A 55,795-nucleotide genomic window follows, 5' to 3' on the forward strand; every position below is an offset into this window, starting at 1 on the left:
ACGCCCGCGGCCACGGCGGCCCAGCCGAGCGTGCGGGCACGCGGGAGCTGTCCAGCGCGGGCCAGGCCGAGCGCGCCCCCGTGCAGCGCCAGCGCGGCGAGCCAGGCCAGCCCGAAGCGCAGGTCGAGCACCGGCCACCCCGCGCCCGCAGCGGGCAGCACCGTCACCGAGGCGGCCAGCGCGGCTCCGGCGACCCCGGCCACGCCCGCGCCCACCCGGCCGCCCAGCGCGGCCCCCGCCCCCAGCCCCAGCCCCGCCACCAGCACCGAGGAGGGCCAGGGCCGCAGCAGATGGTCGAGCAGCAGCGCGGCGACGCCGGCCGCCCCCAGCCGCCGCCACACCTGCGAGCGCAGCCACCCGCCCAGCAGGGCCGCCCCGGTCGCCAGCCCCAGCAGCCGGGTGGAGAGGCGCGGGCCGTCCACCCCCAGCGCCAGCGCGCCGCCCAGGGTACCCACACCGACGCCCAGCAGGGCGTCGCGCAGCAGGCCCAGGCGGCGCTCCTCCCCGGCCGCCACCGAGCGGCGGTGCAGCGCGGCGGCCCCCCCGGCGCACACCGCTCCGACGAGCAGCAGGGCAAGGGTGGAAAGGCCCTCCGCCGGGTCCCGTCCGCCGCCCAGGCCGCCCTCCAGCGGGACCAGCAGCGGCGGCGACCCCGCCAGCCCCGCGAGCAGGATGCCCGCCGCCGCCAGGACCGGCCGGGGAGGCAGGCGCGGGCCGGTCTTCTCCTGGGCGCGCAGGCCGGGCGCCAGCGCCGCCCCCACCGCCGCGAGCAGCAGCGCGGCCCACAGCAGCGGATGGCCCGTCTGGCCGTGTACGGCCGCCGTCACGACCAGCCCCAGCAGGCTGACGCCGGGGAGCAGGGCGAGCTGGGCCGCGCCGGTGCCGGGGGTCACGTCCCCCGGCGCCCGGGAGACCCCGCTTCCGGCGCTCAGGCGGCGTTCCGCCAGCGCCGTGGCCCCCAGGATGCCCAGCAGGGCGAGCTGGGCAAAGAGGGGGTCCCCCAGGTTGTCCGCCATGATCCAGGTGGCGGCGCTGGCTCCGGCCAGGGCAGTCAGCGTGCCCAGCAGCCGCCCCTGCGCCGCGCCGTGCAGCCCCACCGCCAGACTGAGCGCCAGGATGGCCGCAAACACCGCGCCCGGGGCCACGCCCGCCCCCACCAGCGCCCCGATGCACAGCGCCAGGATGCCGTACCCCAGCCCCCGCAGCGCCTCCCCGATAACCGGCGCGGCCCGCCCGGCCCCGGCGTATAGCGCCAGCGCCAGCCCCGCCGCCAGCCCCAGCAGCACCTCGCGCGTCAGCACCCCGCTGCGGGCCAGCGCGGCGGTGAACCAGGCCGCGCCCCCCAGCGTGACGGCGGCCCCCAGCCCCGCGAACACCGTACGCGAGGGCAGCGGCGCCCGGGCGGGGGCAGGGTCGCCCGGCCCGGGGGACTGGTCTTCCGGCCAAGCCCCGGGCGACAGGGGCGAAGGCGGCGAGGGCAAGGTCGAGGGCGAAGACGCCGACGAGGGTCCCGCAGGGAGGGGCGGCTGCGGCACCAGGAGGCCCTGCCCCAGCAGCTCGCGCCGGGCCGCCGCCTCAGCCGCCTCACGGGCCTCCGCGCGGGGCGGGGCCGGGGCGCCAGGCTGCCCGGGTGCCTGCTCCGCGGCCGCCCGCCTCGCCGGGGCCTGCCGCTCCAGCCACTCCAGGCGCTCGCGCAGGCGGCGGACCTCCGCGCTCACGCCGTTCAGGCGGCTCCACAGCACCAGGCAGAAGACCAGCAGCAGCACCAGCAGCGTGAGGGTCACCCCCCCAGCCTACCCGCCTGGCAACGCGGCCCGGCGCTTACAGTCGGCGCGCGGAGGGGCGGGCCGGGTGGGGCACTCCGGTCACGCCTGCTGACCTCCCGCGCCTCAGCGGGCGCCGCGCGCAGTCAGCAGGCGCACCATGCCTGCGTAGCCGCGCTGCCGGGCGTGGGCCAGCGGCGTGACCCCGTCCCGGTCGGCGAGGTTCGGGTCCGCCCCGGCGGCCAGCAGCAGGCGCACGATCTCCAGGTGGCGCGGGCCGCCGTCCCCCAGCAGCACGGCTTCGAGCAGGGCGGTCCAGCCCAGGTTGTTGACGTGGTTCACGTCGATGCCGGTCTTCAGGATCTCGCGGACGTACGCCACATGCCCCCGGTCCGCCGCCGGAATCAGGGCCGTGCCGCCGAAACGGTTGGTGCGGGTGAGATCGGGCCGCGCCCGCAGCACCTCACGCAGCATGGGAACGCTGCCAGTCTCGCCCGTGACCAGCAGGGCGTTGTTGCGCGCCTGGTCCTGCGGGTCGGGGTTGGCCCCTGCGCCAATCAGCAGGCGGGCCACCGCGACGTGGTTTCCCAGCGCGGCGAAGGTCAGGGCGCTGCGGCCGTCGGCGCGCCGGGCGTCCGGTGAGGCGCCGCGCGCGAGCAGCTCGCGCACCCGCGGCGCGTCGCCCGCCTCGGCGGCCTGCCACAGCTCGGTGTTCAGGGTCATGCGCTTCTCCTGGGCGGCGGGTCGGCCCGGCGGGGTGCCCGCGCCGGCCCCGCCCAGCGCGGCGCCGGGCAGGGCGAGCAGGGCCGCCAGCAGCACGGCCCTCCCTGACCTGGCGCTCACTGGCCCAGGACGGTGCGGACGGCGTCGGTGCCGCACTTCTCGTCGGTGGCCCCGCTGGGTGCCCCGCCCACGCCCACCGCGCCGACGACCGCGCCCCCGACCCGGATGGGGGCGCCGCCCGCCAGCACCAGGAAGCGGTCGATGTTGGCAAGTTCGGCCGAGGCCGGGTTGTTCCGCAGGTTCTCGGCCAGGGCGGCGGTCGTGTTGCGGGTGCTGGCGCTGGTGTAGGCCTTGCGGAAGCTGGCGTCCACGGTGTGCGGCCCGGCGTTCTCGGCCCGCGCGACCGCCAGGGTGATCCCGGCGCGGTCGACCACCGTGGCGGTCACGTTGTAGCCCAGCTGCGCGCAGTTTTGCACCGTCAGCTGCGCCACCCGCACGGCGGCCGAGAGGCTCAGGCTGGCGGCGGACACGGTGGGCGTGGTGGCGAGCTGCACGGGCGCCGGGGTCGGCGCGGGCGCCGTCTGGGCCAGGGCACCGGAAGCGAGGGTCAGGCCGAGCAGCAAGGTCGCAAAGGTCTTCATGGCCGTCATGCTGCGCCCCCCGCCTGCGGCCGCGCCATGCGGGCGGCCCACAGCCCGGCTGCGTAGTTTTACGGAGGCAGCGGGGTCTTTGGCGCAGGCGTCACGGCGCGTCGGGGGCGCCCGGGTCCAGACTGTCCAGATACACCCGCACCAGCTGGGCGAGCGAGTCCAGCTCCAGCTTCTCGAACACGCTGGCGCGGTGCGTCTCGACCGTGCGGGCCGAGATGCCCAGTTCGCGGGCGACCTGCTTGTTGCTGTGGCCGCCCACCAGCAGGCGCAGGACCTCGCGCTCGCGGGCCGAGAGGCGGGCCAGGCGGGCGCGCGCCCGCGCCCCGGCGGCCTGGCGCTCACGCGATCGCCGGTCCTGCTCGATGCCGCGCTGCACGGCGTCGAGCAGGTCGTGTTCGTCCACCGGCTTGGTCAGAAAGTCGGTGGCGCCCTGTTGAAAGGCGCGGCGGCACAGCTCGATGTCGCCGTGCCCGGTCACGATGATCACCGGCAGGTCCACGCCCAGGCCGCGCAGCTGCCCTTGCAGGTGCAGGCCGCTCACCTGCGGCATCCGCAGGTCGAGAATCAGGCAGCCGGGCGCCTCCCGGTCGAGGTCGGCCAGAAAGGCGCCGGGACTGGCGTAGTCGCGCACCCGCAGCCCCACGGTGCCCAGCAGGGTGGCCAGAGCGTCGCGCACCGCGTCGTCGTCGTCCACCAGAAAGACGGTGGGTTCGCGCAGCTCGGGAGGGCCGGGATCAGCCACGGGCGGCCGCCACGGCGGGTTCCCGCGCCTGCGGCACGGCCAGCGGCAGCGTCACGGTGAACAGGGCGCCGCCCGCCGGGTGGTTCTCGCCGTCCAGGCGGCCCTCCATCCCCTGCACCAGCGTCTGCGACAGCGACAGGCCCAGGCCCAGGCCCCCGGCCTTGGTCGTCGTGAAGGGCGTGAACAGCCGCGAGAGCACCTCCGCGTCCAGGCCCTCCCCGTGGTCGCGCACCGTGACGCGCACCTCGGCGCCGTGCCGGGCCGTCGCGACCTCGATCTCCGGCCGCTCGGCCCCGGCCAGGGCGTCCCCGGCGTTGCGCAGCAGGTTGAGCAGCACCTGTTCGAGGTGCACCGGGTCGGCCTGCACCCGCAGCGGACCGGGGTGCAGCCGGGTCTCCAGCCGCACGCCCAGGCGCGTCAGGTCGGGCCGCGCCAGGGTCAGCGCGTTCTCGGCGGCCTGGTTCACGTCCACCTCGCGGGCGCGGGTGGGGGCGCGCTGCACGAAGCCGCGTAGGTGGGTGATGATGTCCGCCGCCCGCCGCGCCTGGGTCACCACCGCCTCCAGCGAGCGGCGGGCGCGCCCAGTCTGGGCGGGGTCTTCCAGCAGCCGCAGCGCCGCCTGCCCGTGGCTGACGATGGCGGTCAGAGGCTGGTTGAGTTCGTGCGCCAGCCCCGCGCCCATCTCGCCCAGGGTGGCGAGGCGGGTGGCGTGCGCGAGCATCTCGGCGTGCTCACGCACCCGCCGCTCGCCGTCCTCCAGCGCCGCGACGACCCGCGCCCGCAGCGGCCCCACGTCGCGCAGCACCAGCACCCACCCGGCGGGACCGCGTCCTTCGTCCTGCGCCGCCTGGCCCTCCTGAGCGGCCTCGCCGCCGTGCCCCGGGGCCAGCACCGGGGCCAGCGCCCCCTCGACCAGCCGCGCGCCCGCCGGGGTCAGCAGCGTGACGCCCTCGGGCAGCTCGGCCAGGGCCGGGCTGCGCCAGAAGCCCGGCGCGTCGAAGGGCCGCTGGCCCAGCGTGGCCTGAAAGCGCACGACCTCGCGCACGTCGCGGCCTTCCAGCGCCCCGCCCTCTGCCCCGGCGCCCAGCAGGGCGCGCGCCGCCGGGTTGGTGAGCTGCACCCGCCCGGCCGCGTCGGTGACGATCAAGGCCTCGCTGACCGCATGAAAGGCCCGCTCGGCCCGCGCCCGCTCGGCCTGGAGGGCACGCTCCGCCTCCCGCGCCGCCTGCCGGGCGCCCTCGCGGCCCTCGATCAGCCTCACCAGCAGCGCCGCCGCCAGCCCTGACAGGGCGGCGAAGACGGCCAGGCCCGCCAGCGGCAACTCCGCCCAGTGCAGGGGGCGGCGCCCCTCGAACACGAAAGGCTGCGCCGCGCTGCCCAGCACCTTGCGGACCCCCAGCACCGGGAGCAGCCGGTCGGCCGCACCCAAGGGCGGCTGCGGCTCCAGTCGGGCGGTGTCGAGCAGGACGGTCCCCGCGCCGGGCCGCCGCACCTGAAAGGCGGCCGCCGGGTCCGGCAGGTCTCCGGGCCGCAGCAGCCGCCGGGCGTCCACCCACACCCGCATCTCGCCGCGCGCCAGGGCGTACACGGTGGGGGCGCCGGGGTGCCAGCGCAGGCCCGCCGGGTCCGGGGTCAGCCGGGCGGCGGGCAGCGTCAGGCCGCTCGGCCCCAGGTCCAGGCAGCGCCCCCGGCAGCGCTGCACCCCCACGATCTGCGGGTACTGCGCCCGCAGCGCGGCGGCGTACTGCGCCAGCGCCCCTTCCCCCACCCCCGCGCGGGCGAGCGCCCCCAGGCTGACGAGCACCGCTTCTTGCGGCTCGCTGCGCTGCGACAGCACCCGGTGCAGGATGCGCGCGCCCGTCTCGAACTCGGCCCGCACGCCCCGCACCGCCGAGAGCGACCAGAAGAGGCCTGCCAGCAGCGCGGCCAGCAGCCAGAGCAGCAGCGCGGCGCGGCGCAGGGGCGTCATGCGCCCATCATGGCGGCGTCCGGCGTGACGGTGTCAAGCGGGCGGGGTTAAGCAGGGTGGGTCAAGCGGGCGGCCCGGGGCCACAAGCAAAAACCCCGCCGAAGCGAGGTCTTCTGTGTGGTGGGCGGTATAGGATTTGAACCTACGACCCTTCGCGTGTGAAGCGAATGCTCTACCGCTGAGCTAACCGCCCATGTGCCGCTGTGGTGGGCCCTGCCGGATTTGAACCGGCAACCAATCGGTTATGAGCCGACTGCTCTGACCGTTGAGCTAAGAGCCCCTGGTCCAGGCGAGCGAGGGGAAGTGTAGCGGGCAGGAGCGCGGCTTGTCAAACCCCGGGGTACAGTCGGGCCATGCATGTGCTGCATGTGGCGTCCGAGGTGTTTCCCTACTCGCGGTCGGGGGGGCTGGGCGACGTGCTGGGCGCCCTTCCGGCGGTGCAGGCGCGCCTGGAGGGTGAGAGCCTGGGCGCCGAGGTCACGGTGCTCTCGCCGTGGTATGCGGGGCTGGCGGGCACCCCCCGCGAGGTCTGGCGCGGCGAGCTGCCCGGCTCCGGCGGGACGCTCGGCCCGGTGCGGGCGGGGGAACTGCGGGAGGGCGGCGTGCGCTTCCTCTTTCTGGACCTTCCCGGCTTCGCGCGCCCCGGCCTCTACCACGACGACGACGTGGAGCGCTTCTGCGCCTTCGGGCGGGCGGCGCTGCCGCTGCTCTCGGCACTGGGGGTGCGGCCCGACGTGCTGCACGGCCACGACTGGCAGGCGGGGCTGGCGGTCGCCCACGCGCACCTGGCCGGCTGGCGCACGGCCTACACCGTCCACAACCTCCAGTACCAGGGCCGCTGGACTCTGGCGGAGGCGCGCGGCTGGACCGGGTTGCCCGACTGGGCTTTTTCCCCCGAGGGCCTGGAGTTTCACGGCGACCTCAACCTGATGAAAGCCGGGCTGGTCTTCGCGGACCACGTCACCACCGTCAGCCCGACCTACGCGCGCGAGATCACCACCCCGCAGTACGGCGAGGGCCTCGACGGCCTGCTGGTGCGCCTGACCCTGGAGGGGCGGCTGAGCGGTATCCTGAACGGCCTCGACCAGGAACGCTGGGACCCCCGCCGTGACCCCGACATCCGCCCCTACGCGGACGCTACGGGCAAGGCCGCCAACGGGGGGGCGCTGCGCTCGGAATTCGGGCTGGACGCCGCCCCGCTGCTGGGCGTGGTGAGCCGCCTGGCCGACCAGAAAGGCATGGACCTCTTGATCCGCGCGCTGCCGGAGCTGGTGCAGGACTGGAACGTGGTCGTGCTGGGGGGCGGCGACCCGCTGCTGACCGCCGCGCTGACCGGCTGGGCACACCACCCCCGGGTCGCCTTCGTGGCGGGGCTGAACGAGGCGCTGGCGCACCGCATCTACGCCGGGGCCGACATCTTCGCGATGCCCAGCCGCTTCGAGCCGTGCGGCCTGTCGCAGATGATCGCCCTGCGCTACGGCACCCTGCCGGTCGTGCGCGAGACGGGCGGGCTGGTGGACACCGTGCCCCCCGACGTGGGCTTCCGCTTTGCCGCCGCCGAGCCGGAGGCGCTGCTGGACGCCTGCCGCCTCGCCCGCCGCACCCTGGACGACCCGGCCGAGTGGCGGGGCCGCGTGACGCGCGGGATGGCGCTGGACTTCAGCTGGGACAACCCCGCGCGGCACTACCTCGAGCTGTACGCCCGCCTGGCGGGTCTCAGCGCAGAAACGCCAGCAGCGCCTCGCTGAAGGCTTCCGGCGCGTCGAGGTTGGAGAGGTGCGCCGCGCCGGGAATCAGCCGCAGGGTGCCGCGCCCCGCGTCGGCGATCTCCTGGGCGAGTTCGGGCGGGGTGATCTCGTCATGCTCGCCGACGAGCACCAGCAGCGGCACCGCGAGGTCGCGCAGCGTGTCGCGCTGCTCGGGCCGCTGCGCCATCGCCCGCAGCGCCCCGGCGATGCCTTCGCGGGAGGCGGTCTCGATCATGGGCCGCACCCGCCGGAAGGTGGCGGGCGAGTGCTCCTTCTCGGCGGCCTCCACGATGAAGGCGGCCCCCTCCTGCTCGACCCGGTCGGCCTGCTCCAGACGGTCTTTGGTCTTTTCGGGGTCGTCGGCGCGCAGGCTGGTATCGGCCAGGACCACCCGGGTGAAGCGCTCCGGCGCCTGCGCGAGCAGCTCCATGGCGAGGTACCCGCCCATGCTCAGCCCGACGAGCGCCACCGGTTCGAGCACCAGCGCCCCCAGCAGGTCGCGGGCCGCGTCCTCCAGCGAGGTGATCGCGCCCGCCTGACCGCCAAAGCCCGGCAGATCGGGCGCGAGGACCGCGAAGCCCGCCTCCTCCAGCGCGGCCTTTTGCGCGTCCCACATCGCGGCGGAGAGGGGGTAGGCGTGGAGCAGCAGCACGGTCTGGGGCGCGGGGGCAGGCTGGGTCATGCCTCTCAGGCTAGGGCGCGGAGGGCGCGGGCGGCCTTGAGCCACGCTTGATAGCCTCCCCACATGCCCGTGACGGTCCTTCCCGCCCGATCCCTGGACCTGCCTCCCCTCTTCGCCGACCTGTACGGCGCCCCCCAGGAGGCGGTCGCCTGGATGGCCGAGGGGCTGCGGGGCGCCTGGATCGCCCAGGACGCGGCAGGCGAGGTCCTGGGCGCGGTCGGCCTGCGCCCCAGCCCGGCGCACGGGGCCGAGCTGGTGGGCGGGGCGCGGCCGGGCGCCGGGCACCACGAGGCCGCGCGGGCGCTCGCCCAGACCGCGCGGGAGGCCGGGGGGCGAGCCTACGCCTTTGCGGACGGCTCGCTGTTCACGCGCGCGGCGCTGGAGGCCGCCGGATACCGCGAGGTCGCCGCCTATCGTCTGCTGGCCGGGGAGACGCCCACCGCAGGGGCCGAAGCACCCGCCGGGCTGCGCCTGCTGCCGCTGGCGGACGTGCCCGATCTCGCCACCCGTCTTGGCGCGCTCGCCTGCCACGAGGACCGGATCGGGCACCACGCGGTCGTTCCCGCCGCCGCCGGGGACGGGGCGGGCGGCTTCGATCCCCGCCTCAGCCTGATCGCGCTGGACGCGGAGGGCCGGGCGGCGGGCCTGTGCCGCGCGGCCCCCGAAGACGGCTACGCCCGCCTCGACGCGCCGGGGGTGCGCCCCGACCTGCGGCAGACCAGTCTGCGCGCGGCGCTGCTGCTGGGCGTCTGCGCGCGGGTGCGGGCGCGCGGGCTGGCGCACGTCAGCGTGGAGAGCTGGGGCGACACCCCAGAGGAACTCGCCGCCGACCTCGCGCTGGGGCTGGGCGTGGAGATCGAGAACCCCATCTACGCGGCGGGGTGAGGGCAGCCCTGCGGCGGGGCACTGGCGCGCTAGCATCCCGGGCGTGAACCTCGCGGTCGTCCTCGTCTCTCCCAAAACGCCCGGCAACATCGGGGCGGCGGCCCGCGCGATGCTCAACATGGGGGCGCATGACCTGCGGATCGTGGCCCCACGCTGCGATCCGCTCGACAGTCAGGCGCTGGCGATGGCCGTCCACGCCTCGGACCTGCTGCGGTCGGCCAGGGTCTACCCCACCCTGCGCGAGGCCCTGGCCGACCGCGACGTGAGCGTGGGGACCTCCGCCCGCATCCGCGCGGACCTGCCTGCCCCCCGCCACCCGGCTCAGGTGCGCCCGCTGGTGCGCGCGGCGTCGGCCCCCGCGCTGGTGTTCGGGCCGGAGGAGACAGGCCTGATCAACTCCGACCTGGAACAGTGTCAGGTCACGGTGCGGGTGCCCACCGGCGACTACGCCAGCCTGAACCTCGCCCAGGCGGTGCTGCTGGTCTGCTACGAGTTTTTGCAGGCGCAGGACGACACGCCCGCCTACGACCGCAAGACGGCCACCCGCGAGGAGATGGAAGCGCTGTACGGCCACCTGCACGAGACCATGCACCTGATCGGCTACACCGACGCGGTGCGGGCGCGGCACACGCTGCGGCTGTGGCGGGCGCTGCTCGACCGCGCGCTGATGAGCAGCGCCGAGAGCCGACTTTTCCGGGGCTTTTTGCGGCAGGTGCAGTGGAAGGTGGAGGACGCGGGAAAACGGGGCGCGGAGAGAGAAAGTGTGTCCCCGAGCGCGGCTGCCGAGCCTCGGGCCGAATAGCCCTCCACACCTCCGCTCCTCGCTCAGCCCACCTCGCCGCGAACCAGCAGCAAGCCGACGGTGTAGGCGTCTGCCTCTGGCGTTTCCCGTTCCCCAAATTCGGCCATCACCGCCAGCAGACGGCGTTTGAGTTCCGTAGCGTCCGCGCGGGTGAGGTGGGCCATCCCGAGATTCAGCAAGAAAGGTTCGTCCCCCCCGAAGAGGCCCTGGGCCGACCCGTCCGGCCCTCCCAGCCGCAGGTTGCTGCTCTGCTCCGCACGCTCCAGCCAGTAGCCCCAGTTCGGCTGCTGCGTCTGAATCAGCCGGACACTGTGGTCCACGAACCGCTCGATCCGGGGCAGAATCTGCCCGGCCAGAAAGGCGTTCAGGGTTTCGGCCCGCGTGATCTCATACGGGATGAACCAGCGCGGGGCCACGGCATACCGCCGAAGGGTCTGCCTGCCGGTTTCCCGCTCTACCTGGACCTGAGCCACCCCACTCCGGGTCAGTTTCCGCAGCAGGTAGTAGGCCCGCTGGATTTTTACGTCCAGGTGCTGGGCGACCTCGCGGGCCGTGCTGGGCGCCTGCATCAGCAGCCCCAGCAGAGGCCGCAACTCCACGTCGAGGAGCAGGGCCGCCTGCGCCGCGTCGGTGGTCTGGGGCTGGGGTGCGGGGGGGAGCACGGCTCTCTCAGTCACTTCCTGAGTGTAGACACCGGGCCGTTGAAAGACGCGCTGTCTTTTCAATTCCCTGCGCCCACACACTGCCGGACATGACCACCCTCTGGAACCGCAGTTTCCTGCTGTGGCTGATCGGCTCTGCTCAGGCCCGGCTGGGCGCGGCGCTGGCCTCCATCGCCCTGAGTTTTCTGGTGCTGCATCAGACTGGCTCGGCGGGCCGCATGGCGCAGACCCTGGCCCTAAGCCTGGTTCCGAATCTGCTGATGCCGCTGGCGGGCACGTTGGTGGACCGGGTCAGTCTTAAAGTGCCGCTGATCGCCGCGAACGTCTTCCAGGGTCTGTTGCAACTCACGGTGGGCGGGCTGGCGCTGGCTTGGGGCGAGGTGCCGCTGTGGCTGGTCAACGCGGCGGCGTTCGCCGGGGGCCTGGCCGCCATCTTCGTCAGTCCGGCGAGCAGCGCCGCCGTGCCCGCACTGGTGCCTGCGGCAGAGCTGGCGCGGGCCAACGGGCTGCTGGGCGGACTGGGCCAAAGCATGGGCCTGCTGGGTATGCTGGCCGGAGGCTGGATCGTCGCGCAGTGGTCGCCCGCCGTGGCGATTTTGCTCAACAGCGCCGCTTTCCTGATCTTCGCCGCGCTGCTGGTGTGGATTCACCTGCCTCCCCGCCAGCAACAGGCCACGCGGACGGGGCTGTGGGCTGACCTGCGCGCTGGGCTGTCGCTGATGCGGCGCTCCAGAATCCTGAGCTTTCTCCCGGTCATCGCCCTGGTGCTCAACGGCGTCCTGGCCCCCACCGCAGTGGTCATGCCCAAACTGATGGAGACCCTGGGACCAGGCGCACAGGGCTATGGAGTCTTTTTGGCCCTGGAGAGCGGCGGCATGTTGCTGGCGGGAGCGCTTATCGCCGTGGTGGGCCGCAGGCTACCGCTGCGTCCGGCCATCAGCGCCGGTTTGCTGGTGGCTGCCCTCGCTTACGCGGGCATGTGGGCCGGACCGCTGTTCCCGGTCCTGCTGGCCTGCGCATTCCTGCTGGGGTTTGGCCTGGGGCTGGTCAATACGCCGGTGGTAACGTTGCTTCAACAGCTGGTACCGGGCGCCTACCTGGGCCGGGTCTTTGCGGTGCTGAACGCGGTAGGTGCAGTGGGGATGCCGCTGGTCCTCTTGATCGTCTCCCCGCTGGTGGACCGGGTACCGGTCTCGGTCTGGTTCGGCCTCTCGGTGCTGGCTCTGGCTCTGGGAATGGTGTGGTGGTGGGTGGTGGCCCGCGCAGAACCGCCCAGACCCTTGCCGGGGCAGGCTGAACCCTCCTGAGTCTCGCGTTACGGCGCTCTCCCCAGCGCCTCCCTAGACTGTCTCCCATGACGGACCTGCCCGCCACGCTGCCCGCCGCCTCGCCGCCTGCGCCGCCGGGGTGGCCGCTGTCGCGGCGGGTGCAGCTGGTGCGGAACGTGCTGCCGCCCCTGATCGTGCTGGTGGTGGCGGTGGTGGAGTACGCCATCGCCCAGCTGCCCAGCCCCCGCTCGGAGGTCTGGGCGCACCTGCTGTTCTATGGCCTGCTGGGTCCGGCGGTGACTTTTTTCAGCGTGGAGTGGATCGCGGAAGGCACCCGCGCCCGCGAGCGCGCCGAGCACGAGCTGCGGGGAACCTACGCGCAGCTCAGCACCTCGCACGCGCGGCTGCGGGCAGTGCAGGAACTGATGCGCGACCTGACCGACGCCCCCGACATGGGCGCGGTGGTCGAGGTCGCGGCGCGCGGCGCGGTGCGGGCGACCGGGGCGCAGCACGCGACCCTGACCGTGCCCGGCGGCCTGAGCGCCTCGGCGGTGGGCGACGGGACAGGCCACGCGGCCCCGGCGGCCGGGCGCTACGGCCTGCGGGTTCCCATTCCGGGCGGCGGCGCCCTGGCGCTGCATTTCGACACGCCGCCCACCCCCGAGACCGAGGCGCTGGCGCAGGCCCTGGCCGCCGAGGTGGCGACCGGGGTGGAGGCCGCCCGGCAGCGGACCCTCGACCTGATGACGGTGTACTCGGTGGACCAGTCCATCCGCGCCGAGCGCAACATGCGCCGGTTGCTCGCCCGCGTCACGCACAACATGGCCGCGCGGGCGGGGGCCGGGGCGCGGGCCGCCTACCTCAGCGACCAGGACGGCGTGCTGCGGCTGGAATACGCCCAGGACGCCGGGGGCGAGAGCAGTTCGCGCGGCACCCTGGCCCCGCCCTTCGCCCTGCGGGTCGCCCAGGCCGGAACCCCGCTGGTGGCGAGCGCCGACGAGGCCGCCGAGGTCTTTCCGGGGGGCGGCATCTGCACGGCCCTGGGCTTTCCGATGCGCGACGAGGAGGAACTCGTGGGCGTGCTGGTGCTGGGCGACGCCCGCCCCGACGCCTTCGAGAATGCCCGCTTGCCGCTGCTGGCGCTGCTGGCGGCGCAGGCCACCCTGGGGGTGCGCAACGCCCGCGCCTACCTGTACTCCGAAGAACTCGCCATCAGCGACGAGCGCGCCCGCATCGCCCGCGAGATTCACGACGGGGTGGCGCAGTCGCTGGCCTTTGCCGCGCTGAAGCTCGACGTGGTCACCCGGCAGCTGCACAGCGACCCTGAAAAGGCCGAGGCCGAGGTCCGCGCGGCCACCGCCCTGCTGCGCGAGCAGATCCGGGAGGTGCGGCGCTCGATCTTCGCCCTGCGGCCCATCGACCTGGAACGCTACGGCCTGCTGGAGACGGTGCGGCGCTACGTCGAGGACTTCGGGGAGCAAAACGGCGTCCGCACGGTCCTCAACGTCTCGGGCGACATTCACCTTGCGCCGGGCGACGAGGCGATGGTCTTCCGAATTTTGCAAGAGAGCCTCAACAACGTCGCCAAGCACGCCCGCGCCCGCGAGGTCACGGTCACCCTGCACGGCGGCGCCCGGGTGACCCTGCGGGTGCAGGACGACGGCGCGGGCTTCGACCCCGCCCAGATCTCGGGCCGCGTGAGCAGCGCCGGGGGCCTGGGCCTGATGCAGATGCGCGAGCGCGTCGAGAGCCGGGGCGGCCGCTACCGGGTCCTCAGCGAACCGCGCCACGGCACGCTGGTGGAGGCGGAGGTGCCGCAGGCGTGAGGCCGCCAGAGGCCAGTTGCCAGAAAAAGCAGGGCGTGCGACGGGCAGCTAATTGAGCGTCCGCTCCCCTGGCACCTCCAGCACGAAGGGCGGGATGGGCACCTGCACGCGCACGCCCCAGGCGTCTTGCATCAGGTAGTGGCCCGCCATGCGGCCCGGCGTGTCCTGCACCGTCACGAAGGAGTCGTAGACGAAGGCGCCGCCGGGCGGGATGACCGGCTGCTCTCCGACCACGCCCTCGCCGTCCACGACCGTCTGGCGGCCCGAGGCGTCGAGGATGTCCCAGTGGCGGGCGAGCAGCTGCCAGGTCTCGTCCGAGCGGTTCTCGATGCGGATCACGTAGGTAAAGAGGCGGCGCCCCGGGGCCGAGTGCGCCGGGAGGTAACTCACGTCCACATGGACCCGCACGTCGGGGGCCGGGGCAGAGGCAGGCTGGCTCATGGGGCCGAGCATAGCCGGGAGGCCTAGACTTGGCCGCGTGACCCACGACAACACGACCAGCCGCGCCGCCGCCCCCTTCAACGAGGACTTTCTCTTCGCCCTGCTGCGCGAGGCGGCCCCCAGCGGCTGCGAGCGCCGCGCCGCCGACGTGTGGAAGCGGGAGGCGGCCGCCTTTGCCCGCGTCTCGGAGGACCACTACGGCAACGTGTACGCCGAACTCGGCCCCGAGGACGGTCCCACCGTCGCCCTGATGGGCCACCTCGATGAGATCGGGCTGATCGTCTCGCACGTCTCGGACGAGGGCTTTCTCAGCGTGCTGGGCGTGGGCGGCTGGGACCCGCAGGTGCTCGTCGGCCAGCGCGTCCGGCTGCTGGCACCGGGCGGCGACCTTCTGGGCGTGGTGGGCAAAAAGGCCATTCACGTGATGGAACCGGAAGACCGCAAGAACGCCTCCAAGCTCGAAGACCTCTGGATCGACGTCGGCCTGAGCAAGGAAGAGGTTCAGGCGCGCGTCCCGGTCGGCACCTACGGGGTGATCGAGCAGGGGCCGGTCCGGGTGGGCGAGAAGATCGTGGGCCGGGCGCTCGACAACCGGGTGGGGGGCTTTGTCGTGCTCGAAGCCTTGCGGGCGCTCCAGGACGTGGAGCTGCGGCACCGGGTCGTCGCCGTGGGCACCAGCCAGGAGGAGATCGGCGTGTTCGGGGCGCAGGTCAGCGGGCACCGCCTGAACCCGGTGGCGGGCGTGGCCGTGGACGTGACCCACGAGACCCGGCAGCCGGGGGTGAGCGAGAAGAAGTACGGCACCGTGCCCTTCGGCTCGGGCGCGAACCTCAGCGTGGGGCCGATGACCAGCCCCGCCATCTTGCACCAGATGCAGGACGCGGCGGGCCAGGCCGGGATTCCCTACACCCTCAGCGCGAGCGGCCGCTACACCGGCACCGACGCCGACGCGCTGACGCTGGTGCGCTCGGGTGTGCCCACGGCGGTCGTGAGCATCCCCAACCGCTACATGCACTCGCCCAGCGAGATGGTGGACGCCCGCGACGTGCAGGCCTGCATCGACCTGATCGCCGCGTGGATCCGGCGGTTGGAGGGCGGCGAAGAGTTCCTGCGCTGACCGCTGCCCCCCGCCGGGTGAACGCCGGCCACCGGGCAGAGAAGCGCGTTCCAGACGGCCCCTGTTCTCTCCGGCGACCTCGCGGGGAACATGAAGTGGACGGGCTGCGGACCAGGGAGACCCCGGCCCTCTCCAGCCTGTGGCCTTTTGGCAGATGGCTGGCGGCCAGCCCCGCGCCTACAATCTGCCGGTGACTGCTCCCCCTCTCCCCTCCCCGTCTCCGGCCCGCCGTGCCGCCCTGCCCTTCATCCTGCTGACCGTCTTGCTGGACGTGATGGGGGTGGGGCTGATCATCCCGGTGTTTCCGGGGCTGGTCAGCGACCTCGCGGGCGATCCCACGCTGGGGGCGCGGCTGCTGGGCGTGTTCACCGCCGTCTATGCGCTGATGCAGTTCGTGTTCGCGCCCATCCTGGGGGCGCTGTCGGACCGCTACGGGCGGCGGCCGGTGCTGCTGCTGAGCCTGATGGGGCTGGGGCTGGACTACCTGCTGCTGTATTTCGCGCCGAACCTGTGGTGGCTTTTCGTGGGCCGGGTGATCGCCGGGGTCACCGGGGCGAGCATCACGGTGGCGAACGCGTACCTGGCCGACGTCACGGCGCCGGAAAACCGCGCCCGGTCCTTCGGGCTGCTGGGAGCCACCTTCGGGGTGGGGTTCATCCTGGGGCCAGCGCTGGGCGGCGTGCTGGGCGACGTGGACGTGCGGCTGCCCTTTCTGGTGGCGGCGGCGCTGGCACTGCTGAACGCGCTGTACGGCTTTTTCATCCTGCCCGAGTCGCTGCCGCCGGAGCGCCGGGGCACGCCCGAGCGCATCCGTCTCAATCCCCTCGCGCCGCTGACCGTGCTGGGGCGCTATCCCCTCGTGCGGAACCTCGCCGCCGCCTTCATCCTGATCGGGATGGCGCAGCAGGTGATCTTCAGCACCTGGGTGCTGTTCACCGAGCGGGTGCTGGACTGGTCGGCCACCCAGAACGGGCTGGCGCTCGCGCTGGTGGGCCTGCTCTCGGCGGTCGTGCAGGCGGGGCTGGTGGGCACGGCGGTGCGGGTGCTGGGCGAGCGCGGGGCCATCATCACCGGGCTGCTGCTGGGCGTCGTGCAGTACCTGCTGCTGGGCGCGGCCCGCACGGACGCCATGCTGTACGCCTCCATCGTGCTGGGGTCGCTGGCGGGGATCGCGGGGCCGTCCATTCAGGGCCTGATCAGCCGCCGGGTGGACCCCACCGAGCAGGGGCGGGTGCAGGGCGCCCTGACCAGCGTGCAGAGCCTCGTCGGGGTGGTCGGGCCGCTGGTCGCCACCAGCGTCTTCGCGGCGTTTACCCGGCCCGGCAACCCGTACCACGAACCTGGCGCGGCCTTTTACATGGCGGCGCTGTTCAGCCTCGCGGGGACGGTGGTGGCGGGCGTGGTGCTGCGGCGAGCGGGGCGGCAGAGCTAGGGCAGTGGACGAAGGAAGACCCCTCACCAGTCGCCCGGTGAGGGGTTCTTGGTCTTTGCTCCTGTCAGTTTGTCAAAGACTTCAAGCAGTCAAATCACCTGCTCTGCCCCTACCCCAGGCCGAGCGTCCAGCACGCTGTCCGGCACCCCCGCCAGCGCCCGGTGCACCACGTCCAGCCCAGCAGCAGGGCGGTGGCCTTCCTCGCTCAGCGTACGCTTCCAGTGCCGCGCCCCCGGCTGGCCCGCGAACAGGCCCAGGGTGTGCTTCATCATCCGGTTCAGGGGCTGGCCCGCCTCCAGCTGCGCCGCGACATAGGGCAAATAAGTCTCAATCGCCTCGCGGCGGGTGGGCGGGGTCACGTCTTCCCCGAACACGTCCCGGTCAGCGGTCGCCAGGAGGTACGGGTCCTGGTACGCCGCCCGCCCGATCATCACGCCGTCGGCCCAGGCCAGGTGCTCACGCGCGGCCTCCAGGGTCAGCACGCCGCCGTTGAGCACGACCGTCAGCCCCGGAAAGTCGGCCTTGAGCTGCTGCACGGCTTCATACCGCAAGGGGGGAATCTCTCGGTTCTCCTTCGGGGAGAGGCCAGAGAGCCACGCCTTGCGGGCGTGCACGATGAAGGTCTCGCAGCCCGCCGCCGCGACGGTGGAGACAAAGCGGGTGAGGTGCGCGTAGCTGTCGAGGTCGTCAATCCCGATGCGGTGCTTGACCGTGACGGGGAGGCGGGTCGCGCCCCGCATCGCCTCCACCGCCCGCGCCACCACGTCGGGGGTCGCCATCAGGCAGGCACCGAACGCGCCGCTCTGCACCCGGTCGCTGGGGCAACCGCAGTTGAGGTTCACCTCGTCGTAGCCCCGGTCCTCGGCCAATCGGGCGCACTCGGCGAGCGCCGCCGGGTCCGAGCCGCCCAGTTGCAGCGCCAGCGGGTGTTCCGGCGCGCAAAAACCCAGGTGCCGCTCGCGGTCGCCGTGTAAGATCGCCCCGGTGGTCACCATCTCGGTGTACAGCAGGGTGCGGCGGGTCAGCGTCCGGTGAAAGGCGCGGCAATGCCGGTCGGTCCAGTCGAGCATGGGCGCGACGCTGAGCCGGTGCGCGGGGAGGGTGTAGGGAGGCGGGGGCGCGGCGCTCATCGGCCTGGCAGTGTACGCGGGGGGCGGGGGGCGCAATGGTGGCCAGAACCCGGCGGCGCCGGAGCAGCCCGCCGAGGGCCGCCGGGCCGCCGCCGAGGCCCCGGCCTGGCCCCTTACTTCCCGGCCCGGTCGTCCGCCTGCGCCGCGAGAACGCTGTGGGCTTCGTGCCCGGCGCGGACCGTCTGGCGCGGCTCGACGATCACTCCGGGGCCGACTTGCGCTCCCGCCTCCACGACGCTGTGGGCGCCGATCACGCTCAGGGGGCTGCCCTGGCCCTGGCCCCCGACCCGCGCCCCGGCCTCCACGACCGCGTGCGCGTCCACGATGGCGCTCCTCACGCTGGCCCCCGCCCGCACCACCGCCCCCGCCTGCACAATGCTGTCCCGCACGCTGGCGCCCTTTTCCACGACCGCGTTGGGGCCGATCACGCTGCCGACCACCTCGCCCTGGATGGTCGCGCCGCCGCAGACAAAGGCGTGGTCGAGGTGGGCCGAGCCGTGAATGCGCGTGGGCGGCCAGGCGATGGAACTGGTGATAAAGGGCCATTCTGGCGTGTCGAGCACGAAGCCCCGCCCGTCCAGAAAATCCTGGTGGGTCTGCATGTAGGCGTCCAGGGTGCCCACGTCCATCCAGTAGCCCTCCATCGGGTGGGCGTAGGCGTCCCCGCGCGCCACCAGGGCGGGAAGCAGTTCCTCGCCGTAGTCGCCCAGTTCCCCCTGCCGCTCCAGCTCCTCCAGCGTGTCCATCAGCAGGGCCGCGCCGTACACGAAGACCTCGGCGGTCACGGTCTTGCCCAGCGGCTCCTCCGGCTTGTAGGCGAACTCGGTCACCCGGCCTTCCGCGTCGGCGCGCACGTTGCCAAAGCGGGTGGCCTGGGCGGGGTCGGCCAGCTCGGTCGTCACCATCGTGACGCTGGCGCCCCGGCGCACGTGCTCACGAATCACGTCGGAGTAATCCAGCTTGTAGATGTGGTCGGCGCTCATGACCAGCACCACGTCGGGGGCGAATTCGCGCATCAGCCGGACGTGCTGGGCCAGGGCGTGCGCGTTGCCCTGGGCGAACTCGCCGTCCTCGTTCTCGGGGCTGGAAAAGGGCGGCATGACCACCAGCCCGCCGCGCGTGCGGTCGAGGTCCCAGGGCCGCCCGCCCGAGAGGTGGTCGTTGAGGCCGTGCGGGAGATACTGCTCGATCACCCACACGTCACCTATGCCGCTGTGGACCAGGTTGGACAGCGGAAAGTCGATCAGCCGGTAGGTTCCCAGAAAGGGCACGGCGGGTTTGGCCCGCTCGGTCGTCAGCGGGGCCAGGCGGCTGCCCTTGCCCCCCGCGAGCACGATGGCGAGGACCTTCTGACCAGCAATGCGGAGACTCATCGCCTGGAAGTGTGCGGGAAACCCGCCGCCGCCGCGTGAGGGGGCCAGGGCGCCGACTTCATGAGTCCCGGCTTGAGACATGGCTGAGGCTCGCGTGGTCCCACCCCGCACCTTCAGAAAGCTGGAAGGCGGACCCGGGGGTCAGGCTTCTAGGCTACCGGGCATGCTCTGGTTGCTGCTGCTGCTCACCCTTCTCGCGCTGATGGCGCAGTTCGCGGCCCGTCAGGCCCGGCTTGACCTGGTGCCGGACCAGGCCACAGGGCCGCGCCGCCCGGCGAGGGTGGACGCCCCGCTCGACCCCCCGCACCCCGCCTGAAGTCCCGCCGCTGATTCCCCTCTGAGCGGCGGTTGAGGACCTCATCATTTCGGCGGATGTGCGCGTCAGCCCCCGGCAGTACGCTGCGGGCATGAACGTGACCCGTCACTTCAGCGACACCCGCACCGGGGAGGGCCGCGTCCGCTTTCTGCTGAGCGCGGGGCGGGTGCGGCTGGTGGCCGAGGGCCTCGGCGCCGATGGACGCAGCTGGCAGTGGGAAAGCAGCCACGCCACCCTGGAAGACGCCGCGACCTTCCTGGCCGCCGTGCCGGGGCTGGGGCAGGCGCTGTACGTGCAGGCTCTGGACGATCTGAAGCGCCAGATGCAGTTCGGCGGGGCGGCCTAACAGGGCGCGGCTCCACCCAGGGCCGATTTCAGGATCATCTGGGCCAGGGCCGGGCAGCACTGGGCAACGGATCAGGAGAGGGGGCCGGGAGCCGACGCTGCGGCCTCCTCTTCACTGGCTGGGGAACTTCTGCCCTTTTCGGCGGCTCAGCTTGGCGCCCCCACCGCGCGCTCGGCCTCGGGGTTGGTCGCGGCGCGGCCCAGGGCGGCCTCCACGTCGGGCCAGGCGATGATTTCGAAGCGGCTGTTGCGGATCGCGGGCGTGAATCCGGCGTCCACGGCGACGCGAATCAGTTCGCGCACGGTGGCCTGATGCCGCCCGTGCCCGCCCGCCGCGCTCACCACGTTCTCCTCCATCATGGTCGAGCCGAGGTCGTTGGCGCCGTAGTAGAGGGACGCCTGCGCCACCTTGAAGCCCTGCCCCGGCCACGACGCCTGGATGTTGGGCACGTTGTCCAGCGCGATGCGGGCGATGGCGAGCTGCTGGAGGTACTCGTGGGCCGTCGCGCCGGGCGCCTTGCCGTGCAGCCGGGTGTGCTCGGTCTGGAGGGTCCACATCGCGAAGCCCGAAAAGCCGTTGCCGCCGTACAGGGCGTTGGCCCGGTCCTGCTGGTCCCGAATCTGGAGCAGGTGGCGGGTGCGCTGGGCATACGTCTCCCCGAAGCCGATCACCATCGTGGAGATGGTGTACAGCCCCTTGCGCTGGGCCGCGTCGAGGATGCGAAACCAGTCGGCCGAGCGGATACGGGCGGGCGCCGCTTTCTTGCGCACGTCGTCCTCCAGAATCTCGCCGCCCGCGCCGGGCAACCCGTCCAGCCCCGCCTCGATCAGGGTGTCGAGCAGCGCGTCGAGGCTCAGGCCGAAGTTTTTTTCCATGAACAGCACTTCCTCGGGCGAGAAAGCGTCGATGCGGATGGACGGGTGGTGCGCCTTGATGTGGCGCAGCAGGCCGGTGTAGTAAGCAAGCCCCAGCTCCGGGTTCACGCCGCCCTGCATCAGGATGCGGGTGCCGCCCGCCGCCTCCAGCTCGGTGATCTTGGCGCTGATCGTGGCGTAGTCGTGGGTATAGCTGTCGGCCTGGCGCCGGGTGCGGTAGAAGGCGCAGAAGTTGCAGCCCACGTTGCAGATGTTGGTGTAGTTGATGTTGCGGTCGATCAAAAAGGAAACCACGTCGGGGTCGCGCCGCGCCAGCCGCAGGGCGTGGGCGGCGGCGGCCACCTCGGGGAGCGGCAGGTGGTACAGCGCCTCGATCTCGGCGGCGTTCAGGCGCTCGCCCGACACGGCCCGGCCCAGCAGCTCTGTTCCCGTCTCCCCCAGCCTCTCCTCGCCCAACGCTGTCATGCCTGCACGCTAGCACCGCCGGGGGGCGGCAAGCGTCCCGCGTCTCCCAGTTCCCCTCACAGCGGTGACCCCATGAGTTGCTGGAACCCCAGCAACTCATAGGGTCCGAGCAAAGCGAGCAACCGTGATTGTGAGCGGTCGTAGTGGAGTTGATGGGGCGCTGTCCACCATCAACGTAACGGAGCGCCGCGATCAGGCGCCCGGCACCAGCAGCAGCACCGTTCCGGCCTTGACCGGCAGCGCCTCCCAGGGCTGATCCGGGGTCACCCGGTACGCCTCGGCGGGGCGCAGGCGCACGAACTCGCCGTGCGGCAGGTCGAGCACCGCCTCACCCGAGAGGCAGGTCAGCCAGCCCCCCAGCGCCGGGCCGCCGATCTTGCCTGCCAGGGCGAGCACGCGCAGCTCGCCGCCGGGCAGCGTCGTCCATTCGCCGGGCGTGCCCTGCGCCAGCCGCGCGAGGTGCAGCGCCTGGGGAGGCTCGGGCCGGACGGGACGCGAAGGCACTCAGCCCCCCCGCGCCGCCTGGTTGAGCTTCTTGCTGGCCTGGAGGGCCATGCCCTTGGCCTTTTTCACGTCCAGCCCCAGGCCCGGCGCCACGTCCTCCACCTTGCGGCCCTGCTCGCGGGTGGCGGTGACCAGCGCCCGCTCCGGCTCGCTCAGGACCCCCAGGTGGGGCCTCAGATCGGCCCAGGTAAAGGTTGCTTTAGCCGGAGCCTTTGCGGCGGGCACTTTGGCCTTCGCCGGAGCTTTCTTTGCCGCCGCTTTACGGGAAGCCGCCTTCTGCGCGGTTCCGGTCCTGGTGGCGCTGGTCCCGGCTGTGGCCTTTTTCGGTGCAGCTTTCGCCCCGGTTCGCGCCGTCTTCTTCTGCCCCGGCTTCTTCTGGGGTTCCTTGCCGCGTTCCTCCAGAATCTCCAGGGCGCGCTCGGCGGTGAGCGTCCCCTCCTCCTCGCCCTTGCGGAGGGTGGCGTTTTTCTCGCCGTCGGTGAGGTACGGCCCGAAGCGGCCCGACTTAAGCACAATGGGCGCGCGGCCCTCGTACTCGAAAGTCCGCAGCGGCGCGGCGGCGGCCCCCTTCGCCCGGAACCGCGGCTGCATGAACAGCGCCTCGGCCTCGTGCAGGCCCACCGTGAACAGTTGTTCGTGCGCGGCGAGGCTGCGCGAGTCGTTCCCGCGCTTGAGGTAGGGGCCGTACTTGCCGTTCTGCGCCCAGATCTCCTCGCCCTCCGAGGTGCCCACCAGCCGGGGCAGGCTCAGCAGCCGCAGGGCGCGCTCCAGCGTCAAGGTATTCAGGTCGTCGCCCGGAAAGAGGCTGGCGGTGCGAATCGGCGGGTTGCCCTCCCCCAGCGTGACGTAAGGACCGTAGCGCCCGGCGCGGGCCACGACCGGATGCCCGCTGGCCTCGTCCACCCCGATCACCCGGTCGCCGGTCGGGCGGCTCAGGATCTCGGCGGCCTTTTCCGCCGTCAGTTCGTCGGGCGCGAGGTCTTCGGGCAGGTTGGCTTTCTGCTCGCCAAGCTGCATGTACGGCCCGTAGCGGCCCACCCGCACCTCGATGCCGCTGCCCTCCAGCTTGGGCACCGTGATGGTGGCGATCCCGCGCGCGTCGATCTCGGCCATCTTGGAGTCGATCAAGGGGCGCAGGGCCATGCCTTCCCCGCCTTCCCCGAGGTAGAAGCGGCGCAGGTAGGGCACCCGCTGCGCCCGGCCCCCCGCGATGTCGTCGAGGTCCTCTTCCATGCGGGCGGTGAAGTCGTAGTCCACCAGATTGCCGAAATGGTGCTCCAGCAGCGCGGAGGTCGCAAAGGCGGTCCACGAGGGCACCAGCGCCTGCCCCTTTTTGGCCGCGTAGCCCCGGTCCTGAATGGTGCCCAGGATCGAGGCGTAGGTCGAGGGCCGCCCGATGCCCGCCGCCTCCAGCGCCTGCACCAGCGACGCCTCGGTGTAGCGGGCGGGAGGCTGCGTCTCGTGGTCCTCGGCCTTCACCGACTCGGCGGTGACGCGCTCGCCTTCCTTGAGGGGAGGCAGCGGCGTCTCGCGGTCTTCCAGGGCGGCGGCGGGGTCGTCGCTGCCCTCCACGTAGGCCCGCAGGAAGCCGGGAAAGTCGATGGTGCGCCCGGACGCGCTCAGGCCCACGGTCTCACCACCCGTCGCCGTCCCCGCCAGGCGCACCCGCAGGCTGCGGCCCCGCGCGTCGGCCATCTGGCAGGCGACCGTGCGCTTCCAGATCAGGTCGTAGAGCCGCCACTCGTCGCCCGAGAGTTCCCCGCGCAGGCTGTCGGGGGTGCGGAAGCTCGACCCGGCGGGCCGGATCGCCTCGTGCGCCTCCTGGGCGTTCTTGGCCTTTTTCGCGTACACGCGCGGCTGCGGGCTGAGGTAGTCCGGGCCGTACATCGTCTTCACCTGGCTGCGGGCTGCCGTCACCGCCTCGGCGGAGAGGTTGGTCGAGTCGGTCCGCATGTAGGTGATGTAGCCCTGCTCGTAGAGCCGCTGCGCCGCGCGCATGGTGCGGGTGGCGGCGAAGCCCAGCTTGCGGCTGCCCTCCTGCTGGAGGGTCGAGGTGATAAAGGGCGCGTAGGGCCGCTGGGTAAAGGGCTTTTCCTCGGCGGAGGTGACCGTGAGCGGCTGCCCGGTCAGGCCCTGCGCCAGCGCGCGGGCCTCGGGTTCGGCCAGCAGGCGCACCCCGGCCTCCCCCTTGGAGGACACCTTCAGCTTGCCCGTCAGCGGATCGAAGTCCTTGCCGGTCGCCAGGCGCGTGCCGTCCACGTCGGTCAGGCGGGCGGGGAATCTGGCGCCCCTGGCGGTCGCCGCCGTGACGAGCAGGTCCCACCACTCGGCGCTGACAAAACGCATCCGCTCGCGCTCGCGCTCGACCAGCATCCGGGTCGCCACACTCTGCACCCGGCCCGCGCTGAGCCTCGGCGCGACCTTCTTCCACAGCACCGGGCTGACCTCGTAGCCGTACAGGCGGTCGAGCGCCCGGCGGGCCTCCTGCGCTTCGACAAGGTTGGTGTCGATGTCGCGCGGGTTCTGGATCGCCTGCTGGATGGCTTCCTTGGTGATCTCGTGGAAGACCATCCGGCGCACCGGGACCTTGGGCTTCAGCTCCTGAAAGAGGTGCCAGGCGATGCTCTCGCCCTCGCGGTCGTCGTCGGTCGCCAGGATGATCTCGTCGGCTTCCGAGGCGAGCTTGCGCAGCTTGGCGACCTGGCTGCGCTTTTCGGGCGAGACCACGTAGAGGGGCCGGAAGTCGTCCTCGATGTTCAGGCCGAGTCTGGCCCAGGCCTTGCCCTTGTATTTTTCCGGGATGTCGGCGGCGCTCCGGGGGAGGTCGCGGATATGCCCGATGCTCGACTCCACCGCGTACCCCTTTCCGAGGTACTTCTCGATGGTTTTGGCCTTGGCGGGCGACTCGACGATCACGAGGGTTCTGGACATGCTAGGGACACTCCCGGTACAAAGTGACGGTGAGCGTAGCACGCGCCCACGCGCGCCAAGGGAACGCTGCTCACGGGCGTGCTACGCTCGGCGCCGAATGCGTGCCCGAGGCTCTGCGCCGCCGCTGTTGCCGCTGCTCACGCTGGCCGTGCTGGCGCTGAGCGCGCTGCTGCTGCCGGGTCCGCGCGCGCCCCGCGCCGCCCAGCCCCACCCGGCGGTCGTGGTGCTGGGCGCCGCGCAGTACGCCGGGCGCCCCAGTCCCGCCTTCGCGCGGCGGCTGGAGCACGCGCTGAAGCTGTACCGGGCGGGTGGGGTGGAGAGGGTCGTGGTCACGGGCGGGCGGCGCCCCGGCGATCCCCACTCCGAGGGCGAGGTCGGCGTGAGCTACCTGCGCGGGCAGGGGGTCCCCGCCGCCGCCCTGATCGCCGAGACCCGGAGCCGCACCACCCTGGAGAACCTGCGCGGCGCCCGCGCGCTGCTGCCCCCCAGCACGCCCGTCACCCTGGTCACCGACGAGGCCCACGCCCCGCGCGCCCTGGCCCTGGCCCGCGCCCTGGGCCTGAACGCCAACGCCAGCCCCAGCCCGCTGGGCCAACACCCCGACCGCCGCTACCTGCTGCGCGAGCGGCTGGCGCTGGTGGCCTACGCCGTGGTGGGCGTCCGGGAGAGGAGGCAGGAGGCCAAGGGGCAACCCCCGGCCCTCAGCGAGGAGGCCCCTGCCCAGGCACTGGTCGCCGAGCGCTGAATCCCGGGCGCTTGCCCTCGTTCACCTGCCCAGCCGCCGCCGCACGGCCGCGACCTCTGGCAGCCGCAGCGCCAGCGCGCCTCCCAGGTACACCGCCAGCCCCACGCCGCCTGCCACTGCCAGCCCGACCACGCCGGGCACGATAAAGCCGGGATCGGGCATCACCAGCGACACCAGCCACGCGGCCAGTCCGGCAGCGGCGGCGAGGGAAACGACCCGGCCCAGGTGGGCGGCGACCTCGCGGGTCGGAAAGCCCAGGGCGCGGCGGTACATCAAGATCAGCGCGCCCGCCATCAGCACGCCGCTGATCGCCGTGCTCAGGCCGAAGCCCAGGAAGTCCAGCCGGGGCACCAGCAGGTTGTACAGCCCCACCTCCAGCACGAAGCCCACGGCGCTGACGACCACCGCCTCGCGGGTGCGTTCGCGGGCGTAAAAGGTCCGCAGCAGCACGGTCACGACCGCCCAGGGCACCAGCGCCAGCGCCCAGCCGGTCAGGATGCTCGACCCCGCCACGAACTTGGGGGCCTCGAAATCGCGGCTGAGGTTGAAGAGGCTCACGGCGTAGGGCGCCAGCGCAAAGAGGAGCGCGCTCATGGGCGCGGCGAAGAAGGTGGTGGTCCGCAGGCCCTGCACGGTGAGCGCCCGGAAGGCCCCCCAGTCGCGGTCGGCGGCGTGCTGCGAGAAGCGCGGAAAGAGGGCCAGCACGGGCGAGACGACAAAGAGGCCATTTGCCATCGTGAAGAGGGCCTCCGCATTGCCGTAGCCCGTGCGGGTGCCCTGGGGAAACTGCTGCGCGTTGGTGAGCAGGCTCAGAACGTAGACGTTCAGGAACTGCCGCGCCCCCGCCGTCAGCGTGAAGGGGGCCATCTGCCGCAGCACCCGCCCCAGCGCCGGGTGGCCGCGCAGCGCGGGCGTGGGCAGCACCCCGAAGCGCGCCAGGGCCGGAAGCTGCACCACGAGTTGCGCCACCCCGCCGATCAGCCACCCGAAGGCCAGCCACGTCGCCGTGTCGGGCAGCACCAGCAGCGCGACGATGGAAGCGAGGTTGAAGGCGACAGGCGCAAAAGAACTCTCCTTGAAGTGCTCGTCGGCGTTCAGCAGGCCCATCGCCACCGCCGAGAGGCTGATCAGCATCAGGAAGGGCATCACGAGCTGGGTCATGTAGGTCGCCAGCGCGGGGTCCACGTTGGAATTCGCGGCGAGCAGCAGGTCCACCACCCACGGCGCGGCCAGGATGCCCAGGGCCATCAGGATCAGGTTCACGGCGATCAGGAGGCCGCTGAACGCCTGCGCCAGCTTTCGGCGCTCGGCGGTGTCCAGCGTCTTGTAGACCGGGATAAAGGAATTGACCAGCGCCCCTTCGGCCAGCAGCTCGCGCAGCAGGTTGGGCACGGTCACCGCGACCAGAAAGGCGTCGGTCAGCGTGCTGCCGAACAGGTTGATGATCTGCTGACGGACGATCCCCGACAGCCTGGACCCCAGCGTTCCCGCCATCACGATCAGGGTGTTGGCCCGCAGCGACCGCTGCTGCCGGGGCGCCGGGGCCGGGGCGGGCGAGGCCGGACCCTGGGGCGGCGGGCTGGGATCGGGCGCGGCGGGCGGAACGGTCACGCGGCCAACTGTAGTGCAGCGCGGCGGCCCCGTGCAGGGCAGGCCGAATCAGTATGCCGGGCGCACCGGCAGGGCTTCGTAAATGCTCTTGACGCTGCCGTTGTCGAAGGTCACCTTGCCCGTCACGCCCAGGCTGGTGTACACCCGCTCGGCCCGGACGCGCACGTTCAGCGGCAGGGTGAAGACCAGGCGGCTCCCCTCCTGCCGGAAGCGGGTCACGGTGTCCCCTGCGCGGGGCGGCCACGCGTCCACGCCGGGCAGGGTCAGCTTGCCGGTACGCCCGCCCTCGCGGTACTCCAGCTCGTAGCGGAACTCGGCGGCGACCGGCCGTGCCCCGTTGGGCACCGTCTCGATCACGAGATCACACAGGTGCGCCCGCCCCGCCACCAGCCCGGCGCGGGAGGCCCCACTCACCGTGTCGCGGCAGGTCGTGAAGTACCACTCGGTGAACTTGGGGGCACCGACTGCCGAGCTAGAAGGTATGGTCGCACGCGGCGCGGCGGCCGTCGCCGCCCGGCCGTAGGGCTGGCACCCGTTCACGCCCGCCCACGCCACGTCAAAGCCCCGCGCCGGGAAGGTGTAGGTCAGCGCCTGTCCCCCGGTCCGGCGGTTGACCCGCACCACCAGCCGCTTGCCCGCGTTCAGCCCGGCGGCGATCTGCCGCACGACCGCGCCCTGAAGCCCGATGTTGCGCGTCAGCACGTTCTCGCGGGTGTCCACCACGCTCACGAGGTCCGAGTCGCGTAGCACGACAGCCGGGTCATCGCCCAGCCGGATGGTCACGGCGGGTTTGAGGCCCGCGTAGGCTTCCTCCTCGCTGAGCAGGGCGTTCTTGGTGGTCAGGGTGGCCCACAGCGCCGGGCGGTCGCGGTCGGCGCAGCGCAGGGCGAGGCGCGTCTGGCCGGAGGTGTCGTTCACCTCGTCGATGATCACGCTGCCCGTGTTCGCGTCGGTGATGGGGTCGCGGGCTGCCGAATAGTAGGTGAAGGTGCCGGGCACACGGGTCGCGGCCAGTGCCATGCCGGACAGGGCTGCGCTGGCAAGCAGAAGGAGAGGTCGCCGCATGCCTCTACTGTGCCGCAGGCGGGTCCGGGTCCGGGCCGCAAATCTGCTCTCCACACCCACCCCCTTTCCGTGCTATGCTCCCGGTCGCCCACCGGCTGCGGCCGGGAAGCCACACGCGGAGAGGTGCCAGAGTGGTTGAATGGGTCGGTCTCGAAAACCGAAGTAGTCGCAAGGCTACCGTGGGTTCGAATCCCACCCTCTTCGCCAAAAGAAAAGCCGCCCCTGACCTCCGATGTCGGGGGCGGCGGCTTTTGGGGCGGACCTCAGACCTGTTCGGTCGGCCGCACCAGCAGTTCGTTGATCGCCATGTGGCGCGGGCGGGTCACGATGTAGGTGATGGCGTCGGCGATGTCCTCTGCCTGAAGGCGCTCGATATGGCCGAAGCGCTGCTGCATCATCCCCCGCACCTCGGGGCGCAGGTGGGAAGCGAGTTCGGTCTCCACCGCGCCCGGCTCGACCACCGCGACGCGCAGGTGCCGCCCGGCGACCTCCTGGCGCAGCGCCTCGGAAAAGGCGGTCACCCCGAACTTGGTGAGGTTGTACACGGCGCTGCCCGCCCGCGCGACCCGGCCCGCCACCGAGGAGACGTTGACCAGATCGGCCACCCCGCGCGGGGAATCGGCCGCCGCCCGCAGCAGGTGCGGCAGCGCGGCGTGGGCCACGTACAGCAGGCCCTGCACGTTCAGGCTCACCATCCGCTCCCACTCCTCCAACGGCGCCTCCTCGGCGGGGCCGAGCAGCATCACGCCCGCGTTGTTGATCACGGTGTCGAGGCGGCCCAGGTCGCGCACGGTGCGCTCGACCGCCTCCAGCGCCGCCTCCCGCCCGGTCACGTCCGCCCCGATCACCAGCGCCCGGCCGCCCTCCGCCCGGATGGCTCCGGCCAGCGCCTCCAGCCGCTCGGCCCGCCGCGCCAGCACGGCCACCGCCGCTCCCTGCCGGGCGAGGTGCCGCGCCGCCGCCTCCCCGATGCCGCTGCTCGCGCCGGTCACCAGGGCGACGGTTCCGCTCAGGCCCGCTGAAGTCGTCTTCCTCCCAGTGTGCTCCGCCGGGGCGCCCCTACGCCACCCGGCGGATGCCCCGGCCCCTCCCCGCGTGGCACCCTGGTCCCACGATGATCAACCTCCTGAAGTAAAGGCACACGTTCTCTGGAGCTCCCCCGCCGTACCCTGGGGTGATGCCGGAACGCGCCTCCAGACCCGCTGCCCGGCTTCCTGCGCCGCGCGGCCCGGAAGGCGTTTGCTCTTTCTCCCTCTCCCAAAGGATGTGACCCCACATAGACAAAGTGCATGGCAACACCTCGGGTCTGCGACCCGCCCAGCTCAAGGCCCTCGGCAACCTGTACCGCCGCCGCATCGAGCCGGGGCGCGTCGGCTCTCCCGAACTCGCGCGCAACCTCGCCGAGCTGTCGAGCGACGTGCGGCGCGAGGTCAGCGTGCTGATCGACCGCCGGGGCCGGGTGATCTCGGTCTCGGTGGCCGACGCCAAGGGCGCCGAACTGCCCGACCTCCGGCTGGGCGAGCACCGCCTGGCGGGCTTCCACCTGCTGCACACCCACCCGCGCGGCGGCGGCCTGAGCAAGGGGGACCTCTCGACGCTGTTTCTTAAGCGGCTCGACGCCGTGAGCGCCATCGAGGTGAGAAACGAGGGCCAGCCCGGCCTGGTCCACACGGCGCACCTGACCCCGCCCGGCACGGTGGGCGAGGAAGAAGACTGGCGCATCCTCGACCCGGTGCCCTCGTTCCAGATCGACGACCTCGACCTCGGCGCGCAGGTCTCGGCGCTGGAGGAGGAGATCGCGCGCGCGGCCCGCACCCGTGAGGCGAAAAAAGACCGCGAGCGCGCCATCCTGGTGCAGATCGACCAGGGCGAGTTCGACGCCGAGGAACGGCTCGACGAGCTGTCCGAGCTGGCGCGCACCGCCGGAGCCGAGGTCGTCCACAAGGAGCTGGTGTTCCGCCGCCACCTCAAGGCCGGGACGCTGGTGGGCGCGGGCAAGCTGGAAGAACTCACCAGCCGGGCCTACCACCTCGACGCCGACCTGCTGATCTTCGGGCAGGAACTCGGCCCCGCGCAGGCGCGCGAGATCGAGGCGGCGACCGGGCTGAAGATTCTGGACCGCACCCAGCTGATCCTCGACATCTTCGCCTTGCACGCGCAGGGCGTCGAGTCGCGGCTTCAGGTCGAACTCGCGCAGCTGCGCTACATGAAACCCCGGCTGCTGGGCGCGGGCGCGGCCCTGTCGCGCATCGGCGGCTCGGCGGGCAGCGCGGCGGGCGGCGCGATCGGCACGCGCGGCCCCGGCGAGACCAAGCTGGAGCTGGACCGCCGCCGCATCAACGACCGCCTGTCCTTTCTCGAAAAGCAGCTGGAGAGTGTCGCGGTGCGCCGCGAGGAACGCCGCAAGGGCCGCGCCCGCAACGACGTGCCGGTCGTCTCCATCGTGGGGTACACCAACGCGGGCAAGTCCACCCTCCTCAACGCCTTTACCCACGCCGCCGAGGAACCGCGCCGGGTGCTGGCCGAGAACAAGCTGTTCGCCACCCTGCGCCCCACCAGCCGTCAGGGCTATATCGAGGGCGTCGGCCCGGTGGTGCTCACCGACACGGTGGGCTTTATCCGCGACCTGCCCAAAGACCTGACCCGCGCTTTCCGCGCCACGCTGGAGGAGATCGGGGACGCCGACGTGCTGCTGCACGTGGTGGACGCGGCCAGCCCCGGCGCCGACACCCGCCTGGACGCGGTGAACCGGATTCTGGAGGACCTGGGCTTCCGCGACATGCCCACCGTCATCGCGCTGAACAAGGCCGACGCCGCCCACCCCGATGCTCTGGAGCGCGAGGTGGAGCGCACCGGGGGCGTGCCCGTCAGCGCCCTGAACAACCTCGGCCTCCACGCGTTGAAAGAGGCGCTGGCTGACGCGGTGGCGCAGGTGCAGCGCCGGGAACTCGCCGCGCGGGAAGAGGCGCGCGAGCGGGCGGCGGAGTACCGCTGAGAGGCGGGCACCCGCAACACGCGAGGCGCCCCCGGTCCTGTGCCGGGGCGCTTTTTTCTGTTGGCGGGCGCGCGCGCCTCCCGGGAGGCTGGGCACGGCGCCAGGCGGGGGGGTGGCCGCGCCCGTGGGCTGGGGCCGGAGCGTGAACCGAAGCCGCGTGGCGCGGGGAGCGCGGCCCGGCCACTGGCGACTCATCCTGACCTGCGGCAGACTGCCGGGATGAGACCGCCCCACACGCCGCGCCGCCGCCTCCCGGTCGGGCAGGCCACCCTGCTCACGGCGCTGCTGCTCGGCGGCGTGTGGGCGCAGGAACTGGTGGACCAGTTCGCGTTCGGCGGGGCGCTCGATCAGTACGGCATCGTGCCGCGTGATCCGGGGCGGCTGGAGAACGTGCTGACCGCGCCTTTCTTGCACGGGGGCTTCGGGCACCTGCTCGCCAACAGCGCGCCGCTGGCGGTGCTGGCCTGGATGAGCGCGGTGCGGGGCGCGGGGCGCTTTCTGGTCACCACAGCGCTGATCGTGCTGGTCGGCGGCGGGCTGGTGTGGCTGCTGGGGCGCGGCGGGAGCCTGCACCTGGGAGCCAGCCTGCTGGTGTTCGGCTACCTCGCCTACCTGATCGGCGTGGGCTGGTGGGAGCGGACGCCGGGGGCGATTCTTGCCGCCGCGCTGGCACTTTTCCTGTACGGCGGGGCGCTGTGGGGCCTGCTGCCGACCCAGCCGGGCATCTCCTGGGAAGCGCACCTGTTCGGCTTCCTGGCCGGGCTGCTCGCGGCGGCGCTGGGGCACCGCAGGCGGCCCGCCCGGGCCTCTCAGGTCAAGCCGTACTCGCCGCGCTGAAGGCCCGCTCGCACGCGTTCCACCAGCCGCGTCTGCTCGGGCCAGAAGAGGGGCGGCACCCGGTCCAGCGCGGCCCACTCCAGCCGGAAGCCGGGTTCCAGCGCTGGACCACCGGCCTCCCCGGTCACGCCCAGGAAATAGCGGGTGACCTGCCAGCGCGTCCGGGCGTAGTTCTGCCGCTCCAGCACCCCCAGGTCCGCGACCAGCCGCACGGCCGTCAGCCCGGCCTCCTCGTGCAGCTCGCGGCGGAGGGCCTGCTCGTGGGTCTCGCTGCCTTCCAGGCCGCCCTTGGGAAGCTGGGCATATTCGCCGGGTTCGATCACCAGCGCGACCCGCCACCCGTCGCTGGGCCGCAGCACGACCGCGCCGACGCTGGGGCGCTCGGGCAGACCTGGAGGGCGGACATAGAAGCTCGCGTCGGGCGGGGGCAGCCTCACAGCGTCACCAGCCCGTCCGGCGTTTCGAGCGTGGCTGCCAGCTCCGGCTGGGGCGCCTCGTAGACCTCCACCTCACCGGCCAGGGCCAGCCGGTCCAGCATGGCCCGCAGCCCGTCCGGGTCGGGGGTGCCCAGGCGCAGGGTGAGCAGGCGCACCCCGGCGTCGGGCAGGCGCGTGGGCGGGGGCGGCGTGTGCCACGCGATCAGGCTGGGGATGACCCCGCCGCCCGGCAGGGAGCCGTCGGCCGGGACGCTGAGCGTCCAGCGGTTCTCGCCGCGCGACAACTCCAGCGCCTCTCCGTGCGGCGCGGGGCCGGGGCTGCCCAGCGCAGGCACCCGCGCGACCCAGTGGAGCAGCAGGGGGCCGTCTTCCAGCCGTTCTTGCGTGCCGGGCGTGTCCAGCCCGAACCAGCGTGGACGGGCCGGAGCCGGAGCCGCCGGGTTCACCGCGATAACTTCCAGGTACGCGGCCGGCCCCAGCGACAGCAGCGCGTTGTGGGTGCCGAACAGGGCGTGTTCGCCGCCAGGCTGCGTGGGCACGCCCAGGCGGCCTTCCAGCCACGCCCGGCCTTCGTCCAGCGTGCGGGCGGCGATCACGAGGTGGTCGAGGGTGGCCGTCATGGGGGCAGGATAGCCGGAGCGCCCCGGACCCCTCAGGCCCCGCGCGGACGGCTCATGCCCGCCAGGTCGCCCAGCAGGATCGCGGCGGCCTTCTCGCCGCTTTCCATCGCCCCCTGCACGCTGCTCATGGAGGTGACCTCGGACGCGAGCAGCACGCCGGGCAGCGCGGTCGCGTGGCCGGGCAGGGTGGCCGCGTACTCGGGCGGCTGCGGAAACTGGGCGAACCCGATGTGTTCGGTGTGCAGGGTCCGCAGCTCCCTGACGCCTTCCCCGTACCACTGCGACAGCTCGACGCGCACCCGGGCGTCGAGCGAGGCGTCGTCGAGGTCAGGCAGCCCCGGCAGCGACTCGTGCAGCACAGTCACGGTCAACAGTTCCTGCCCGGCGGGCGCCCGCTCCGGAATCAGGCGGCTGGTCCACTGGGCGTTGTTGATCAGGCCCGCTTCGGCGTTCAGCAGCAGCCGGGGCTGCGGGTCGAGGGGACGCGGCGCGGCGTAGTACAGGTAGCTGCTGCCCAGCCGCCCGCGCGAGACCGGCTCGCCCGTCAGGGCCTGCGCGCTCTGCGCGTCGGTGGCGACGATCACCTGCCGGGCGTCGAGGTCCCCGGCGGAGGTGGCGGCGGTGACGTGGCTCCCGTGTGCCGTCAACCGGGTCACCCGCACGCCAGCCGTGACCTCCAGCCCCTGCGCGAGTTGCCGGGTCAGCGCCCCGATCCCCGCGCGGGGCAGCGCCGCGCCGCCGTCCATCAGCATCCGGAAGTAGTACCGGAAGAGCCGCGCGCTCGCACTCAGGTCGCGCTGCAGAAAGATGCCGCCGAAAAAGGGCCGGAAGAAGTGGTCGAGCGCGCGGTCGCTGAAGCCCTGGCGCCGCAGGTAGTCCTCGGTGGTCTCGTCGGGACCGGCGAGCAGGGCGTGAGGCGGGGGCACCCGCAGCCGGGCCGCCAGCCGCGCCACCCGCAGCTTGTCCCCCAGGCCCAGCGCGCGGGTGCTCAGGGTCGAGGGCAGGCTGGCAGGGTCGCGCAAGGGGTCCCCCAACACGTCGGCCCGCCGCCCGCGCCGCACCACGCCCGCCGGAGGCACCGTCACCAGGTCGAGCGCGTCCAGGTCGGCGTGGCGCCGCAGCGCCGGGTAGGCGGGAAACAGCACCTGATACCCCGCGTCCAGCGTGAAGCCGTCTACCGTCCGCGACTGCACCCGCCCGCCGACCTCTTGCCCCGCCTCCAGCACCCGCACCCGCCGCCCTGCCTGCGTCAGCACCCGCGCCGCCGTGAGGCCCGCCAGCCCCGACCCGATCACCAGAATGTCCCCCATGCCGGGAAGCCTAGCAGGGGCGCGCCGCGCGTTCAGGACCCGGGCACCTGCCCAGAGCGCGGCCGAGGGAGCCTGACCTCCCCACCGGGGTCTTTGGCTGCGGCGACCAGCCTGGCCACGCGGCGAGGCGGCAAACGACCGGACGCAGGCCGGGGCGGTCGGCCCGCCGGGCAGGCGTTCAGGGACCGCGCCCCTGGGCCAGCGGGCGGCCCTCCAGGTCCGCGACGCTGAAGGCGTAGCTCTGCGGCTTCAGGTCGCGCCAGCCGACCCGCAGGTCCAGACAGGACTCCGGCAGCCGCACGTCGCGGGCGGCAGGGTAGCTTCCCGCGTCCTGGCGGTGGGTTTCCAGCACCCGGTCCAGGTCGTTCGCGCAGTGCTGCCCGGCCGCGCGCATCACGACCTCGTCCGGGCGGGAGCCGGAGACCGCGCCCGACCCGGCGTCCCCCAGCGCCTGAACCTGGGCTTCCAGCGCCGCCACCCTGGCCGCCAGCCGGGCCGTCTCGGCGCGGGCCTCCCGGTCCTGACAGCCGCTCAGCAACGCCGGCAGCAGCAGAGGAAAGACGCGCCACATGCCCGCAGGCTAGCGGGCGCCGCCCCCGCCCCGCGCGGCATGAGCAAACGCTCAAGGCCCCGGGGGTCAGCGCCCGGCTGCGCCCCGGCTCAGCGGTCGAGCACGCTCACAACTTCCACGTGGCTGGTCTGGGGGTAAAAGTCGTGCGGGGTCACCGACCCCAGCTTCCACCCGCGCTGCACGAAGCCCCCCACGTCCCGCGCCCAGGTCGCGGGGTCACAGCTCACGTACACCAGGCGGTCGGCGGTGCTGGCCTGGATGTGCTCGCGGGCCTCCGGCTCCAGCCCGGCGCGGGGCGGGTCCACCACGATCACGTCCACGCCGATCTCGCTGAAGCGGGCCGCGTCGCCGCTGCGGTAGGTCACGTTGCGCTCGCCGCTCAGGGCCGCCGCCTGCCGCCCCCGCGCCAGGGCTTCCGGGGCCGAGTCCAGCACGGTCACGCGGTTAAAGCGGGGCGACAGGTGCCGCCCGATGGCCCCCGAGCCGCCGTAGAGGTCCACCGCGTGCGTGCCCTCCCCGGCCAGCTCCGCCGCGCGGAGGTACGCCAGCCCCGCCGCTTCGGGGTTCACCTGCGCGAAGCCGGTCGCGGTCACGCTAACCTGCACGCGCCCAAACTGCTCCTGCACCTCAGACTCGCCCGCGATCAGGCGCACGCCCGCCCCGAAGCGCCGCCCGGCGGGTTCCGCAAGGCTCACGCCGACCACCCCCGCGTCCATCAGGTGATCGGAGGCCCGCAAGAAGACGCGCGGCTCGCCCGCCCCGATCAGGGCCGCGACCACTTCCCCCGTCAGGCGGCTGGCGCGGAAGGCGACCTCGGTGGCGGGGTCGAGTTGCTCGGGGTCGATCCGGTCCATCACCGCCTGAATCGCCTCCATGACGAGCGGGTCCTGGCCGACGGGTTGCGGGTCCCGGCCCCGGCGCTCACGGTAGGCGAGGCCCCCCGGCGTCACGAGGTACTGCGCCGTGTTGCGGTAGCGCCACTCGTGCGGGCTGGCGACCGTCTCCCCCACCTCATGCCGCAGCTTGGCGATGCGGGTCAGCGCCTCTTCCACGAAACCGCGTTTGTAGCGCAGTTGCGCCGGGTAGGAGGCATGCGCGAGGTCCACCGTGGGGAGGTCCGGCGCCTCCACCCGGTCAGGGCTGGGCGTCAGCACCCGGCGGGTCACGCCCTGGCGCACGCCCCGGCCCGCGCGAATCTCGGCCTCGACCCGTTCGCCGGGCAGGGCGCCGCGCACCAGCACCACGCCGGACTCGTCCCGGGACAGACCCAGCCCCCCGGCGACCAGTTTTTCGATTTCCAGCGTGAGCAGAGCGTCAGACATATGGGGGACAGGGTAGCGCGGGCAGAGGGGTCAGAACGGCCCGAGCGTCTCCCCCACCACCCGCGCCCACTGCTCCCCGTCCGGCACGTGGGTCAGACCCGGCATCTCCAGCAGTCGCGCCCCCGCCCGCGCCGCCAGCGTGCGCCCCAGCTCCGGCGGGCAGATGCGGTCCTCGGGGCCGAGCACCACCCAAGTCGGCCCGCCGATCTGTTCCGCGTGCATGAGGGGCGAGCCGTCCACCCACTGCGCCGGGGTCAGCACCGCGTCGTAATAGCGGCGCAGGATGCCCGAACTCGTGCCCGCATACACCCCCCGCAGGTCGGCGGGCGGATTGACCGCAACGGTGCGCCCCGCCCGGTGCCCCTGCGCCGACGCCAGCAGCGCAACGAGGCCCCCCAACGAGAGGCCCACCACCGCCGTCTGGGTCACCCACGGCTGGGCCTCCAGCCACGCCAGCACCCGCCCGAGGTCGCCCGGCCCGCTGCGCCCGTAGTCGTCGCACCCGCCCGACCCCCGCCAGCCGCGCAGCGAGAGGCTGAGCGCGTGCCAGCCTGCCGCGTGCAGCAAGCGGGCTGGGGCCGCCATGTCGGAAGCGTCCTGCCCCCAGCCGTGCAGCAGCAGGGCGACGGGGGCGGGGTGCGGATGACGCCACAAGTAGCCGCCCAGCGTCACGTCCCCCGGTGTGTCCTCTCGTGGGGGAAGCGTGAGCCGGGCGGCGTCGGGGATGTCCGGCAGGTCCAGACCGGGCACCCTCATGGGCTTCAGCCTTCCTCGTACTCCAGATACGTGTAGCCCAGCAGCTCCTCGCCGTAGTCCTCCAGCAGCTCCTGCTCCTGGCCGGGGGGCAGGGTGCCGACCTTGAGGGCGGCGTCGGCCTGATCCTCGATGGAGTCGCGCAGCATGACTTCCTCGTAGCCCATCGACTCGATCATGCGCCGCGCCTTCTGCCCGCGCACGAAGAGGTCGATGTGAAACTTGCCCCCGGGCCGCACCGTCACGTGCGCCTCGCTGACCTTGCCGAAAAGGTTGTGCGAACTGCCCAACACGTCCTGATAGGCGCCCATCAGGAAGGCGCCCAGGTAGTAGGGCCGGTCGCCCGGCTCGTGCAGCGGCAGGGTGGCCTTCACGTCGCGCAGGTCGATGAACTTCTCGATCTTGCCGTCCGAGTCGCAGGTGATGTCCACGATGGTGCCCTGCCGGGTGGGACGCTCGTTCAGGCGGTCCAGCGGCACAATCGGAAACAGCGCCTGAATCGCCCAGTTGTCGGGCAGGCTCTGAAACAGAGAGAAGTTGCAGATGTACTTGTCTGCCAAGACCTTCTGGAGGTCTTCCAGCTCGTCGGGCACGTACTTCTCGCCCTGGATCAGCTTGGCGATCTTGCGGAGGATCGCGTTGAAGAGGGCCTCGCCCCTTGCGCGGTCGTCCAGGGTCACGTAGCCGAGGTCAAAGAGGTTGTGCAGCGTCTGCTTGTCGCCCACCGCGTCGTTGTACATCTCGCGGTAGTTGCGCGAGGAGATGTTCACCAGGATTTCTTCAAGGTCCTTGATGATCTGGTGGCTGTCCTCGTTGGGAGCGGCGAGTTCCTCCAGGTCGCGGGTGGGGCCGGTCACGTCCACCACGGGCATGACCAGGACCGCGTGGTGGGCGGTCAAGGCCCGGCCCGACTCGGAGATGATGGTCGGCTCGGGGACCTCGCGTGCCCTACAGACCTCCTGCACGGTGTACACCACGTCGGCGGCGTACTCGCCCACGGTGTAGTTCATGGAGGCGTAAAAGGTCGTCTTGGAGCCGTCGTAGTCCACGCCCAGGCCGCCGCCCACGTTGAGGTACTTGAGCTGGGCGCCCGCCGCGATCAGGCCCGCGTAGGTCTGGGTCGCCTCGCGCACCGCGACCTTGACCCGGCGGATGTCGGTGATCTGCGAGCCGATGTGGGTGTGCAGCATCACCAGGGAATCGAGCATGTCTTCCTCGCGCAGCCGCTCGACCACCCGCAGCAGCTCGTAGGCGTTCAGCCCGAACTTGGCCTGGTCGCCGCCCGACTCCTCCCACTGGCCCGAGCCGCGCGCGTGCAGCTTGAAGCGCACGCCCACCATCGGCTTGACGCCGAGCGCCTTGGCCTGCTTGAGCACCCGGTCGAGTTCCGAGTACTTCTCTAGCGTGATGACCACGTTCTTGCCCAGGGTGCGGCCCCAGAGTGCCAGCTTGATAAAGCCGTCGTCCTTGAAGCCGTTGCAACACAGCAGGGCGTCGGGGTGCATCCGCTGGGCGAGGCACAGCGCGAGTTCGGCCTTGCTGCCCGCCTCCAGGCCGTGCGCGTAGTCGTACCCGGCGGCGGCCACCGACTCCACGACCACCCGGCGCTGGTTGACCTTGATCGGAAAGACGCCCTGATAGTGCCCCGTATAGCCGTACTCGGTGATGGCCTTGCCGAACGCCTCGTTGAGGTGCTTGACGCGGCCCGCGACGACCTGCGGAAAGCGCAGGATGACCGGGAGGCTCTCGCCGCGCTCCACGATCTCGTCCACGATGGCGCGCAGGGGCGCGTGCAGGCCCGGCGAGGGGGTCACTTCCATCTGGCCCCGGTCGGAGACGCGGAACCAGCCGCCGCTCCAGTTGGGAACCTGGTACAGCTCGGCGGCGTCGGCGGTGGAAAAGGGGTTGGCAGCAGTCAAGTCAGGCGTCCTCCGTCTATGGGGTAGGCTCGCCGTGCGCGGGGTTCGGAGTAGGCCGGGGGGCAACTCAACGGACGCCGTGCGAAACCGGGGCGCATGATACGGCGAAATGCCCGGAGGGGTAGGGGTCCAGACGGCAATTGAAAGCCCAGCGGTCAGACGCCGGGGGCAGCGCAAGAAAACAGCGAGGCACCGTGGCACCTCGCTCTCCCCTCTTCTTCTGGCGGTCCGGACGGGATTTGAACCCGCGACCTACTGCGTGACAGGCAGTTATGCTAACCGCTACACTACCGGACCAACACTGGCGCAGGCCAGCGGAAAGAAGAGTACGGGGCGGACGGCGGGAAGTCAAGCCGCGTTAGGCTGGGCCGTATGACACCACAGGCTGGGCAGGTCGTCTTCACGCGCGGGGGCGTGTCCGAAAGCGTTCATCAGGTCCATGTCGCCGTCGTGGACCCCTCGGGCGGGGTGACCGCCTCGTGCGGGGACGCGGGGCTGGTGACCTTTCCGCGCTCCAGCTCCAAGCCGGTGCAGGCGCTGCCCCTCGCGCTGGCGGTGCCGGACCTGCCGGACGACGAGCTGGCGATTGCGTGTGCGAGCCACACCGGAACCCCGGAGCATCTGGCGGTGGTGGAGAGGCTCCTGGCGCGTTCGGGCAGCACGGTGGCCGACTTGCGCTGCGGCACGCACCCGCCCTTTGACACGGGGGCAGCGGCCGACCTGATTCGCCGGAACGAGCAACCCACGCCCCTGCACCACAACTGCTCCGGCAAGCACGCGGGGATGCTGCTGGCGTGCGAGCGGAACGGCTGGCCGCGCGAGGGGTACACCGAGCATGGGCACCCGCTGCAAGTCCGCATCCGGGAGTTGCACGCCGAACTGGGCGGGGTGGGGCTGGACGACGTGCGAGCGGGGACCGACGGGTGCAGCGTGCCCGCCTTCGCGCTGGCGCTGGACGCCACGGCGCGAATTTTTGCCCGGCTGGCGGCACCTACCGGGGAACTGGCCCCCGCGCTGGAACGCATCTTCGGAGCGATGACGGCTCACCCCTTTCTGATCGCCGGACCCGGGCGGCTGGACACCACGCTGATGCCGCTGGTGCCCGGCCTCGCCGCCAAGATGGGAGCGGAGGCCTTTTATGGGCTGGCGCTGCGGGAAACCCCACGCGGGCCGCTGGGCGTGGCCTTCAAGATCGCGGACGGCGGCGAGCGGGCGCGGCCCCACGTCGCCCTGGCGGTGCTGGAAGCGCTGGGCGCGCCCATGACAGACAAGATGCGGACCCTCGCCCCCGCCGCGCTGACGAACTGGGCTGGGCGTGAGGTCGGCGGGGTGGAGGTGACGCTGCCGCTGGAGGGGGTATAGGGCACGGCCCCAGGCGCACCGAAAAGGTCCCTTCAGAAAAATTCGCCTGCATACCTTGACCTGCCCTGCATTCCGCGCTAAAGTGTTTTCATCACCGCCCGAAGAGGCGGTTTTTTTGTGGCCTCTGCCCGAGCGGCGCGGCTGGACCACGGGGCAGCAGGCGCCGCACGGTCCGGGGGCAGTACCCTGCGTCCATGTTCCGCCGTGACCCGCTGCGCGCCGCCCTGAGCGAGCTGGAAGGTGTGCTGGGCCGCGACCTGCGCCCGGCGCTGCCGCTGCTGCGGGCAGCCCTGCGGCGCGGGGGGGTGGTGGGGGCCGCCCGGGGCGGTCAGGTCGCGCTGGCCGGGGTGGGGGGTGTGCCCCGGGAGGGCCTGTTCGAACTTGCCAGCGTGACCAAACCCTTCACGGCGGCGCTGGCCGGGAGGCTGGTGCGCGAGGGTCACCTGGCCTGGGACGCGCCGCTCTCGCGGCTGGGGGGGCCGCTGCGGGGGTGGCCCGACTTCGTGACCGCCCACGCGCTGGCGACCCACACGGCGGGCCTGCCTCCCCATCCGGCGCGGGCGGTGCTCACGACCCTCACCCGCTTTCAGGACCCCTACGGCGGCATGAGCGCCCAGGCCGCCCTGGCGAGTGCCCGGCGCTGGGCGAATGCGCGGCAGGCGGGCCGCTTCGCCTATTCCAACCTGGGGCTGGGTGTCCTGGCGCTGGCCCTGGCGCACGCCGCCGGGGAGGAGCCGACCGCCGCCGGGTACGGGCGAGCGCTGAGGCGCCACCTCACCGGGCCGCTGGCCCTGGAGAGCGTCAGCCTGACCCCGCCTCCCGCCGGCCTGGTCGCCCCCACCGCCACCCTGCTGGGGGAGGGCGTGACCGGCTTCGGACCGCTGGCGGGGGCAGGCGGACTGTTCGGCACGGCGGCGGACCTGCTCGCTTTCGGCGCGGCGCACCTGGATGGGCGGGCGGAACCGGCCTGGCGCGAGGTCATCCGGCCCCCCGGCCTGCCGCCCCTGCTGGGCGGGGTCGCGCCGGGCTGGTTTCACTCGCGCGGGCTGTGGTGGCACGACGGCGTGGCGCGCGGCACCCGCACCGCACTGGGCTTTCGTCCGGAGAGCGGCGCGGTGGTGGCCCTGCTCGCGCGGGGCGGGGTGCCGCTGGTCGGGGTGCGGGGAGCGGTGCCGGGCGCGCTGCTGGGGCTGCTGGGCCACGGGGCCTGAGCTGCGGGGGGGGGGAAAAAAGGCCAGTGGACGCCGCTGCGGGCGCTACGGCACCAGCCAGGCGAGCGCGCGGGCCTCATTCAGGCTGCCCAGCAGCAGCGCCGGGTTCCAGTTGGCGCCCTGGCCCAGGCCCAGCACGGTGTCGTAGCTCGTCAGGGTGGTGCGGGTCAGGGCGTAGAGGTTGCCGTCGGGGGCGAAGGTCAGGTCACGCAGGTCAGAGACGGTGGTCACGGTGGCCGCCGTGGTCCGCGCGCCGTCCCACAGCCGCAGGGGCTGGGCACCCAGGCCGCTGCCGCCGCCATCGCGCCACGCGGCGATCAGGTTGCCCCCCACCCCGCTGCCCGCCGAGGTCCACACCCGGTCCACCCGGTCCCCGCCGAAGGCCCGCAGCGCCGCTGCCGCGTCGGGCACCCCGCTGGTGTTCAGCGGCTGCACGCCGGTATCGGTGGCCGCGTAGACGGTGGTTCCGTTCGCGGCCGGGGCGAGGTCGCGAATCGCGGGGCTGGGCACCGGAGCGCTGACGTCCGCGCGGGTGGAGCCAGTCGTGCTCGGGGCGATCCGCAGCACCTCGCTGCCGCCGCCGATGGCCGGGCGGGCCAGAATGCCGATGTCCACGCCGTTCTCGCGCACCAGCGCCAGCCGCGTGGGCGGCACGTCGGTCCCGACCGGCGAGAAGGCGCCGCTCGCCACCGCCCGCCACACCAGCGCCCCGTCGGTGCGGTACAGGGCGAGCTGCTGCACGCCGACCGGCACGCCGCCCGACTCGCACTGGCTGAGGGTGAGCAGCCGGTCACGCGCGGCATTGAGCACTGTTGCCCGCAGGCAAGGCGGGGCCGTGAAACCGGGCGCGTCGAAGGGAGCGGCGAAGGGTCGCGGGTCTCCCAGGTTCACGTCGCGGCTCTCGATGCCTGCCGCCAGCGTCAGCGCCAGCCGCTTGCCGCCGGGCAGGGTGTCGAGGGTCACGCCTCCCGACACGGTCACGTTTGCCTCGGCCGGGGGCGGGGCCGTGCCCAGGCTGCCGGTGGTGACGGTGCGCAGGGTGGTGCCCCCGCCTTCCAGCACCGCGAGGCGGATGGGCGGCTGGCTCTCCACGGTGCCGGTACAGGCGGCGAGCAGCAGCGCGGTCAGGGGCAGGCACAGCAGGCGTTTCATGGCGGGGTCCTCCGGTTCAGGGGCGGTTGCCGGGATTGAGCGGGCCGGGCAGCAGCGGCACGTTCAGGCCGCTCTGACCGTACTCGAACAGCGGGTAACTCGTGCTGCCGGGCAGGCTGATGCCCAGGCGGTAGCGGCGGAGGCTCATATCGATCTCGGCCTGGAGCGCCCAGCAGCAGCGGTCGATGGTCAGCCCGATCACCGGGGCCAGCGGCGTGGGGTTTTGCCGCACGCCACCAACCCAGGTGAAGCTCTGGCGCAGGCTGCCGGTCAGGTACGCCCCGGGCCGGGGACCGTTGCCGATGGCGACGCCCACCCGGACGGGATCGAGGGTCAGCGTGTCGGTGGGCACGTCGTCGGGGAAGGTGCCCGTGCGGAAACGGTTATAAGCGGCGCGGCCCGACAGCGAGAAACGGGTCCCGAACTGCCAGTTGGCGTCGAGGTCCGCGCGGGTCAGCTCGGTGCGCGGCTGGTCCAGCCCCCGGGTGTTCACGACCGCCGAGAGGCCCAGCGACTGCCCCGGCCGGGTGGCGCGCAGGGTGCCCGACAGGGTGGGCCGGGTAAAGCCCCAGCGCTCCACGTCGAAGGGGCCGCCGTAGGTGAGCTGCCAGTTCGTCGCGCGCCCGGAGGTGGTGCCCACGCTGAAGGTGACCGTGCCGCTGTCGCGCGCGGTGGCCGGCTGGTCGAGCGCGAGGTCGTGCGTGTGAGCCACCGTGTACTCGCCGCGCCAGGTCAGGCTGTAGCGCCCGCTGAGCCGGGGATTGATCAGGTTCAGGTTCTCGCGGCCCGTGAAGCTCACCGGATTGAGCACCGTGTCGGTGCGGGTCACGCCGCTGAACTCGGTGCCCACCGCGTTCAGACGCGGCGTCTCGATGTCGTGGGTGGCGTAGACGCTAAACGAGTTGGCGCGGTTGTCGCCGGTCACGGTCGCCCGCACGGTGAAGGGTTGGTAGCCCCCCTCGCGGGTGTAGCTGCCGTTGGCCGTCAGCGTCAGGTTGGGCGCGGGCCAGCGGCTGCTGCGGGTCACCGTCTCGGGCCGGGCGGGCACGGCTGCCTCCGTCTCGGTCGCCGGGCGAGCGGGGGTCGCGGGCGTCACCGTCACCCGGTCGGCGTTGGGGTCGCTGAGCGTCAGGTTGAAAGTCGTGCTTTCCAGCTCCTGGGTCGCGAAGTTGTAGCGCACGTTGTAGGTCAGGTTGACCGGGGCGCGGTTCACCGCGAGGTTGAAGGCCGCCGCAGGCTGGCGGTTCCAGGGCAGGAACAGGTCGCGGCTGTAGCTCACGCCGAAGGTCACGTCCTTCACCGGCACGGTGTTCAGCTCGAGGCTCAGCGGCGCACTGAGGACCTGCCCGAACAGCGCGTCGAAGGCAAAGGGGCTGGTGCCCTCGCGGCGCAGGTAGCTGTAGCGGGCGGTGACGGTGTTGGTCACGTTGAAGCGCTGGGTGAGAGAAGCGCCGATGTTCAGGTCCACCGTCCGCGCGCCCGTGCCGTAGTAGCGCCCGGTAAAGGTGTTCGTCAGCGTGAGGTCGGCATTCGTCCAGGGCCGCGCGCTGTAACTCAGGCTGTGCTGCTCCTCCAGGCGGCTGGTCGTGATGTTGATGCCCTGCGCCGAGGCGCTGCGCGACAGCGGATTGCTCTGGGCGGTGTAGCGGCCCGCCGTGAGCCGCACGTCGGCGGTGAAGTTGCCCTGGGTGTACGGCTTGGGGTCGATGACGAGTTCGGGTTGCTTCAGCGGCGTGCCCAGCGCGGTGGTCGGCTCCGGCCCGAAGCGGTCGAGGTAGCTCAGCTGCGCCGAGAACAGCGGATATTCCACGTTCGCCGTGAACTCGACCCGCGTCACGTCGCGCTCGGGGTCGGTCGTGGAACGCCCGATGTCGCGCCGCACCACGCTGAGGGTGTAATCGAGGTCGCGCACCGCCAGCGTCAGCGGCACCCGCCCCCGCGCGCTGAGGTCAAAATCCACGTCGTAGCCGACCTGCCGCGTGCCGTCGGCGGCAAAGGGCTTGGGGTTTGCCAGCGTGTAGAGGTTGAAGCGGTCCACGAACGGCAGCGGCGCGTAGGAGCGCAGGCTGACCCCCAGGCCGATGCTGGGGTTGCGGTTCTCGTAGTAGCGGATCAGGGTGGTGCCCAGCGTGTTCGCCCCCACCGAGAAGGGCAGGTCGGCCTCAACGGTCAGGCCGTCAGGTTCGCCGGTGCCGATATTCAGCCGGGGCTGGCGTTCCTGATCGTTGAGGGGCAGGACCACGACCGGCAGGTACAGCACCGGGTAGTCGGCCAGCAGCAGTTGCGCCCGGTACGCGACCAGGCGGTCGCCGGGATACAGGATCAATCTCTCGGCGCGGAAGGCGTAGTCGTTGGGGGTGCGCCCGCACTTGGCGCAGGGGGTGAAGTAGCCGCCCGTGGCGCGCAGCTGCCCCGGAATGCGCTCGACCTCGCCGCCGCGAATCTCGATGTCGCCGTCGCTGATCAGCACGTCCTCGCCGGTCAGCTGCTCGGCCGCGAGGTCCACGACCAGATTTTCGCCGCTGAGGTCCTGGCCGTCTCTCGCGGTGCGGTAGGTCGCCTGCCCGACCAGCGTCAAGGTGCGGCGGGTGCGGTTGTACTCGACCCGGGCGGCGCGCACCACGTCGTCGTCCACCCGCAGCTCGACCAGCCCGCCCGCGTCGCCGCCGCCGATCACCACGATCTCCTGGTCGTCCACCCGGCGCAGTTCCAGCGTCTGCGCCTGCACGATCCGCACCGTGCGGGCCAGCGCCCCCCCCAGCGACGAGAGGCCCAGCAAGGCGGCGCCCACCAGCGCGGCCCGCTTCAGCCGCGCCCGGACCACCTGCGGCCGGAACAGCCGTCCCACCGCTCTATTCGCCATGCGGTCCCTCCCAGGCCAGGGCCGGCAACAGCGCAGACGGCCGGGGCCGGGGCCGCGCCCCCGCCCCCGCCAGCGCGGGGCGCCCGGCTCCCCCTCCCGGCGCCGCCGCCAGCATCCCCAGCGACGTGCCGGGATAGTAGAAACTCAGAATCTGCGTATGGGCCTGCCCCGCCCGCGCCAGCCCCAGCGCTCCGTACTGCGAGAGGCCCACCCCGTGCCCCGAGCCGGACCCCTCCACGACCAGCGGCGTGCCCGGCCCCACCGGGCCGCTGAGGGTAACCCGGCTGCTGGACGCCCCCAGCGAGCGCACGAACCCGCCCGCGTCGGCGCCCGTGAGGCGGGCCACGCCGGACGCGCCCGTCAGCGTGACCTCCTGCACCCGGCCCGAGGCGCTGGCGCGCGAGACCCGCACGTCGCGCAGGGTGCCCAGCCGCACCCGGTAGCGCGTGGCGACCTCGGTCACCTTCGCGGCGCTCGCCTCGACCCGCCAGCGGGCGCGTGGGCTGAGGGCCGAGTGGGGATCAGGCTGGGCGACCAGGTACGGCAGCTCGGTGCCCCACACCTCCGCGCTCGACGCCGTGTAGCCGCCCGAGTCGCTGGAAAAGTAGGTGCTGGCGGGCCTGCCCCCGTAGGCCACGACCTGCCCGGCGGTCGCCTGAATCGCCGCGTCGGCGCTGGGCTTTTCCACGCTGACCCCCCGGTAGACCTGGCAGCTCTCGGTCGCGCAGGTGTCAAAGGGCAGCGCCGGGTTGATGCGCGCCGCCACGTAGGTCCGCGCGATCACGGCCTGGGCGGCCAGGGCGGCGGCGGGCCACGAGGTCGGCATCTCGGCGGGCACCACCCCGCGCAGGTAGTCCTCCACGTCGAGCACGTTGATGCCCTGCACCCCGCCGCGCTCGGCCCGCAGCAGCACGCCGCCCCGGTAGGTCTTTCCGGCGATCTCGACCGTGCTGACCGGGGTGGGAGGCAGGTACAGCGTCGCGCTGCCGGTGTCCTGCCCGCTCAGGGTCAGGGTGGCCCCCCGAACGCCGACCGTCCAGGCTGCGGGCGCCGGGGCCGGAGCCACCTGGCCGGGCGCCGCCGGGGCGGCGGGCGTGGGCGGCAGCCGCACCGTGAGCTGCGGGGCGCTGGCGACGAGCACCCGCACCGTCACCGCCTGGGCACCTGTTCCGGCCGTCACCGTGAGCGCCAGGAAGAGCGCCAGGGACTGGCCCGGGGAAACCTTGGGGAAGCGCATGAGTGGGCCGAGTATACGCAGCCGCTTCTGTGCCCGGCCTGACAGCGGCGTGAGAGACCTCCCGGAGGCGGCGGGCAGGCGGCATGATGGGCGCCATGACAGCCGGGGCCAGGACAACCGGGGGGAGCGGGGCGGGGCAGCCAGCACAGGAGCCAGGGCGGGTCTGGGCGCATGTCGGCCAGCCGTTCGCGGAGCGGGACTACGACGTGGTGATTGTCGGCGCGGGGCGCATGGGGGCTGCCTGCGCGCTGTTCCTGCGGCGGCTGGCGCCCGCGCTGCGGCTGCTGCTCGTCGAGCGCGGCGGGCTGCCCAACGAGGACGGCGCGACGATCCTGGCGCCGGGCGTGTGGACCGCCCTGGACGTGCCGCCGGGCCGGGAGGCCGAGGCCCACTGGACCCGCGCGAACCTGCTCGGGGACCCCACGGCCAGGCCCTGCCCCCTGCTGAGCCTGCACGCGGAGGAGGGACCCGGCCGCGTGCCCACCCCGCACCTGCTTGCCCGCTTCCCGCAGGCGGCTCCCCTCCTGGACCCCCGGGCGCTCCCCTGGGCCGAGCTGGACGGGGAGGCCGCGACCTACCGCCCCGGCGCGGTGGCGCTGGCCTGCGGGCAGGGCGCGGTGCGGGCCGGGGCCGACCTGCTGCTGAACACCCAGGCGGGGCTGACGCCGGGCGGCGTGTGCCTCGAGCGCCTGACTCTCACCAACACCCACCAGATCGTGACCCACGAGACGCACGAGCTGCGCGCCGGGCGGGTGATCATGGCGACCGGCGCCGAGGGACCGCACGCCGCCGAGCACGACCTCGGCGTGCCCACCGCGCATGGCCGGGCCTACCGCCAGTTCCCGCGCCTGAACACCCCCAGCGGCGACGAGACGCCTGTGCTGCGCGCGGGCGGCCTGACCCTGCGCCCCCTGCACGGCGGCTTCACCGTGGTGCCGCCCCTGCACCACCGCGACCCCCACGGCTACGTCCCCACCGGGGGCCGCCTGACCGGGGTGCCCGTCGGCCTGCGCCGCGAGACCCTGGAGGACCTGATCGGCCTGATGGACGCCCTGCCCCCGCTGGCGACCGGGGCGCTGGAGGTGGGCCGCAGCCTCGCGGACGTGCCGGGCGCCTGGCTCGCCCTGCCGGGAGGCCGGGTGGACGCCCCGCCGACCCACCAGCCCCTGACCGACAGCGTTCACCTGCTGCTCGGCGGCCCGCACGCCGACACGCTGGGCCTGGCGGTGGCCTACGACCTGGCCGCTACCGTGGCGGGGGTGGAGACGAGGCCGTGGGCGGGGCAGGAGGGGTGAGACGGCCTCCGGTGGAGAGGCGCTGACAACCATCTCCAAAGGGACGTGCCAAGCGGCCCAGCAGAGGAGAAAAAAGGGCGGTATCCGGGGGAGCAGGCGCGTTGTCGGCAGCAGCATGGGTTTGCCGCATCGGCGCGGGGGAAGACCGCTGTCAGGCCCGGCCCACGCGTGGCTAAATGGCGCCATGTTCCCTCCTGCGGCCCCTCCTGCGGCTCAGCGGTCCTGGCTTTTGCGGATGACCTGGCTGGACCTGTGTTTCATGCACTGGCCGGTGCCCGCCGGGGCGCTGGCGGCCAGTCTGCCGCCGGGCGTCCAGCTCGACCTGTGGGAGGGGCAGGCCTGGCTGGGGGCCGTGCCCTTCCGGATGGCCGGGGTCGCTCCCCGCTTCAGCCCGGACGTGCCGGGGGTCAGCGCCTTCCCCGAGTTGAACCTGCGCACCTACGTGACGGTCCAGGGGGTTCCCGGCGTGTGGTTCTACTCGCTGGACGCGGCCCAACCGCTCGCGGTGCGGCTGGCACGCGGCCTCTTTCACCTGCCGTATTTCGACGCCCGGATGTGGGCCGACCGGCGCGGCGAGGTCACCCGCTACGCCAGCCTGCGTACCCACCGCCACGCGCCGCCGGGGCGCTTCGCGGCGGCTTTCCGGCCCGTCGGCCCGGTGTTCGGGGCGGCGCCCGGAACCCTGGAGCACTGGCTGACCGACCGCCTCTTCCTGTACAGCGCGGACCGCAGGGGGCGACTCTACGGGGGCCGGGTCCACCACGGACCCTGGCCGCTGCGCCGGGCCGAAGCGCAGATCGCGGAAAACACCCTGGCCGGGCCGCTGAACCTGAGGCTGGAGGGCGACCCCCACCTGCTGTACTCGGCGCGCCTGGAGGTGCGGGCCGACTGGCTCACCCGGGTCGGCCCCGCCGGGGCGTTCCACCCGGCAGCCGGAGCCAGCGCTGAGCCTGGGCAGTGGTGAGCTGGGCTGGGGCCGACGCGACCCCGAAAAGCCTCAGAGACCCAGCACCGGATGCGGCCGGTAAAGCTCCTCCAGCGCCGAGAGGTCCTCGGGCGTCAGCTTGACCGCCAGGGCCGCGACCGCCTCCTCCAGATGCGGCATCTTGCTCGCTCCGACGATGGGCGCGGTCACGCCCGGCTGGTGCAGCAGCCAGGCGGTCGCCACCTGGGCGGGCGTCATGCCCCGCCGCCCGGCGACCTCGGCCACCCGCGTCTGGACGGCGTAGTCGTCCGGGGTGCGGTAGAGCGCCTCGCTGAAGCGGTCGCTGCGGGCGCGGGGGGTCCTGGCCTCGCCCGGCGTGCGGTTTCCCGCCAGAAAACCGCGCGCCAGCGGACTCCAGGGGATCACCCCGACGCCGTCCTCGCGGCACAGCGGCAGCATCTCGCGCTCCTCCTCGCGGTACACCAGGTTGTAGTGGTTTTGCATGCTCACGAAACGGGTCAGCCCGTGCATGTCGGCGACGTGCTGCATCTTGGCGAACTGGTAGGCCAGCATGCTGCTGGCCCCGATGTACCGCACTGCGCCCATCCGGACCAGATCGTGCAGAGCCGTCATGGTCTCCAGGATGGGCGTCTCGGGGTCGAAGCGGTGAATCTGGTACAGGTCGATGTAGTCGGTGCCCAGCCGCTTCAGGCTGGCCTGCACCGCGCTCATGATGTGCCCGCGCGACAGCCCCGCGTCGTTCGGGCCAGGACCCATGCGGTGGAAGACCTTGGTGGCGACGACTACCTCGTCGCGCCGGGCGTAGTCCCGCAGGGCGCGGCCCAGCACCTCCTCGCTGGCCCCCAGGGAATACATGTCGGCGGTGTCGAAGAAATTGATCCCGAGTTCGAGCGCGCGGGCGATGAAGGGGCGGCCCTGGGCCTCGGGGAGCACCCAGTCACGCCAGCCCGGGTCACCGTAGGTCATGGTCCCCAGGGCGATGCGCGAGACTTTCAGGCCGCTGGTGCCCAGACGCACGTAGTCCATACGCGCACCTTACCCCCTGGCCCGGCCGGGGAGCCGCCCACTTCCGGTCCCCGGTGTCCCGCCGCTGCGCCCTGGCCGCTACAGCGCGCCTTCCCGCAGCCGCTCGCGGAAGCGGGCGCCCGTGCTGGCGCGCACCCCCTCCAGCGTGGCGCCGGGCAGCAACTCGGTGAGGGTCAGCTCGCCGCCCAGAAACTCGAAGACCGCCTGATCGGTGATGACCATATTCACCGCCCCGCGCGTGGTCAAGGGCAGGGTGCATTCGCGCACCAGCTTGGGCGCGCCGCCCGGCTCGGTGTGGGTCATGGTCACGATCAGGCGGCGGGCGCCGCTCGCCAGGTCCATCGCGCCGCCGACCCCCAGCAGGGGCCTCCCGGGCACCGCCCAGTTCGCCAGGTTGCCCGCCTCGTCCACCTGCAACCCGCCCATCACCGCCACGTCCACGTGCCCACCCCGGATCATGCCGAACGACGCTGCCGAGTCGAAATAGCTCGCGCCGGGCAGGGCCGTGACTGGGATCTTGCCCGCGTTCACCGGGTAGTCCATCGCGCCGCCGCCCTCGGGAGACGGGCCGACCCCCAGCATCCCGTTCTCGGTGTGCAGGTTGACCCCGTGCCCCGGCGTGATCAGGTCCGCGACCAGGGTGGGAATCCCGATGCCGAGGTTGACCACGTCGCCGGGGCGCAGTTCTTGCAGCACCCGGCGGGCCATCGCCATCCGGGCGGGGTCCACCTTCTTGGCGCCGCCGCGCACGTCCGCGCTGCTGCCCAGGTCCCCCGGGGTCAGGGTCGCCTGCACGAGGTAATCCACGTAGAGGCCCGGCGTGTGGACCTGCTCGGGCGGAATCTGCCCGACCTCCACGATTTCCTCGACCTCCGCGATCACCAGGTCGGCGGCGGTCGCCATCAGGGGGTTGAAGTTCTGCTCGGTCAGGCGGTACTGGAGGTTCCCCGCCGTGTCGGCCCGCCACGCCCGGATCAGGGCCACGTCGCCGCGCAGGGCGGGCACGAAGACCATCTCGCGGCCATTCAAAACGCGCGTCTCGGCGCCTCCCGCGATCACGGTGCCCGCCGCCGTCGGGGTGTAGAAGCCGCCCAGCCCGGCCCCGCCCGCCCGCAGCGCCTCGGCCAGGGTGCCCTGCGGGAGCAGCTCGACCTCCAGGGTTCCGGCCTGGTACGCCTGCACCGCTTCCGGGTTGGAGGTGAAGTAGGAGCCGACCGCCCGCCGGAGCTGCCCGTTGCGCAGCAGGCGGCCCCCGCTGAGGCCGGGTTCGGAGACGTTGTTGGCGACGTAGGTGAGGTCGCGCACGTCCGTTTCGGCCAGCGCGTGCATGAGGTGGACCGGGTTGCCGGTCATCCCGAAGCCGCCGACCAGCAGCGTCTGGCCCGACCTCACCCTCTGCGCGGCCTCCCCCACGGTCAGGACCGGCACCCGCTTCACGCCTCCACCCGCTCGATCAGCGCCGCCTCGCCCTGGCCGACGCCCACGCAGAGGGTCGCCAGCCCGAGGCGAGCGCCCCGGCGGGCCAGCTCGTGGGTCAGGGTGGTCACCAGCCGCGCGCCGCTCATGCCCAGCGGATGCCCCAGGGCGATGGCGCCGCCGTTCACGTTGACGCGGGCGGGGTCCAGCGCCAGTTCGCGGACGCAGGCGAGGGCCTGGGCGGCGAACGCCTCGTTGAGTTCCACCAGGTCCACGTCGGCCAGATTCACGCCCAGCCGCTCCATCAGCTTGCGGGTGGCGGGCACCGGCCCCAGGCCCATCACCCGGGGGTCCACGCCCGCCGAGGCCGCGCCCACCCAGCGTGCCAGCGGCGTGATACCCAGCTCACGGGCCTTGGCGGCACTCATCAGGACCAGCGCGGCGGCCCCGTCGTTCAGGCCCGAGGCGTTGCCCGCCGTGACGCTGCCGCCCTTGCGGAAAGCAGGCTTCAGGGCGCCCAGCGTCGCCTCGTCGGTGGCGAGGGTGAAGGTCCCCCCGTCGCGCCGGTAGCGGGGATGCTCGTCGGTGTCGAAGAGGGTGACGCCCTTCTTGCCCTTGACCTCGACAGGCACGGTCTCGTCCCGGAAGGTGCCCGCGTTCAGGGCCGCGACCGTGCGCCGCTGGGACTCCAGCGCAAAGGCGTCCTGGTCCGCGCGGGTGATCTCGCCGCCCGCGACCCCTCCGGCGCGGCTGCGTTCCACGATGTTCTCGGCGGTCTCCCCCATCGCTTCGAGCGGGAACAGCGCCTCCATCGCGGGGTTGGGAAATCTCCAGCCCAGGGTGGTGTCATAGGCGGTCACGTTGCCGCTGGCAAAGGGCTGGGCGCCCTTGCCCATCACCAGGGGCGCGCGGGTCATGCTCTCGACGCCGCCCGCCACGTACACGTCCCCGTCACCATTGCGAATCGCGCGGGCCGCCGCGTTGATCGCGCTGAGGCCCGAGGCACACAGCCGGTTGACCGTCAGGCCCGCCACGGTCTCGGGCAGCCCGGCGAGCAGCGCGGCCATGCGCGCCACGTTGCGGTTGTCCTCGCCCGCCTGGTTGGCGCACCCCAGGATCACCTCCTCGATCTCGCCCGGGGCCACCCCGGCACGCGCCACCGCCTCGCGAATCACCAGGGCGGCCAGGTCGTCGGGTCGCACGCTGGACAGGGCGCCGCGAATCGCCCCGATGGGGGTACGGACGGCAGAGACGATCACCACGTCACGGTCTTGCAGGGGGGTCTGGGTCATGGCACTTCCTTGGGGGCACGTCCTCCCGGGAGGAAGAACGCGGGGAGAGCACGAGGGAAACCGCGCTGGAGAGGGCGCGGGGCAGCCGAACGCGGCCCCATGCTTGCATTTCGCGGCGGCCCGGCTCAACCCGCCCCCCGTTTCGCCGTCCGATCCCTAGGGATGCGCCGCGACGCGGCCAGGCAGACGATGCCTCACAAAGGAAGGGGCCGGGCACCCCTAGGGAGGCCCGGCCCGCTGAGGTCAGCGGAGATCAGGAGACGAAGCGGCCACCGTGGCGCGCGGCGGCGGCCTCGACGATGTCGCTGGGCACCGAGTCCTCGATGGCGATGGCGCGGCCACCCGTCTCGACGGTGGAGTTCATGGTGTCGTAGTGGGTGTCGTCGAGGTCGTAACCCGCGTTGTGGTCGTGGGCCTGGCGCGTCACCATACCGTCACCGTTGACCGCGCCCTCAGCAGCACCCGCCGCCGCGCCGATGCCCGAGCCGAGCGCGCCCATACCCAGCAGCACCGGCACCGCCGCCAGGCCGCCCGTGGCGGCGACCACGGCGCCCGCCGCCACGCCCGCGACCGCCCCCAGCGCCGTGCCGCCCAGCGCGCCCTTGGCCATGTCCTCGCCGTCGCCGCCGCCGTCCACGTACTCGGTGGTCACGGTCTGGGTGGTCTGGGTGCCCACGCCGCCCGTCATGCCCGCCGAGGTGCGGCGGCGGAAGGAGGTCTGCCCCATCTCGGGCTGGATGACGCCCTGGCTCTGGAGGTCCTGCACGAAAGCGTCGGCCTGGGCCACGGTCGGGAAAATCAGGTGCTTCATGCCCAGCAGTCTGTGGGCCGGCGCGGCGGGGCAGATGAGAGGCCCGGCAAGGGCCGTTGGGGAATCGGGGAGAGCGCCCCGCCTGCCCCCTCCCCCGGCTCAGGCGTCGGCTTCGGGGCGCCTGCCCTTGCCGGGGGCCTCGGGCGCGCGGGTCAGCTCGGCGGCGGGAATGCCGGTCAGCAGGCCCTGGTCGGTCTGCACGTCCACGGTTCCGGCCAGGGGGTGCAGCTTGGTGACCTTGCCGCAGGCGCCGCTGCCCTCGTGACAGACCCGGGCATTCTTGCGCGGCAACCCGGCGAGCAGGTCGAGGTACTGGGTGTGCTCGAATTGCAGGCAGCACAGCAGCCGCCCGCAGGGGCCGGAGAGCTTTTCGGGGTTCAGCGGAAGCTGCTGGTCGCGCGCCATGCGGATGCTGACGGGCGCGAACTCCTGAAGGTGGGTCGAAGAGCAGTTCTCGCGGCCGCAGGCGCCCAGGGTGCCGATCATCTGCGCCTGCTCGCGCGGGCCGACCGCCGCGAAGTTCACCCGGGCGCGCGTGTGGCCGCGCAGCTCGCCGATCAGGCTGCCCAGCTCGATGCGGTCTTCGGCGCTGTAGCTCACCGTGACGAGGCTCTCGTCGAGCGTGAACTCGACCGCCACGATCTTGACCGGCAGGCCGCGTTCGCGGGCGCGGGCGCGCAGCAGCCACTTGAGGTCCTCGCCCTGGCGGTGCAGTTCCTCCCAGCGGGCCAGGTCCTGGGTACTCGCGCCGCGCAGCACGGCCCCGTAACGCCCCTGCGGGTCGGGCGCCTGCCCCTCGCCGCGCACGGTGGCGACCTCCGGGCCGCGTTTGCCCTGCACCACGACGCGCGTCCCCACCGCGTGCGGCTCCTCGCTGAGCATCGCGTGCAGACGGGGACTGCGTTCAAACCGGACCGGCAGGACAACCACAAGACGCAGCATGTCACGCCGCGCGGGCGGGCGTCGAGAGCGGCGTCACGAACGGCAGCCGTGGGCAGCGCGGCCCCCGGCCCGGCTCCCGGATACGCTCAGTGACGCTCGGCGATCACCTCGATCTCCACGCGCACGTCGCGGGGAAGGCGGGCGACCTGCACGGTGCTGCGGGCCGGAAAGGGAGCCTGGAAGTACTCGGCGTACACGGCGTTCATGGCCGAGAACTCGTTCATGTCCGCCAGAAAGACGGTGGTCTTGACCACCCGCCCCAGATCGGTGCCCGCTTCGCGCAGCACGGCGACGAGGTTGTCCAGCACCTGACGGGTCTGGGCCTCGATGCCGCCCTCGACCAGCGTGCCGTCGGGCGTCAGCGGAATCTGGCCGCTGGTCATCACCAGGTTGCCGAACGTCACCGCCTGGCTGTAGGGACCGATGGCGGCGGGAGCGCTGGCGGTTTCCACGATGTCTTTCATGCGCCCACTGTACCTGCACTGCACCCGCGCGGGACCCGCACCGGACCGGGCACCTCAGCCGGGCGTCTCACGCGGGTCGCCGCCCCCCGGGCGGGTGCCCGCGCGGATGGGGGCGGGGCGGGGCGGCGGGCGGCCCAGCCGGGCGCGGGCCTGGCGCTGGGCGGCCGTGACCCCGACCAGCAGCAGCGCGCCCAGCAGGCCGATTAGGGGGCGGTGCTCGGGCACCAGCATCACGCCCAGCAGCGTGAAATAGGCCAGGATCAAGAGCAGGTAAGTCAGCGGGCTGCTGCCGCGCTGGGCGCTGAGCAGCACGTCCACGTACAGCGGCCCACCCTCCTGGCGCCCCGGCAGGGCGTAGCGCGGCGGCCGGGTGTCGCGCAGGATGTCCACCACGACGGCCGTGATGTTGTCCGGGCCGCCCGCGTCGTTGGCGGCGTTGACCAGCGTGCGCGCGGCGCGCTCGGGCGCCTGGGGCCGCATCAGCAGTTCGAGCAGGGCGCGGTCGCCCACCACGCCGCTGAGACCGTCGCTGCACAGCAGCAGGCGGTCTCCGGCACGCAGCGGCAGCCCGAACAGCTCCAGCCGCACCCGTTCCTCGCCGCCCAGCGCGTTGCTGACCACGCTGCGCCACTGGTGGTGCCGGGCCTCTTCCTCGGTCAGGTGCCCCAGCCGCACCTGCTCGGCCACCCAGGAGTGGTCGTCGGTGAGGCGGTGCAGCTCGCCCGAGCGCAGCAGGTAGGCCCGCGAGTCGCCCACGTGCGCCACCAGCGCCGCGCCCCGGTCGACCAGCAGCGCGAGCAGGGTCGTGCCCATCCCGACGTACTCGCCCACCGCGTGTCTCAGCACCGCCAGATTGGCCGCCTGCACCGCCTCGGCCAGCCGCTCGGGCGGCGAGGCCCGCCCGTCGAGGTAATGCTGGCTGAGGCTGTCGAGCGCCAGGTTG

49 protein-coding genes and 4 tRNA genes (2 of these 53 only partly in view) are annotated in these 55,795 nt (G+C 72.8%); 17 read left to right on the plus strand and 36 right to left on the minus strand.

Going from position 1 to position 55,795, the window contains the following annotated elements; all coding sequences use genetic code 11:
• From HNQ09_RS05420 to HNQ09_RS05450, 7 genes are all read right to left on the minus strand, one after another.
• Positions 1–1,784: the 5' portion of a hypothetical protein gene (locus HNQ09_RS05420; RefSeq protein ID WP_184026523.1), read on the minus strand. It extends 940 nt beyond the left edge of the window; 1,784 of the gene's 2,724 nt are visible here — the first part of the coding sequence; it begins with the start codon at positions 1,782–1,784; its stop codon lies beyond the left edge, outside the window.
• A 105-nt stretch (positions 1,785–1,889) separates the two neighbouring features.
• Positions 1,890–2,582, minus strand: a complete 693-nt coding sequence (locus tag HNQ09_RS05425; RefSeq protein ID WP_343057622.1) for an ankyrin repeat domain-containing protein — start codon at positions 2,580–2,582, stop codon at positions 1,890–1,892.
• A gap of 20 nt (positions 2,583–2,602) precedes the next feature.
• Complete coding sequence (locus HNQ09_RS05430) at positions 2,603–3,127, minus strand: GlcG/HbpS family heme-binding protein (RefSeq protein WP_184026526.1); 525 nt, start codon at positions 3,125–3,127, stop codon at positions 2,603–2,605.
• Between the two features lie 100 nt (positions 3,128–3,227).
• Positions 3,228–3,878, minus strand: a complete 651-nt coding sequence (locus HNQ09_RS05435) for a response regulator (RefSeq protein ID WP_184026529.1) — start codon at positions 3,876–3,878, stop codon at positions 3,228–3,230.
• Positions 3,871–5,847 carry a sensor histidine kinase gene (locus HNQ09_RS05440; protein WP_184026532.1) on the minus strand — a complete coding sequence of 659 codons (1,977 nt, stop codon included), beginning with the start codon at positions 5,845–5,847 and terminating at the stop codon, positions 3,871–3,873. Before HNQ09_RS05440 ends, HNQ09_RS05435 begins: the two co-directional genes overlap by 8 nt.
• A 118-nt stretch (positions 5,848–5,965) precedes the next feature.
• A tRNA-Val gene (locus HNQ09_RS05445) sits at positions 5,966–6,040 on the minus strand.
• Positions 6,041–6,051: 11 nt separating this feature from the next.
• Positions 6,052–6,127: transfer RNA gene (locus HNQ09_RS05450), tRNA-Ile, on the minus strand.
• A 73-nt stretch (positions 6,128–6,200) separates the two neighbouring features.
• Here HNQ09_RS05450 and HNQ09_RS05455 point away from each other — a divergent pair.
• Positions 6,201–7,595: a glycogen synthase gene (locus tag HNQ09_RS05455; protein WP_184026535.1), complete on the plus strand. Its 1,395-nt coding sequence runs from the start codon at positions 6,201–6,203 to the stop codon at positions 7,593–7,595.
• Here the strand turns inward: HNQ09_RS05455 and HNQ09_RS05460 are convergent.
• Positions 7,564–8,277 carry an alpha/beta fold hydrolase gene (locus HNQ09_RS05460; protein ID WP_184026538.1) on the minus strand — a complete coding sequence of 238 codons (714 nt, stop codon included), beginning with the start codon at positions 8,275–8,277 and terminating at the stop codon, positions 7,564–7,566. The two genes, HNQ09_RS05455 and HNQ09_RS05460, sit on opposite strands and share 32 nt — an antisense overlap.
• A gap of 63 nt (positions 8,278–8,340) precedes the next feature.
• Between HNQ09_RS05460 and HNQ09_RS05465 the strand changes: the two genes are divergently transcribed.
• Positions 8,341–9,162 carry a hypothetical protein gene (locus HNQ09_RS05465; protein ID WP_184026541.1) on the plus strand — a complete coding sequence of 274 codons (822 nt, stop codon included), beginning with the start codon at positions 8,341–8,343 and terminating at the stop codon, positions 9,160–9,162.
• A gap of 43 nt (positions 9,163–9,205) precedes the next feature.
• Positions 9,206–9,964 carry a TrmJ/YjtD family RNA methyltransferase gene (locus HNQ09_RS05470; protein ID WP_184026544.1) on the plus strand — a complete coding sequence of 253 codons (759 nt, stop codon included), beginning with the start codon at positions 9,206–9,208 and terminating at the stop codon, positions 9,962–9,964.
• 23 nt (positions 9,965–9,987) lie between these two features.
• On the opposite strand, the gene HNQ09_RS05475 is transcribed toward HNQ09_RS05470, so the two are convergent.
• On the minus strand, positions 9,988–10,641 hold the full coding sequence (locus HNQ09_RS05475; protein ID WP_184026547.1) for a helix-turn-helix domain-containing protein: 654 nt from the start codon (positions 10,639–10,641) through the stop codon (positions 9,988–9,990).
• 74 nt (positions 10,642–10,715) lie between these two features.
• Here HNQ09_RS05475 and HNQ09_RS05480 point away from each other — a divergent pair, with 74 nt between their 5' ends.
• Both HNQ09_RS05480 and HNQ09_RS05485 read left to right on the plus strand, forming a co-directional pair.
• Positions 10,716–11,933, plus strand: coding sequence for an MFS transporter (locus tag HNQ09_RS05480; RefSeq protein WP_184026550.1), 1,218 nt, complete (start codon positions 10,716–10,718; stop codon positions 11,931–11,933).
• Positions 11,934–11,980: 47 nt separating this feature from the next.
• Positions 11,981–13,720 carry a histidine kinase gene (locus tag HNQ09_RS05485; RefSeq protein WP_184026553.1) on the plus strand — a complete coding sequence of 580 codons (1,740 nt, stop codon included), beginning with the start codon at positions 11,981–11,983 and terminating at the stop codon, positions 13,718–13,720.
• Between the two features lie 48 nt (positions 13,721–13,768).
• Here HNQ09_RS05485 and apaG read toward each other — a convergent pair whose 3' ends face one another.
• Positions 13,769–14,161 carry a Co2+/Mg2+ efflux protein ApaG gene (gene apaG / locus HNQ09_RS05490; RefSeq protein WP_184026556.1) on the minus strand — a complete coding sequence of 131 codons (393 nt, stop codon included), beginning with the start codon at positions 14,159–14,161 and terminating at the stop codon, positions 13,769–13,771.
• 37 nt (positions 14,162–14,198) lie between these two features.
• Between apaG and HNQ09_RS05495 the strand changes: the two genes are divergently transcribed.
• The gene (locus HNQ09_RS05495; protein ID WP_343057623.1) at positions 14,199–15,278 is read left to right on the plus strand and encodes a M42 family metallopeptidase; all 1,080 of its coding nucleotides are present in this window, start codon (positions 14,199–14,201) and stop codon (positions 15,276–15,278) included.
• Between the two features lie 190 nt (positions 15,279–15,468).
• Complete coding sequence (locus HNQ09_RS05500; RefSeq protein ID WP_343057624.1) at positions 15,469–16,710, plus strand: TCR/Tet family MFS transporter; 1,242 nt, start codon at positions 15,469–15,471, stop codon at positions 16,708–16,710.
• Positions 16,711–16,799: 89 nt separating this feature from the next.
• Here the strand turns inward: HNQ09_RS05500 and dusA are convergent, their stop codons facing one another.
• Together dusA and HNQ09_RS05510 are read right to left on the minus strand one after the other, a co-directional pair.
• Positions 16,800–17,840, minus strand: coding sequence for a tRNA dihydrouridine(20/20a) synthase DusA (gene dusA, locus HNQ09_RS05505; RefSeq protein ID WP_184026564.1), 1,041 nt, complete (start codon positions 17,838–17,840; stop codon positions 16,800–16,802).
• Positions 17,841–17,953: 113 nt separating this feature from the next.
• Positions 17,954–19,213, minus strand: a complete 1,260-nt coding sequence (locus HNQ09_RS05510; protein ID WP_184026567.1) for a glucose-1-phosphate adenylyltransferase family protein — start codon at positions 19,211–19,213, stop codon at positions 17,954–17,956.
• A 163-nt stretch (positions 19,214–19,376) separates the two neighbouring features.
• Here HNQ09_RS05510 and HNQ09_RS05515 point away from each other — a divergent pair, with 163 nt between their 5' ends.
• Positions 19,377–19,529, plus strand: coding sequence for a hypothetical protein (locus HNQ09_RS05515; RefSeq protein WP_184026569.1), 153 nt, complete (start codon positions 19,377–19,379; stop codon positions 19,527–19,529).
• A 91-nt stretch (positions 19,530–19,620) separates the two neighbouring features.
• Complete coding sequence (locus HNQ09_RS05520) at positions 19,621–19,875, plus strand: hypothetical protein (RefSeq protein ID WP_184026572.1); 255 nt, start codon at positions 19,621–19,623, stop codon at positions 19,873–19,875.
• A 146-nt stretch (positions 19,876–20,021) separates the two neighbouring features.
• Here the strand turns inward: HNQ09_RS05520 and mqnC are convergent, their stop codons facing one another.
• The 3 genes from mqnC to topA form a co-directional block, all read right to left on the minus strand.
• On the minus strand, positions 20,022–21,215 hold the full coding sequence (mqnC, locus tag HNQ09_RS05525) for a cyclic dehypoxanthinyl futalosine synthase (protein ID WP_184026574.1): 1,194 nt from the start codon (positions 21,213–21,215) through the stop codon (positions 20,022–20,024).
• Between the two features lie 192 nt (positions 21,216–21,407).
• Positions 21,408–21,719, minus strand: coding sequence for a hypothetical protein (locus tag HNQ09_RS05530; RefSeq protein ID WP_184026576.1), 312 nt, complete (start codon positions 21,717–21,719; stop codon positions 21,408–21,410).
• Positions 21,720–24,650 (minus strand): type I DNA topoisomerase, encoded by a 2,931-nt coding sequence (topA, locus tag HNQ09_RS05535; protein ID WP_184026578.1) that lies wholly within the window; start codon positions 24,648–24,650, stop codon positions 21,720–21,722. It lies immediately after the preceding gene.
• A gap of 97 nt (positions 24,651–24,747) precedes the next feature.
• Here topA and HNQ09_RS05540 point away from each other — a divergent pair, with 97 nt between their 5' ends.
• Positions 24,748–25,395, plus strand: coding sequence for a YdcF family protein (locus tag HNQ09_RS05540; RefSeq protein WP_184026580.1), 648 nt, complete (start codon positions 24,748–24,750; stop codon positions 25,393–25,395).
• 21 nt (positions 25,396–25,416) lie between these two features.
• Here HNQ09_RS05540 and murJ read toward each other — a convergent pair whose 3' ends face one another.
• Together murJ and HNQ09_RS05550 are read right to left on the minus strand one after the other, a co-directional pair.
• Positions 25,417–27,006 carry a murein biosynthesis integral membrane protein MurJ gene (murJ, locus tag HNQ09_RS05545; RefSeq protein WP_380002755.1) on the minus strand — a complete coding sequence of 530 codons (1,590 nt, stop codon included), beginning with the start codon at positions 27,004–27,006 and terminating at the stop codon, positions 25,417–25,419.
• A gap of 48 nt (positions 27,007–27,054) precedes the next feature.
• Positions 27,055–28,071, minus strand: coding sequence for a hypothetical protein (locus HNQ09_RS05550; protein WP_184026582.1), 1,017 nt, complete (start codon positions 28,069–28,071; stop codon positions 27,055–27,057).
• A 117-nt stretch (positions 28,072–28,188) separates the two neighbouring features.
• Here HNQ09_RS05550 and HNQ09_RS05555 point away from each other — a divergent pair.
• Positions 28,189–28,278, plus strand: a tRNA-Ser gene (locus HNQ09_RS05555).
• A gap of 56 nt (positions 28,279–28,334) precedes the next feature.
• On the opposite strand, the gene HNQ09_RS05560 is transcribed toward HNQ09_RS05555, so the two are convergent.
• Positions 28,335–29,063, minus strand: coding sequence for an SDR family NAD(P)-dependent oxidoreductase (locus HNQ09_RS05560; protein WP_343057625.1), 729 nt, complete (start codon positions 29,061–29,063; stop codon positions 28,335–28,337).
• 293 nt (positions 29,064–29,356) lie between these two features.
• On the opposite strand from HNQ09_RS05560, the gene hflX reads away from it, so the two are divergent.
• Both hflX and HNQ09_RS05570 read left to right on the plus strand, forming a co-directional pair.
• Positions 29,357–31,066: a GTPase HflX gene (gene hflX / locus HNQ09_RS05565; protein WP_184026583.1), complete on the plus strand. Its 1,710-nt coding sequence runs from the start codon at positions 29,357–29,359 to the stop codon at positions 31,064–31,066.
• 219 nt (positions 31,067–31,285) lie between these two features.
• Positions 31,286–31,903 (plus strand): rhomboid family intramembrane serine protease, encoded by a 618-nt coding sequence (locus tag HNQ09_RS05570; protein ID WP_184026585.1) that lies wholly within the window; start codon positions 31,286–31,288, stop codon positions 31,901–31,903.
• Here the strand turns inward: HNQ09_RS05570 and HNQ09_RS05575 are convergent.
• The 8 genes from HNQ09_RS05575 to HNQ09_RS05610 form a co-directional block, all read right to left on the minus strand.
• Positions 31,876–32,340 carry an NUDIX domain-containing protein gene (locus HNQ09_RS05575; RefSeq protein WP_184026587.1) on the minus strand — a complete coding sequence of 155 codons (465 nt, stop codon included), beginning with the start codon at positions 32,338–32,340 and terminating at the stop codon, positions 31,876–31,878. The genes HNQ09_RS05570 and HNQ09_RS05575 overlap by 28 nt on opposite strands.
• A complete protein-coding gene (locus HNQ09_RS05580; RefSeq protein ID WP_184026588.1) occupies positions 32,337–32,960 on the minus strand; it encodes a VOC family protein in 624 nt (207 codons plus the stop codon). The genes HNQ09_RS05575 and HNQ09_RS05580 overlap by 4 nt, the downstream gene beginning before the upstream one ends.
• 32 nt (positions 32,961–32,992) lie before the next feature.
• Positions 32,993–34,270: an NAD(P)/FAD-dependent oxidoreductase gene (locus tag HNQ09_RS05585; RefSeq protein WP_184026591.1), complete on the minus strand. Its 1,278-nt coding sequence runs from the start codon at positions 34,268–34,270 to the stop codon at positions 32,993–32,995.
• Positions 34,271–34,448: 178 nt separating this feature from the next.
• Entirely contained in the window at positions 34,449–34,841 is a 393-nt protein-coding gene (locus tag HNQ09_RS05590) for a hypothetical protein (protein ID WP_184026594.1), read from the minus strand.
• Positions 34,842–34,930: 89 nt separating this feature from the next.
• Positions 34,931–36,163, minus strand: a complete 1,233-nt coding sequence (locus tag HNQ09_RS05595; RefSeq protein ID WP_184026597.1) for a class I SAM-dependent RNA methyltransferase — start codon at positions 36,161–36,163, stop codon at positions 34,931–34,933.
• 30 nt (positions 36,164–36,193) lie between these two features.
• Entirely contained in the window at positions 36,194–36,919 is a 726-nt protein-coding gene (locus HNQ09_RS05600) for an alpha/beta hydrolase family protein (RefSeq protein WP_184026600.1), read from the minus strand.
• Between the two features lie 5 nt (positions 36,920–36,924).
• Complete coding sequence (gene speA, locus HNQ09_RS05605) at positions 36,925–38,835, minus strand: biosynthetic arginine decarboxylase (RefSeq protein WP_184026603.1); 1,911 nt, start codon at positions 38,833–38,835, stop codon at positions 36,925–36,927.
• 221 nt (positions 38,836–39,056) lie between these two features.
• Positions 39,057–39,132: transfer RNA gene (locus HNQ09_RS05610), tRNA-Asp, on the minus strand.
• A 75-nt stretch (positions 39,133–39,207) separates the two neighbouring features.
• Between HNQ09_RS05610 and HNQ09_RS05615 the strand changes: the two genes are divergently transcribed.
• Together HNQ09_RS05615 and HNQ09_RS05620 are read left to right on the plus strand one after the other, a co-directional pair.
• Positions 39,208–40,197, plus strand: coding sequence for an asparaginase (locus tag HNQ09_RS05615; protein ID WP_184026606.1), 990 nt, complete (start codon positions 39,208–39,210; stop codon positions 40,195–40,197).
• A gap of 194 nt (positions 40,198–40,391) precedes the next feature.
• Positions 40,392–41,408: a serine hydrolase domain-containing protein gene (locus HNQ09_RS05620; protein WP_184026609.1), complete on the plus strand. Its 1,017-nt coding sequence runs from the start codon at positions 40,392–40,394 to the stop codon at positions 41,406–41,408.
• Positions 41,409–41,453: 45 nt separating this feature from the next.
• On the opposite strand, the gene HNQ09_RS05625 is transcribed toward HNQ09_RS05620, so the two are convergent.
• The 3 genes from HNQ09_RS05625 to HNQ09_RS05635 are packed head-to-tail and all read right to left on the minus strand — an operon-like array spanning position 41,454 to position 46,660.
• Entirely contained in the window at positions 41,454–42,560 is a 1,107-nt protein-coding gene (locus HNQ09_RS05625; protein ID WP_184026612.1) for a hypothetical protein, read from the minus strand.
• A gap of 16 nt (positions 42,561–42,576) precedes the next feature.
• The gene (locus tag HNQ09_RS05630; protein ID WP_184026615.1) at positions 42,577–45,423 is read right to left on the minus strand and encodes an LPS-assembly protein LptD; all 2,847 of its coding nucleotides are present in this window, start codon (positions 45,421–45,423) and stop codon (positions 42,577–42,579) included.
• Positions 45,413–46,660: a SpoIID/LytB domain-containing protein gene (locus HNQ09_RS05635; RefSeq protein WP_184026617.1), complete on the minus strand. Its 1,248-nt coding sequence runs from the start codon at positions 46,658–46,660 to the stop codon at positions 45,413–45,415. The genes HNQ09_RS05630 and HNQ09_RS05635 overlap by 11 nt, the downstream gene beginning before the upstream one ends.
• Before the next feature lie 86 nt (positions 46,661–46,746).
• On the opposite strand from HNQ09_RS05635, the gene HNQ09_RS05640 reads away from it, so the two are divergent.
• A complete protein-coding gene (locus tag HNQ09_RS05640) occupies positions 46,747–47,955 on the plus strand; it encodes an FAD-dependent oxidoreductase (RefSeq protein ID WP_380002807.1) in 1,209 nt (402 codons plus the stop codon).
• A 235-nt stretch (positions 47,956–48,190) separates the two neighbouring features.
• Positions 48,191–48,919: a YqjF family protein gene (locus HNQ09_RS05645; protein WP_184026619.1), complete on the plus strand. Its 729-nt coding sequence runs from the start codon at positions 48,191–48,193 to the stop codon at positions 48,917–48,919.
• 33 nt (positions 48,920–48,952) lie between these two features.
• Here the strand turns inward: HNQ09_RS05645 and HNQ09_RS05650 are convergent, their stop codons facing one another.
• The 7 genes from HNQ09_RS05650 to HNQ09_RS05680 all read right to left on the minus strand — a co-directional run.
• Positions 48,953–49,927: an aldo/keto reductase gene (locus HNQ09_RS05650; RefSeq protein WP_184026621.1), complete on the minus strand. Its 975-nt coding sequence runs from the start codon at positions 49,925–49,927 to the stop codon at positions 48,953–48,955.
• A gap of 78 nt (positions 49,928–50,005) precedes the next feature.
• Positions 50,006–51,364 carry a 3-oxoacid CoA-transferase subunit B gene (locus HNQ09_RS05655; RefSeq protein WP_184026624.1) on the minus strand — a complete coding sequence of 453 codons (1,359 nt, stop codon included), beginning with the start codon at positions 51,362–51,364 and terminating at the stop codon, positions 50,006–50,008.
• Positions 51,361–52,635, minus strand: coding sequence for a thiolase family protein (locus tag HNQ09_RS05660; RefSeq protein WP_184026625.1), 1,275 nt, complete (start codon positions 52,633–52,635; stop codon positions 51,361–51,363). The genes HNQ09_RS05655 and HNQ09_RS05660 overlap by 4 nt, the downstream gene beginning before the upstream one ends.
• Positions 52,636–52,888: 253 nt before the next feature.
• Positions 52,889–53,446, minus strand: a complete 558-nt coding sequence (locus tag HNQ09_RS05665) for a hypothetical protein (RefSeq protein ID WP_184026627.1) — start codon at positions 53,444–53,446, stop codon at positions 52,889–52,891.
• 99 nt (positions 53,447–53,545) lie between these two features.
• A complete protein-coding gene (locus tag HNQ09_RS05670) occupies positions 53,546–54,328 on the minus strand; it encodes a PSP1 domain-containing protein (RefSeq protein WP_184026931.1) in 783 nt (260 codons plus the stop codon).
• A gap of 146 nt (positions 54,329–54,474) precedes the next feature.
• Positions 54,475–54,852 carry a RidA family protein gene (locus HNQ09_RS05675; RefSeq protein ID WP_184026629.1) on the minus strand — a complete coding sequence of 126 codons (378 nt, stop codon included), beginning with the start codon at positions 54,850–54,852 and terminating at the stop codon, positions 54,475–54,477.
• A 54-nt stretch (positions 54,853–54,906) separates the two neighbouring features.
• Positions 54,907–55,795: the 3' portion of a PP2C family protein-serine/threonine phosphatase gene (locus HNQ09_RS05680; RefSeq protein ID WP_184026631.1), read on the minus strand. 164 nt of this gene lie beyond the right edge of the window; the window shows 889 of its 1,053 coding nt (coding positions 165–1,053); its start codon lies off the right edge, out of view; its stop codon occupies positions 54,907–54,909.

Origin of the sequence: Deinococcus budaensis (assembly GCF_014201885.1) — a bacterium.
Lineage (GTDB): Bacteria > Deinococcota > Deinococci > Deinococcales > Deinococcaceae > Deinococcus > Deinococcus budaensis.

Bases quoted from the DNA above. Each gene is read 5' to 3' on its own strand.
- topA (WP_184026578.1), bottom strand. From the start codon at position 24,650: ATGTCCAGAACCCTCGTGATCGTCGAGTCGCCCGCCAAGGCCAAAACC.
- HNQ09_RS05635 (WP_184026617.1), bottom strand. From the start codon at position 46,660: ATGCGCTTCCCCAAGGTTTCCCCGGGCCAGTCCCTGGCGCTCTTCCTG.
- HNQ09_RS05600 (WP_184026600.1), bottom strand. From the start codon at position 36,919: ATGAGGGTGCCCGGTCTGGACCTGCCGGACATCCCCGACGCCGCCCGG.
- HNQ09_RS05510 (WP_184026567.1), bottom strand. From the start codon at position 19,213: ATGAGTCTCCGCATTGCTGGTCAGAAGGTCCTCGCCATCGTGCTCGCG.
- HNQ09_RS05640 (WP_380002807.1), top strand. From the start codon at position 46,747: ATGGGCGCCATGACAGCCGGGGCCAGGACAACCGGGGGGAGCGGGGCG.
- HNQ09_RS05430 (WP_184026526.1), bottom strand. From the start codon at position 3,127: ATGAAGACCTTTGCGACCTTGCTGCTCGGCCTGACCCTCGCTTCCGGT.
- HNQ09_RS05665 (WP_184026627.1), bottom strand. From the start codon at position 53,446: ATGAAGCACCTGATTTTCCCGACCGTGGCCCAGGCCGACGCTTTCGTG.
- HNQ09_RS05595 (WP_184026597.1), bottom strand. From the start codon at position 36,163: ATGTCTGACGCTCTGCTCACGCTGGAAATCGAAAAACTGGTCGCCGGG.
- dusA (WP_184026564.1), bottom strand. From the start codon at position 17,840: ATGAGCGCCGCGCCCCCGCCTCCCTACACCCTCCCCGCGCACCGGCTC.
- HNQ09_RS05515 (WP_184026569.1), top strand. From the start codon at position 19,377: ATGCTCTGGTTGCTGCTGCTGCTCACCCTTCTCGCGCTGATGGCGCAG.
- HNQ09_RS05590 (WP_184026594.1), bottom strand. From the start codon at position 34,841: ATGTGGCGCGTCTTTCCTCTGCTGCTGCCGGCGTTGCTGAGCGGCTGT.
- apaG (WP_184026556.1), bottom strand. From the start codon at position 14,161: ATGAGCCAGCCTGCCTCTGCCCCGGCCCCCGACGTGCGGGTCCATGTG.
- HNQ09_RS05645 (WP_184026619.1), top strand. From the start codon at position 48,191: ATGACCTGGCTGGACCTGTGTTTCATGCACTGGCCGGTGCCCGCCGGG.
- HNQ09_RS05460 (WP_184026538.1), bottom strand. From the start codon at position 8,277: ATGACCCAGCCTGCCCCCGCGCCCCAGACCGTGCTGCTGCTCCACGCC.
- HNQ09_RS05570 (WP_184026585.1), top strand. From the start codon at position 31,286: ATGAGACCGCCCCACACGCCGCGCCGCCGCCTCCCGGTCGGGCAGGCC.
- HNQ09_RS05615 (WP_184026606.1), top strand. From the start codon at position 39,208: ATGACACCACAGGCTGGGCAGGTCGTCTTCACGCGCGGGGGCGTGTCC.
- HNQ09_RS05620 (WP_184026609.1), top strand. From the start codon at position 40,392: ATGTTCCGCCGTGACCCGCTGCGCGCCGCCCTGAGCGAGCTGGAAGGT.
- HNQ09_RS05455 (WP_184026535.1), top strand. From the start codon at position 6,201: ATGCATGTGCTGCATGTGGCGTCCGAGGTGTTTCCCTACTCGCGGTCG.
- HNQ09_RS05550 (WP_184026582.1), bottom strand. From the start codon at position 28,071: ATGCGGCGACCTCTCCTTCTGCTTGCCAGCGCAGCCCTGTCCGGCATG.
- HNQ09_RS05480 (WP_184026550.1), top strand. From the start codon at position 10,716: ATGACCACCCTCTGGAACCGCAGTTTCCTGCTGTGGCTGATCGGCTCT.
- HNQ09_RS05540 (WP_184026580.1), top strand. From the start codon at position 24,748: ATGCGTGCCCGAGGCTCTGCGCCGCCGCTGTTGCCGCTGCTCACGCTG.
- HNQ09_RS05440 (WP_184026532.1), bottom strand. From the start codon at position 5,847: ATGACGCCCCTGCGCCGCGCCGCGCTGCTGCTCTGGCTGCTGGCCGCG.
- HNQ09_RS05660 (WP_184026625.1), bottom strand. From the start codon at position 52,635: ATGACCCAGACCCCCCTGCAAGACCGTGACGTGGTGATCGTCTCTGCC.
- HNQ09_RS05675 (WP_184026629.1), bottom strand. From the start codon at position 54,852: ATGAAAGACATCGTGGAAACCGCCAGCGCTCCCGCCGCCATCGGTCCC.
- HNQ09_RS05520 (WP_184026572.1), top strand. From the start codon at position 19,621: ATGAACGTGACCCGTCACTTCAGCGACACCCGCACCGGGGAGGGCCGC.
- mqnC (WP_184026574.1), bottom strand. From the start codon at position 21,215: ATGACAGCGTTGGGCGAGGAGAGGCTGGGGGAGACGGGAACAGAGCTG.
- HNQ09_RS05650 (WP_184026621.1), bottom strand. From the start codon at position 49,927: ATGGACTACGTGCGTCTGGGCACCAGCGGCCTGAAAGTCTCGCGCATC.
- HNQ09_RS05465 (WP_184026541.1), top strand. From the start codon at position 8,341: ATGCCCGTGACGGTCCTTCCCGCCCGATCCCTGGACCTGCCTCCCCTC.
- HNQ09_RS05625 (WP_184026612.1), bottom strand. From the start codon at position 42,560: ATGAAACGCCTGCTGTGCCTGCCCCTGACCGCGCTGCTGCTCGCCGCC.
- HNQ09_RS05485 (WP_184026553.1), top strand. From the start codon at position 11,981: ATGACGGACCTGCCCGCCACGCTGCCCGCCGCCTCGCCGCCTGCGCCG.
- HNQ09_RS05580 (WP_184026588.1), bottom strand. From the start codon at position 32,960: ATGACGGCCACCCTCGACCACCTCGTGATCGCCGCCCGCACGCTGGAC.
- HNQ09_RS05630 (WP_184026615.1), bottom strand. From the start codon at position 45,423: ATGGCGAATAGAGCGGTGGGACGGCTGTTCCGGCCGCAGGTGGTCCGG.
- HNQ09_RS05585 (WP_184026591.1), bottom strand. From the start codon at position 34,270: ATGGGGGACATTCTGGTGATCGGGTCGGGGCTGGCGGGCCTCACGGCG.
- HNQ09_RS05670 (WP_184026931.1), bottom strand. From the start codon at position 54,328: ATGCTCAGCGAGGAGCCGCACGCGGTGGGGACGCGCGTCGTGGTGCAG.